General features: G+C 53.3%; 43 protein-coding genes. 11 read left to right on the forward strand and 32 right to left on the reverse strand.

The window, feature by feature from the left end; all coding sequences use genetic code 11:
- The first annotated feature begins 220 nt into the window (after positions 1-220).
- On the forward strand, positions 221-1,441 hold the full coding sequence (locus PBA01S_RS13070; protein WP_127576134.1) for a phosphodiester glycosidase family protein: 1,221 nt from the start codon (positions 221-223) through the stop codon (positions 1,439-1,441).
- A 197-nt stretch (positions 1,442-1,638) separates the two neighbouring features.
- On the opposite strand, the gene PBA01S_RS13075 is transcribed toward PBA01S_RS13070, so the two are convergent.
- The 7 genes from PBA01S_RS13075 to PBA01S_RS13105 form a co-directional block, all read right to left on the reverse strand.
- Positions 1,639-2,832: a sugar ABC transporter permease gene (locus tag PBA01S_RS13075; RefSeq protein WP_028539634.1), complete on the reverse strand. Its 1,194-nt coding sequence runs from the start codon at positions 2,830-2,832 to the stop codon at positions 1,639-1,641.
- A 2-nt stretch (positions 2,833-2,834) separates the two neighbouring features.
- A complete protein-coding gene (locus PBA01S_RS13080) occupies positions 2,835-4,346 on the reverse strand; it encodes a xylose ABC transporter ATP-binding protein (RefSeq protein WP_016313300.1) in 1,512 nt (503 codons plus the stop codon).
- A gap of 114 nt (positions 4,347-4,460) precedes the next feature.
- Positions 4,461-5,564 carry a D-xylose ABC transporter substrate-binding protein gene (gene xylF / locus PBA01S_RS13085; protein ID WP_016313301.1) on the reverse strand — a complete coding sequence of 368 codons (1,104 nt, stop codon included), beginning with the start codon at positions 5,562-5,564 and terminating at the stop codon, positions 4,461-4,463.
- 241 nt (positions 5,565-5,805) lie between these two features.
- A complete protein-coding gene (locus tag PBA01S_RS13090; RefSeq protein ID WP_127576135.1) occupies positions 5,806-7,377 on the reverse strand; it encodes a helix-turn-helix domain-containing protein in 1,572 nt (523 codons plus the stop codon).
- A gap of 21 nt (positions 7,378-7,398) precedes the next feature.
- Positions 7,399-8,838 carry a sensor histidine kinase gene (locus PBA01S_RS13095; protein ID WP_127576136.1) on the reverse strand — a complete coding sequence of 480 codons (1,440 nt, stop codon included), beginning with the start codon at positions 8,836-8,838 and terminating at the stop codon, positions 7,399-7,401.
- Positions 8,835-9,815 carry a sugar-binding protein gene (locus tag PBA01S_RS13100; RefSeq protein ID WP_255315353.1) on the reverse strand — a complete coding sequence of 327 codons (981 nt, stop codon included), beginning with the start codon at positions 9,813-9,815 and terminating at the stop codon, positions 8,835-8,837. Before PBA01S_RS13100 ends, PBA01S_RS13095 begins: the two co-directional genes overlap by 4 nt.
- Positions 9,816-10,153: 338 nt before the next feature.
- Entirely contained in the window at positions 10,154-11,143 is a 990-nt protein-coding gene (locus PBA01S_RS13105) for a Gfo/Idh/MocA family protein (RefSeq protein ID WP_028539639.1), read from the reverse strand.
- Between the two features lie 190 nt (positions 11,144-11,333).
- Here PBA01S_RS13105 and PBA01S_RS13110 point away from each other — a divergent pair, with 190 nt between their 5' ends.
- Entirely contained in the window at positions 11,334-12,089 is a 756-nt protein-coding gene (locus tag PBA01S_RS13110; protein WP_307719255.1) for an SGNH/GDSL hydrolase family protein, read from the forward strand.
- A gap of 33 nt (positions 12,090-12,122) precedes the next feature.
- On the opposite strand, the gene PBA01S_RS13115 is transcribed toward PBA01S_RS13110, so the two are convergent.
- The 3 genes from PBA01S_RS13115 to PBA01S_RS13125 all read right to left on the reverse strand — a co-directional run bounded on the left by PBA01S_RS13115 (position 12,123) and on the right by PBA01S_RS13125 (position 15,665).
- A complete protein-coding gene (locus PBA01S_RS13115) occupies positions 12,123-12,629 on the reverse strand; it encodes a CYTH domain-containing protein (protein WP_127576138.1) in 507 nt (168 codons plus the stop codon).
- Between the two features lie 407 nt (positions 12,630-13,036).
- Positions 13,037-14,644, reverse strand: coding sequence for an amidohydrolase (locus PBA01S_RS13120; protein WP_127576139.1), 1,608 nt, complete (start codon positions 14,642-14,644; stop codon positions 13,037-13,039).
- A 61-nt stretch (positions 14,645-14,705) separates the two neighbouring features.
- Positions 14,706-15,665 (reverse strand): alpha/beta fold hydrolase, encoded by a 960-nt coding sequence (locus tag PBA01S_RS13125; RefSeq protein ID WP_028538723.1) that lies wholly within the window; start codon positions 15,663-15,665, stop codon positions 14,706-14,708.
- 202 nt (positions 15,666-15,867) lie between these two features.
- Between PBA01S_RS13125 and PBA01S_RS13130 the strand changes: the two genes are divergently transcribed.
- Entirely contained in the window at positions 15,868-16,650 is a 783-nt protein-coding gene (locus PBA01S_RS13130; protein WP_028538722.1) for a Cof-type HAD-IIB family hydrolase, read from the forward strand.
- Between the two features lie 188 nt (positions 16,651-16,838).
- Positions 16,839-17,774, forward strand: coding sequence for an S-layer homology domain-containing protein (locus PBA01S_RS13135; protein WP_028538721.1), 936 nt, complete (start codon positions 16,839-16,841; stop codon positions 17,772-17,774).
- 83 nt (positions 17,775-17,857) lie between these two features.
- On the opposite strand, the gene PBA01S_RS13140 is transcribed toward PBA01S_RS13135, so the two are convergent.
- The 3 genes from PBA01S_RS13140 to alr all read right to left on the reverse strand — a co-directional run bounded on the left by PBA01S_RS13140 (position 17,858) and on the right by alr (position 21,621).
- Positions 17,858-19,228 carry an MATE family efflux transporter gene (locus tag PBA01S_RS13140; RefSeq protein ID WP_028538720.1) on the reverse strand — a complete coding sequence of 457 codons (1,371 nt, stop codon included), beginning with the start codon at positions 19,226-19,228 and terminating at the stop codon, positions 17,858-17,860.
- 46 nt (positions 19,229-19,274) lie between these two features.
- Entirely contained in the window at positions 19,275-20,207 is a 933-nt protein-coding gene (locus PBA01S_RS13145; RefSeq protein ID WP_028538719.1) for an aldo/keto reductase, read from the reverse strand.
- Between the two features lie 238 nt (positions 20,208-20,445).
- On the reverse strand, positions 20,446-21,621 hold the full coding sequence (alr, locus tag PBA01S_RS13150; RefSeq protein WP_127576140.1) for an alanine racemase: 1,176 nt from the start codon (positions 21,619-21,621) through the stop codon (positions 20,446-20,448).
- Between the two features lie 159 nt (positions 21,622-21,780).
- On the opposite strand from alr, the gene PBA01S_RS13155 reads away from it, so the two are divergent.
- Both PBA01S_RS13155 and ald read left to right on the forward strand, forming a co-directional pair.
- Positions 21,781-23,028, forward strand: coding sequence for a PucR family transcriptional regulator (locus PBA01S_RS13155; RefSeq protein WP_127576141.1), 1,248 nt, complete (start codon positions 21,781-21,783; stop codon positions 23,026-23,028).
- A 103-nt stretch (positions 23,029-23,131) separates the two neighbouring features.
- A complete protein-coding gene (gene ald / locus PBA01S_RS13160; protein ID WP_127576142.1) occupies positions 23,132-24,265 on the forward strand; it encodes an alanine dehydrogenase in 1,134 nt (377 codons plus the stop codon).
- Between the two features lie 44 nt (positions 24,266-24,309).
- On the opposite strand, the gene PBA01S_RS13165 is transcribed toward ald, so the two are convergent.
- From PBA01S_RS13165 to PBA01S_RS13175, 3 genes are all read right to left on the reverse strand, one after another.
- On the reverse strand, positions 24,310-25,266 hold the full coding sequence (locus PBA01S_RS13165) for a D-alanine--D-alanine ligase (RefSeq protein WP_127576143.1): 957 nt from the start codon (positions 25,264-25,266) through the stop codon (positions 24,310-24,312).
- A gap of 64 nt (positions 25,267-25,330) precedes the next feature.
- The gene (locus tag PBA01S_RS13170; protein WP_127576144.1) at positions 25,331-26,812 is read right to left on the reverse strand and encodes an aminotransferase-like domain-containing protein; all 1,482 of its coding nucleotides are present in this window, start codon (positions 26,810-26,812) and stop codon (positions 25,331-25,333) included.
- 126 nt (positions 26,813-26,938) lie between these two features.
- A complete protein-coding gene (locus PBA01S_RS13175) occupies positions 26,939-28,348 on the reverse strand; it encodes a chymotrypsin family serine protease (protein ID WP_085169252.1) in 1,410 nt (469 codons plus the stop codon).
- A gap of 203 nt (positions 28,349-28,551) precedes the next feature.
- Here PBA01S_RS13175 and PBA01S_RS13180 point away from each other — a divergent pair, with 203 nt between their 5' ends.
- A complete protein-coding gene (locus tag PBA01S_RS13180; protein ID WP_127576145.1) occupies positions 28,552-29,040 on the forward strand; it encodes a hypothetical protein in 489 nt (162 codons plus the stop codon).
- A 51-nt stretch (positions 29,041-29,091) separates the two neighbouring features.
- Here PBA01S_RS13180 and htpG read toward each other — a convergent pair whose 3' ends face one another.
- From htpG to PBA01S_RS13195, 3 genes are all read right to left on the reverse strand, one after another.
- Positions 29,092-30,972, reverse strand: a complete 1,881-nt coding sequence (gene htpG / locus PBA01S_RS13185; RefSeq protein ID WP_127576146.1) for a molecular chaperone HtpG — start codon at positions 30,970-30,972, stop codon at positions 29,092-29,094.
- Positions 30,973-31,097: 125 nt separating this feature from the next.
- Positions 31,098-32,276: a PstS family phosphate ABC transporter substrate-binding protein gene (locus PBA01S_RS13190; protein ID WP_085279148.1), complete on the reverse strand. Its 1,179-nt coding sequence runs from the start codon at positions 32,274-32,276 to the stop codon at positions 31,098-31,100.
- Positions 32,273-33,562, reverse strand: a complete 1,290-nt coding sequence (locus PBA01S_RS13195; protein ID WP_085279147.1) for an ATP-binding protein — start codon at positions 33,560-33,562, stop codon at positions 32,273-32,275. The genes PBA01S_RS13190 and PBA01S_RS13195 overlap by 4 nt, the downstream gene beginning before the upstream one ends.
- A gap of 198 nt (positions 33,563-33,760) precedes the next feature.
- Here PBA01S_RS13195 and PBA01S_RS13200 point away from each other — a divergent pair, with 198 nt between their 5' ends.
- Positions 33,761-33,958, forward strand: a complete 198-nt coding sequence (locus PBA01S_RS13200; protein WP_127576147.1) for a hypothetical protein — start codon at positions 33,761-33,763, stop codon at positions 33,956-33,958.
- A gap of 132 nt (positions 33,959-34,090) precedes the next feature.
- Here the strand turns inward: PBA01S_RS13200 and PBA01S_RS23140 are convergent, their stop codons facing one another.
- The 11 genes from PBA01S_RS23140 to PBA01S_RS13250 form a co-directional block, all read right to left on the reverse strand.
- Positions 34,091-34,219 carry a hypothetical protein gene (locus PBA01S_RS23140; RefSeq protein ID WP_255315354.1) on the reverse strand — a complete coding sequence of 43 codons (129 nt, stop codon included), beginning with the start codon at positions 34,217-34,219 and terminating at the stop codon, positions 34,091-34,093.
- Positions 34,216-35,505, reverse strand: coding sequence for a CehA/McbA family metallohydrolase (locus PBA01S_RS13205; protein ID WP_127576148.1), 1,290 nt, complete (start codon positions 35,503-35,505; stop codon positions 34,216-34,218). The genes PBA01S_RS23140 and PBA01S_RS13205 overlap by 4 nt, the downstream gene beginning before the upstream one ends.
- An 18-nt stretch (positions 35,506-35,523) precedes the next feature.
- Positions 35,524-36,396 carry a carbohydrate ABC transporter permease gene (locus PBA01S_RS13210; protein ID WP_127576149.1) on the reverse strand — a complete coding sequence of 291 codons (873 nt, stop codon included), beginning with the start codon at positions 36,394-36,396 and terminating at the stop codon, positions 35,524-35,526.
- A gap of 3 nt (positions 36,397-36,399) precedes the next feature.
- On the reverse strand, positions 36,400-37,278 hold the full coding sequence (locus PBA01S_RS13215) for an ABC transporter permease subunit (protein WP_016313324.1): 879 nt from the start codon (positions 37,276-37,278) through the stop codon (positions 36,400-36,402).
- A 33-nt stretch (positions 37,279-37,311) separates the two neighbouring features.
- Entirely contained in the window at positions 37,312-38,751 is a 1,440-nt protein-coding gene (locus PBA01S_RS13220; RefSeq protein WP_016313325.1) for an extracellular solute-binding protein, read from the reverse strand.
- A gap of 35 nt (positions 38,752-38,786) precedes the next feature.
- On the reverse strand, positions 38,787-39,815 hold the full coding sequence (locus PBA01S_RS13225) for a LacI family DNA-binding transcriptional regulator (RefSeq protein WP_085169357.1): 1,029 nt from the start codon (positions 39,813-39,815) through the stop codon (positions 38,787-38,789).
- A 207-nt stretch (positions 39,816-40,022) separates the two neighbouring features.
- Complete coding sequence (locus PBA01S_RS13230) at positions 40,023-41,309, reverse strand: alpha-L-fucosidase (protein WP_028538705.1); 1,287 nt, start codon at positions 41,307-41,309, stop codon at positions 40,023-40,025.
- 241 nt (positions 41,310-41,550) lie between these two features.
- Positions 41,551-41,898 carry a hypothetical protein gene (locus PBA01S_RS13235; RefSeq protein WP_255315355.1) on the reverse strand — a complete coding sequence of 116 codons (348 nt, stop codon included), beginning with the start codon at positions 41,896-41,898 and terminating at the stop codon, positions 41,551-41,553.
- Between the two features lie 96 nt (positions 41,899-41,994).
- Complete coding sequence (locus tag PBA01S_RS13240) at positions 41,995-47,001, reverse strand: S8 family serine peptidase (RefSeq protein WP_164744156.1); 5,007 nt, start codon at positions 46,999-47,001, stop codon at positions 41,995-41,997.
- A gap of 174 nt (positions 47,002-47,175) precedes the next feature.
- A complete protein-coding gene (locus tag PBA01S_RS13245; RefSeq protein ID WP_127576152.1) occupies positions 47,176-48,234 on the reverse strand; it encodes an NAD(P)/FAD-dependent oxidoreductase in 1,059 nt (352 codons plus the stop codon).
- Positions 48,235-48,355: 121 nt separating this feature from the next.
- On the reverse strand, positions 48,356-48,499 hold the full coding sequence (locus PBA01S_RS13250) for a hypothetical protein (RefSeq protein ID WP_174844486.1): 144 nt from the start codon (positions 48,497-48,499) through the stop codon (positions 48,356-48,358).
- Between the two features lie 104 nt (positions 48,500-48,603).
- Between PBA01S_RS13250 and PBA01S_RS13255 the strand changes: the two genes are divergently transcribed.
- The 3 genes from PBA01S_RS13255 to PBA01S_RS13265 all read left to right on the forward strand — a co-directional run bounded on the left by PBA01S_RS13255 (position 48,604) and on the right by PBA01S_RS13265 (position 51,402).
- Positions 48,604-48,948: an iron-sulfur cluster biosynthesis family protein gene (locus PBA01S_RS13255; protein WP_036644899.1), complete on the forward strand. Its 345-nt coding sequence runs from the start codon at positions 48,604-48,606 to the stop codon at positions 48,946-48,948.
- Between the two features lie 235 nt (positions 48,949-49,183).
- Positions 49,184-50,101 carry an aldo/keto reductase gene (locus PBA01S_RS13260; RefSeq protein ID WP_028538701.1) on the forward strand — a complete coding sequence of 306 codons (918 nt, stop codon included), beginning with the start codon at positions 49,184-49,186 and terminating at the stop codon, positions 50,099-50,101.
- 95 nt (positions 50,102-50,196) lie between these two features.
- On the forward strand, positions 50,197-51,402 hold the full coding sequence (locus PBA01S_RS13265) for an MFS transporter (RefSeq protein ID WP_127576153.1): 1,206 nt from the start codon (positions 50,197-50,199) through the stop codon (positions 51,400-51,402).
- Between the two features lie 74 nt (positions 51,403-51,476).
- Here PBA01S_RS13265 and PBA01S_RS13270 read toward each other — a convergent pair whose 3' ends face one another.
- Positions 51,477-51,899, reverse strand: coding sequence for an NUDIX domain-containing protein (locus PBA01S_RS13270; RefSeq protein ID WP_085170803.1), 423 nt, complete (start codon positions 51,897-51,899; stop codon positions 51,477-51,479).
- A gap of 138 nt (positions 51,900-52,037) precedes the next feature.
- The coding region (locus PBA01S_RS13275) for a methyl-accepting chemotaxis protein (RefSeq protein WP_164744157.1) at positions 52,038-53,731 on the reverse strand (1,694 nt) is incomplete at its 5' end.

Here is a 53,731-nt window from a genome sequence, read left to right on the forward strand (position 1 = left end):
AACCATATTTAGGATATTTTACAAACAATTTTTCTGTAATTTCTCATGTCAGGTTTGGTGCAAGGCTAGTGGGAAACTAGCCGAAATCTATATGAAAAACCGAGTATATTCCAAATTTTTCTTCATCCGCACCATTTTGTATATGAAAAATCGAGTACCTTTCCGATATTAGATAGAGTAGCGATTTCCAATATACATAAAAAAGGGAGAAACCACATTGATGAACGAAACGAGCATGTTCTCTCGCAACAATGCAAGACGCCTGTTGCTTCTAGCGCTCGCCCTAGGCTGCCTCCTCTCCGGCGGCATCAGCTGGGCCGCCGCCCCGGCTCCCGCCGCCGCCGCAAGCACAGCGACGGCGGCGCCGGCCAAAAACGTCGTCCTGCTGGACTCAGCCAGCGGACGTGCGTTTGTGCCGAGCCGGGCCTTAGACGGACTGAACGGCATCCACGTTCAGTGGGACGCGGCCCGGCAGCAGCTGACGATCGCGCAGGGCGAAGCCACGTCCGCGATCCTGAAGGCCGGCTCCGCCAAAGCCGAAGTCAATGGCGAGCCGGTCGCCTTAGCCGACGCGCCGTTCGCCCTGGCCGGCGCAACCTACGTGCCGCTGCAGTTCGTCAGCGCCACGTTCAATTTGCCGGCGGAATGGGACAAGGCCGCCGGCTCCATTACGCTGGGTCAAGGCGATGCCCGCTTGACCCTGCCGTACGCGAGCCGCAGCGCGCTCACCAGCGCCGGCGCCTCCAAAGCGATCGTCAGCGCGCGCAAGACGTTCAAAGTCGGCGGACGTTCCTTCTCCACGCAGATGGTCACCATCTCGCTGATGGATCCGAAGGTCCGCCTAAAGGTCGCGCTCGCTGGCGACGCGATTGGCAAAGTCGAGGAGTTGAGCAGCCTCGCCAAGCGCCACAAAGCGGTTGCCGCCATCAACGGCACGTTCTTCAACGCTTATACCGATAACGCCTACAAAGCGCCTTACGGCTATATCGTCAGCGGCGGCGCGTTGAAGATGAAGGCTTCCGGCGACAAGCGTACGATCTTCACCTATGACTCCAACCTGCTGGCGCGGTTAATCCCTGGCGAAGACTTCAATGATGCCTTTAACGCAGGCACGATGGAAGGAGCGCTTCAAGCCGGACCACGACTTGTGGTCAATGGCAAAGTGGCCATCGACGTTAAAGCTGAGGGCTTCAAGGACCCGAAAATCCTCACCGGCGGCGGTGCCCGCAGCGCCCTGGGGATCACGCGGGACCATAAGCTGATCCTGCTGACCACCGGCGGTGCCACGATTCCGCAGCTGGCGGAAATCATGAAGCAAGCCGGCGCGTACCAAGCGATGAACCTTGACGGCGGCGCTTCCAGCGGCTTGTATTATAACGGTAAATACCTGACCCAGCCGGGCCGCAAAATCAGCAATGCGCTGATCGTCACCTACCAATAAATAAGCCACCAATTAACTTAACAACGAAGCCTCGGCTAAAGCCACCAAAGGACTGTCAAGCGAACCGAACCCAAAAATACCGAACCTAAGAATCGAGCCACAGAACCAAACCAAACCAAACGAAAAACGGCACTTCCAAGGAGCTCCCCAACAAAGGAACAGGCTCCTAAGAAGTGCCGTCTTTATTCATCAACCTCTTATCTCAACCCTTTACGCCGGTTCGAAATGTCGAGCCATACGGCAAAGACGAGAATCGAACCCTTCACCACGTATTGCCAGAACGACTCCAGCCCCATCAGCGACATTCCATTGTCGAGCGAAGTCATGACCAGCGCACCGATCAAAGCGCCGAGCACCGTCCCCGCGCCGCCCATCAACGATGTCCCGCCGATGACGCAAGCTGCGATCGCATCCATCTCTGCCATGTTCCCGGCGGTGATCGTCGCCGAAGCCAGGCGCGACGTCAAGATAATCGACGCGATGGACGCCAGCAACCCGCTGAGCAGGAAGACGGTCATCGTCTTGCGGCGGATGTTGATACCGGACAGCCGAGCCGCTTCCAGGTTACCGCCAATGGCATAAATGTGCCGGCCGAAGGTCGTTTTGGTGGACAGGAAGAAGAAAATGGCCGCCAGCACGATAACGAAGATGATTGGGAACGGAATGCCTTTATAGGCATTCATCACAAGCACGAAAGCGATGACCAGCAGGGAGAGCGCCGCCATCTTGATCACGTCCACCACAAACGGCGCCACCTCGAAGCCATATTTCTGCCGGGAACGGCGTTTACGCAGCGTACTCCATACAATCAGAGCGATGGCCAAAACCCCAAGGATGATGCCGAATCCCGAGGCAAAATACGCGTTACCTAACAGCGCCAGCACTTTATCGGAGACCGGGATTGTCATCGATTTCGTCACGCCCATCAGCGTCCCGCGAAAGACCATCATGCCCCCCAATGTGACGATAAAGGCGGGGATCATTTTGTAAGCGACCAGCCAGCCTTGCACCAAGCCTAAGATCGCGCCAGCCGCCAGCGTTGCGAGAATGACTACAATCGCCGGAAGCTCCAGCCAGTTGCTAAAGATCGCGGCAAGTCCGCCGGTTAACCCCAAGATAGAGCCCACCGACAAGTCGATATGCCCGGCGACGATCACCAGGACCATCCCAATTGCCAAGATCGAGGTCACCGACATTTGCGTAAACAGGTTAGATAAGTTCCGCGGCGTCAAAAAGGTGGGGTCCAGCAGGCCAAAAAACACCCAGATCAACACCAGTGCCCCCACCATCGTGTAGGCGCGCACGTCCATTTTGCCGAACAGGCTGCCCCACAGCGTCGACTTTACCGCCGAACCGTCCGTTTGTTTACCGATTTCCTTTTGAAGCTCCATGTTTATTTCCCTCCTGTTGCGGCTTGCATAATATTTTCTTGGGTCGCTTCGCGCCAGTCGAACTCCCGGACGAATCGGCCTTCACTCATCACCAGAATCCGGTCGCTCATCCCAAGCACCTCTGGAAGCTCCGAGGAAATCATGATGATCGCCACGCCCTGGTCGACCAGCTGATTCATCAAATGATAAATCTCATATTTCGCCCCGACATCAATGCCGCGGGTTGGTTCGTCCATAATCAGAATTTTCGGGTCAGACATCAGCCATTTGCCGACGACGACCTTCTGCTGGTTCCCGCCGGACAACGTACCGACAGGGGTTTCCAACGATGCGGTTTTCGTCTTTAAATCCTGCACATATTTCAGACCCCAGCGGATTTCCTCGTTATCGTTAATCACACCAAACTTCGAGACCTTCGCCAACGTCGCCATCGTTGTATTCGTCTTGACGTCCATCCCCATGACGAGACCTTGACGCTTGCGATCCTCGCTGACGAGGGCGAGTCCGGCGCGAATGGCATCGGAAACGGAGCGAATCCGCACCGGTTTGCCTTCGACGAAGACCTCACCTGTCGCCTTGCCGCCGTAAGCGCCAAACAGGCTGCTGACCAGCTCCGTCCGGCCGGCCCCCATTAATCCCGCGATGCCGAGGATTTCCCCTTTGCGCACCTGGAAGCTGACATCCTTAATCACCCTCTGATTCCGCTTCTCCGGATGCCACACGTTATAGTTTCGAACCTCCAGCACGGTATCCGATGGGCGATGCTCCACCCGCGGGTACCGTTCCGTCAGCTCCCGTCCGACCATCAGCGATACGACTTGGTCGTCATTCGTTTCCTTGCGATCCAACGTCGCGATCGTGCGGCCGTCGCGAAGTACCGTAATCGAGTCGGCCAGAGCAAACACCTCCGGCATCTTGTGCGAGATATATACGCAAGACACCCCTTCGCTGCGCAGTTGATTTAGGATGTCCATCAAGATCGCCACTTCACTTTCCGTTAAAGCGGCTGTAGGTTCATCCAGAATCAATATCTGCGTATGCTTGGACAGTGCCTTGGCGATCTCCACCAATTGCTGCTGGCCGATGCCGAGACTGCCGATTTTGGTGTCCGGAGAAATATTCAGTCCAACCCGCTTCAACCATTGCGCCGCATTATGATACAGCTCATCCCACTGGATCACGCCGCGTTTGGTGGGTTCTGCCCCAAGGAAAATATTCTCGCCAACCGTCATCTCCTTCACAAGCGCCAGCTCCTGGTGAATGATGGCGATGCCGGCTTTTTCCGCATCGGCAATGCCTTGGAACTGCTTCTTCTCGCCGCCGATGACGATGTCCCCGCTATAGGTGCCGGCTGGATACAAGCCGCTTAGCACCTTCATCAGCGTGGATTTACCCGCTCCGTTCTCGCCGCACAGCGCGTGAATTTCCCCTTTACGCACTTGGAAGTTTACGCGGTCAAGGGCTTTCACGCCAGGAAACTCCTTGCTGATGTTCACCATTTCCAATACATACATAGGCTTAGCTCTCCTTCATTCGCCTAAGGATCGGCGAATAGCGCGAAACCAAGGAGGCGCCGAAGCGCTCCCTGATTTTCGCCGCTTCCGCCCTAACCGGGTATCCGGTTCGTATTACTTCGGCCATTGATCCTTGGGTACGTTTTTGTACACGTCCTCCAGCTTGTGGAACCCGTCATCAATTACGACATTCAGGCTATCCTTGTTGACTGGAATCGGATCCAGCAACACGGAAGGTACGTCAATCTTACCGTTGTTGACCGTTTTATCGGCTTGGACTTCCTCGCCTTTGGCGGCTGCAACGGCCATTTCTGCAGCGGTGGTAGCAATCGATTTAATCGGCTTGTAGACGGTCATCAGCTGCGTTCCTTCAGCGATCCGTTGAACTGCAGCCAAGTCTGCATCCTGCCCGGATACCGGGATTTTGCCGGCCATTCCTTGGGCGTTTAACGCTTGGATAACCCCGCCGGCCGTACCGTCATTTGCAGCAACTACGCCCTGGATATCATTGTTATTGGCGGTCAGCGCGTTCTCCATGTTCTTCAGCGCTTCCTCCGGCTTCCAGTCCTTGGAGAACTGGTCATAGACGATCTTGATATCGCCTTTCTCCTCCAGCGGTTTCAGCACGTTCATCGCGCCTTCCTTAAACATGTGCGCGTTGTTGTCCGTATCCGCACCGCCGATGTATACGATGTTGCCCTTTGGTGCGGCATCAATGACAGCTTGGGCTTGGAGTTCACCGACCCGAACGTTATCGAAGGAGATGTAGTAGTCAACGTCCGAGTTTCGAATCAAACGGTCATATGCGATGACCTTGATGCCTTCTTTGTGCGCTTTTTCCACGATTGGTGCAGTCGCTTCCGCGTTATGCGCGATGACGACCAATACGTCAACGCCTTGCGAAATCAGCTGCTCAGCTTGGCTCAACTGGGTTGCATCGTCACCGTTTGCCGCAAGCACCTTCACTTCGCCCCCGAGCTCTTCGACTTTAGCGGTGAATAAATCCCGGTCCTTCTGCCAGCGTTCTTCCTTCAGGGTGTCCATGGACATCCCGATCACGATTTTCCCGTCGTCCTTGCCTCCAGCCGTGCTGCCCGCATTGTTCGTTGCGTTCCCGCTGTTGGCGCTGCCATCCGATACAATTCCGCAGCCTGCCAGGGTGGAAGCCAACAAAATGGCCGCCAAACTTAACCGTACAAAATGACTGTGTTTTTTCACTATGCCTACGCCCCTTCTTTTTGAAGAATTGAGTAATGATTGCGCTTACATGAATATCGTAGCACTGCTTCCCTTACTTCGGTTCGGTCAAAGCCTGCACTCGTTTGCGCTTGTTCTGCATTCCTTTGTCATCGGATGTAAATGCTTTCATAACCGATGCTTTCACTGGATTTTTTTGTGCAATCACAACAAAAAAGTCCTTGTCTGGGACAAGGACTCACTGAACTGCACGGAAGCATTATTATTCCGTTTCGATTTGCTGACGATATTCGCTTGGGCTAATGCCGACGGCTTTCTTGAATACCCGGCTAAAATAATTGGGATCTTTGTAGCCTACCTCATAACAAATTTCCTTCAGACTTAACGAGCGCCCGGCGATCAGCCGCTTCGCCTCCTCAATCCGCAGTCGGGTGAGATAGTCGCTGAAATTCTCTCCGGTCTGCAGCTTAAACAATTTGCTGAAGTAGTAAGGACTGAGATTCACATATTCCGCCGTTTGCTCCATCGAGATCTCTTCTTTGAACCGCTGGGTGACGAACAGGATCGCCCGCTGCACCACATGCGAACGGCTGTGTTCCTTTCGTTCCCGCAGGCTATCCATCCAGATGCCAAGCCGGTGCAGTACGCGTTCCCGCAACACTTCCGCATTCTCGCAAGCGCGAAGATCCTCAATTAACTCGGGACCGTCCCCTGCCTCCACGCCGCGGCTCAAATAGAGGAGCAGCCCAATTACATCCCCGCGCAGATGCGGAAAATCATCCGAACGCTCCTCCTGCAGGCGTTCAAATAACAGGTTAAAGCGCTCGGCAGCTTCGGCTTTGTCCTGCTGCAGCAGCGCATCCAGCAGCTTCTTCTCCTCATCCAGCGAAATCGCAGGGCTGCCCGAGCTTTCGGCGATATCGTCATAATGCCGAACGCAGACGATATCCTGCTCCTCCGCGCAGACGCGGACCGCTTCGCGGTACGAGCGGCTTAGCCCGTCCCAGCCCTCGCGAACGCCGCCGATCCCAACAGACAGCGGCAGCCCAAAGCGCTCCTCCACCTGGCTGCGCAACCGCTCGCCCCATTCCAGCGCCATCACCCGCTGCTCATACCCCGGCCGTCCCGGCGGCAACGGGATAAACAAAGCAATCTTATGGCCCACTACCGGGCTGACTAGGCAGGACAACCCCGGCTTCGCCCATTGCTTGACCGCTTCGTAAATCTCCTTCTTAGCCACCTGGAAGCTGGCCCATTCTTTGGGGTTATGCTTCGCAAACGACAGGACCATCGCATAGCCCTTCCGCCACTGGAGGTTCAGCATCCGAGCCAGTTGGTCGGCTTCTACCTCCTGCGCATATTCCAGCATCAACATCAGCGACAGCTCGTTCTCCGCCAGCGGTAATAGATGAGAGAGCTTCTCCTGCAAGGAGAGCTGCTCATCCCGGGCCCGCTTCGCCTCTTCGGTTTCAGCGATCAGATGCTTCAATACGTCTAGAATTTCTTCCCGCCGGGCCGGCTTCAGCAGATATTCCCGCACGCCAAGCGCCAACCCCTCCTTCGCATAGGCAAAATAATCATGGGCCGTGATAATCACCACCCGAGCCCCCGGTTGACGGGCCATGATCTCCCGTACCGCTTCCAATCCTTGAATCCCGGGCATTTTGATATCCATAAAAATAAAATCCGGCCGTTCCTCCTCCGCCAACTGGATCGCCCTGCGCCCGTTCTCCGCATGAACAAACCGGAACGTATCCGGCATCGCGTGACGGATCATCATTTCCAGACCTTCTCGTTCCAATGCTTCATCATCCGCAATCAGCAAAGTGTACATTTCGGATTCCCCCTTCCCGTCCTATGAAATCCCTATGCGCAGTGGCAGCGTGAACCGGACGGCGGTGCCTGCCCCTTCCTCGCTGTCGATCTCGATTTGTTCCTCACCGTCAAAAAATAAATGCAGCCGCTTGAACACATTATGCGTACCCAGGCCGGTCGAATGCCGTTTACCACCAAATTGCGGAGCGTCTCCGCGCACCGATTGCAGCAGCCGATCCACCGTTTCTCGGCTCATGCCAACCCCGTTATCGCGGATTTCGATTTCGACCCGATCCTCCTCGCTAAGGCGAATCACCAGTTCCAGCACAGCCCCTTCCTCCATATGCTCGATGCCGTGAACAAAAGCGTTCTCCAGAATTGGCTGAAGGGTTAAGCAAGGAACTCGCCCGTCCAATGTCCGTTCGTCGATGTTCATCTTGAAGGCAATCCGATCGCGGAAGCGCGCCTTCTGGATGTTCATGTATTCCGTCACATGGGCCACCTCCTCGCGCAGCGGAACCGCCTGGTCCAGCTTCTGCAGGTTGTAGCGCAGCAGACGCGATACGGAAACAGCCAGATCGCTTGTCTTAGTCGCCCCTTCGAGATAGGCGAGCTTGGAAATCGAGTTTAAAGTATTAAATAAAAAATGCGGATTGATCTGGCTTTGCAGCGTCTTGAGCTCCAGCTCCTTCACCAGTCGGTCCTTCTCCAAGTTGTTAATATTCTCCGCCATCAACTGCTGGATATTGTCGATCATCCCGTTAAACGCCCGGCACAAAATACTGATCTCATCGTTGCTGTCGCTCTCCGGCGCCTTCGTGTCCATCCGCCCCTTAGAAATCTGTTTGGCGGTCGCGACCAGCCGGCGGATCGGATTGGTAATGCTGCGTGACAGCCAAATCGCCAGCAGAATGCTGAATGCCGCTGCCGTCACCACCAATAGAATGCCCAGCTTGTTCAGATTTCCGGTCGCATCCATCATCTCTTCGTAGATCGGCTTATATTGCTCTAGCTCCAAGTCGACCAGCTCCTGCGCCTCCTCGCGGATAAAACGCTGTGTCTGCTCCGCTTCGATATAAGCCCCGGCCATCGTATCGGAATCCTCGTAGCTAATCCGCTCAATCATCGCCTCGGCCTGCTCCAGGAAGGTGTCGATCAGGTTGCGATAATTGGCGAGGGCCAGGTCGCTGCCGCCAATCGTCCGGAGCCCGTCGAGATCCGATCGCAAGGACTTGACCGCATTCAAATGCTTTACGACTTCGGGCAAGCTCTCCTGATCCAACTGCATAATGAATCGGTTCATCGACCGCATGTTCTCCCCCACCTCGTAGGAGATCTCTTTGTACAACAGAATGCGCTTCATCATCAGGTGATAGCTCTCTTGAACACTCTTTCCGCTTTGGAACAGGAAGAAGGACACCGAACTCATCACCAGCACCAACAACGGAATAAACAGAAACAATTTACGGCGGATGCTCATAAACTCTCGCCCTCCTCCACGTTGTGCGCATTTAGCACTTTCACTTCCGTGAAGTAGGCCTTCTTCAGCGCTTGTCCCCCGAAGTGCTCATAGAGCAGCCGAACCGCCGTTTCTCCCATCAAAAAAGGCTGCTGCGCCACCGTCGCTTCAATCTCCCCTTTGCGAATAGCCTCCAGCGTTTCCTTCTGATTGTCGAAGCCGATGATCGTCAGGTCGTCGCGGTTCTTGGCAGCCTGCAGCACGCCAAGCGCATCGGTTGCACTCGTACCGACCATAATGGTGATCTCGGGATGGTTCCGAAGCATGTTAGCCGCCTGCTGAATCGCCTCCATGTGGGAGATGTTCGAGCTGCGAACGTCCACGATCTCCAGCCCCTCGTGTTCGGCGACGATTTTCTTCAGCCCGTCCAGCCGCTGCAGCTGGTTGGCCGCCTGATCACTGCCGATGATCACGCCGATCTTGCCAATCCCGCCAGTCGTCTCCACGACAAGGCGACCCAGGCGCTCGCCCGCGGCTAAATTGTCAGTGCCGACATAAGTCAGCCGCTGGCTGTTTGGCGCGTCGGTGTCAATGGTCACAACGGGGATGCCACGGCGTACCGCCTTATTGATGACTGGCGTAAACCGCTCTTCATTTAACCCCTGCACAATAATTGCATCGACGCGGGCGGCGATCGCTTTTTCCAGCAAATTCAGCTGTTCCTCCATGTTGTTGCGCACCGGTCCCGTGAACTCAATGTCGATGCCGTATTTCTCCGCTGCCTCCGCCGCCCCTTTCTCGACCATTTCCCAATAGGGATGATACCGCTCCTGCTCGATCAGCACGATATGATAGCGCGGCTCACCGCTCGCGGGCTGCCCTTGCAGCTCTTTAACAATGCTGCCCATCTTCCCCGAGTACCTCGCAAAGCCGATGAACAAATAGACCAAAACCACGATGCAAATCAACATACCCGCCAGCCATTTCTTGTCCTTCATGAACCAGTTCACCTCTTCCGATAATCCTATCTCAGTATGTAAGCGGTTGCAACGGGAATTTGTGTCAGTTTGGGGGGCGCAAATATCTCCAACGCTCCTTTTTCATGATTATCCCTTATACTCAGGGAAATTGGAGTTAGAACTGAGGAGGGGATCTCTGATGATCTTATTGCCCCACTACTCCCACACTTGCCCTACTTGCCTACCTGACTCATGGGGATAATGGTGCAAAAGCAACCCCATAAGAGAGGATGCGTCAGAACGCAAATAGCCCAAACCGATCTACCGGCTTGGGCTAAATCATTGAGGACAATTCCAGCAGACTGGCCAACGACGACTCAGGCTTGGTCCTCGTCCGCCGCGTACCGCAATCCGAACTGGCGTCTGGCTTCCTCCATCAGCTCGGCAACGGCTAGCGAACGGGCATGGGTATTGATCTGGCTTTCCCGCTTGCCGCTGAGAATCAGCTCAATGAACTCCAACGCTTCATAGTACATCGACTCCTGCGGCTGGAAGCAGGTTAATTCCTCAGTTGTGCCGTCACGGTACAGAATTTTAGCCTCATAGGGCTGATTGATCCGATCGATCACGATCGTACCGTTTTCCCCTTGGATTTCCGTTGGCAGATAGGAGTCGGTAATTTTCGAATACATGATCACGCCGTCCATCTCCGGATACCGCACAACAAGGCTGCCTTCTCCGTCCACGCCCGAAGACAACATCACCGCAGAAGCCTGCACCGATTCCGGTTTCCCGAACAGTGTCACCATCGGATAGATACAATAAATGCCGAGGTCCATCAAAGCCCCGTTAGAAAACGCGGGATTAAAGGCATTCATCACCTTGCCTTGCTTAAAGGCATCATACCGCGAAGAATACTGACAATAGCTTGAAAAATAGCGCCGCACCTGGCCGATTTTGTACAAATTATCCTGCACGGCCCGGAAGTTCGGCATCAGCGTCGACTTCAGCGCCTCCATCAACAACACATCATTGCGACGCGCCGCTTCGATCATCCGGCGAACCTCTGCCGCATTGGACGCCATCGGTTTCTCGCATAACACATGCTTGCCGTGGTCCATCATCAAGATGGCCTGCTCCGCATGAAAGGAATTCGGGCTGGCGATATAAACGGCATCGACGTCAGAGCTGGCCGCTAAGGCTTTCAAATCCGTATAGACCTGCGGGTCGCCAAACTTGGCAGCAAACTCTCTGCCCTTCTCCTCGGTCCGGGAGTAAACCGCCGTTAAGGCAAATTGCTCCGTTTCCAGTGCTGCCTGAATAAAACGTTCCGTAATCCAGTTCGTTCCAATCGTGGCGAAACGTATCAAACTGATTTCCTCCCTTTGTTCATGGTTGCTTCACTCGTATTCTCTCATTCCCGGTTAGACTTGTCCACTTTCGCATGCTTCCGTTTTCTTGTCAATACGAACTGTTTACTTGCACAGGCGAAGAGAACTCATCTACAATAGATATAACGAAATGAACAAGGTTTCGGGGTTTAAGAGGGGTGATATTGTGATCAACGACAGCAAGTTTTTTTCCAAAAATGAAATCAAGTATATGGTCAGCGGAGACTCCATTTCCAAAGGCGTCATCTACGATGAGCAACGCCGTAAGTACGTCGTCTTGGAGAACAACTATGTATCGCTGCTGCAGCAGAAATTGAAGGGTGCGGTTCATAATACCGCGCGGTTTGGTAACACGTTAATGAAGGGGCTCACGAACCTGAAGCGGGACGTAGAGAAGGATAAACCCCACATCGTTTTGATCGAGTACGGAGGCAATGACTGTGATTTCAACTGGAATGAAATTGCTGAGCATCCCGAAGCGGAACACCACCCGAAAACCGACTTTCCTCTATTTGAGAAAATGCTGACCGAAGCGATCCAATTCGTAAAGAGTCAGAACATTGTCCCGGTCCTGATGAGCTTGCCGCCGCTCAACGCCGACAATTACTTCAAATGGGTCAGCCGCAACGACCCGGAAGCGGAGAAGAACATCCTGAAATGGCTGGGGAGCGTCACGAAGATTTATTGGTGGCAGGAACGGTACAATTCAACGATTCTGAAAGTATCGGAAATGACCAAGACCAAAATGATTGACGTGCGCGGCGCTTTTCTAGAGCACCCTGATTACACGAAGTTCCTCTGCTCAGACGGCATCCATCCCAATGAAGATGGGCACCGGATCATCTGCGAGAAAGTGCTGGAGTTCGTCCGCAATAACTACGGTTTTTTGCTGCGGGAAGGCGGCGGACTGGCGCTGGAATAGAGAGATGTGATAAAACGAAGAGACCTGAGGATGTCAGGTCTCTTTTTTTCTGCGCTGCAAATCGCTCCAAACCTTCTTGTTGCTATATTCCTTGTTGGTGCTAATGTCTGGACCAAACCAAGCCGGCGGCTCAAAGGACCGCGCCTCCTCCTCTGAGCTGAACTCCACTTCAAGAACGATAAAATCGATCTGGTCGTAAACGTCGATCTCGACTGTACGCTTGTCCCATTCGGCAGTTACCCGTCGTTTGGTTAAAGGAATGGCCTGATGAATCCCGATAATTTGCTGATACAACCCTTCCGAAATGGATACCTCCACTTCTTCCCGGGACAGGCCAAACCCTCTTTTGAAGGTATGCGTAAATTGAATCTCTCCGGTACGCAAGTCCTCGATTCTGCGAACCCGCAGCTCCTGATCCTCATGCAGGGCTAGATACGTCTGGTCGATCGCATGTTCCGACCGTACCACCAGCTCTCCCTCCCGAATCAGTTGCTCTGGATACGCCGGCAACAGAAACTTGCGTTCAATTTCCAGCGACAACGGAAAAAACCTCCTCATGTTCTTTTCAGTAAAAATTACACGGGTCATATCCATTATACGAATACATACCTAGGGGGACAATCACGTGAAACTCATTCAAGTCATGAAGATTGCGCTAAAATTCCGCTTGCTAACAGCCGTCCCGAGGAGTTTAAGCTCCCTGGGACGGCTTCTTTAGGTCATATCGGAAATCTATGCGAAATTTCATATATAAAGTGGCGGACTAGCGAAGGAAAAAGGGAATCTACTCGGTTTTTCATATAGATTTAGGCTGTTTCTTGCGGAAACGAGCAAATCTATATGAAATTTCATACAGATCCCCTTAAATCCGCCCGTTTCGTTAAATTGTATTCGATTTTTCATATACATTGGCGCAAGAGGGGGGGACGGCTTTGTCGCACGCAAGTTTATGGCGCCCGGTACCCAATCTCCCCGTTGACGACAGTCATGAGCACCTGCGCCTGGAGAAGCTGCTCGGGGTCACCTTCAATTTCCCGGTCAATGACCGTAAAATCCCCGGCTTTCCCCACAGCGATCTCCCCGCGCTCGTCCGCTTCCCCGGCGGCCTGGGCACTGCCGCGGGTAAAGAGCGCCACGGCCTCCGCCGTCGTCAGCTTCTCTTCGGGCAGATAGCCCTCGTGCGTCTCCTCCGGCGCCCGCCGGGTCACCGCCGCATGCAGCCCAAGGAACGGGCTGAGCGGCTCGATGGGCGCGTCGCTGCCGCCGGCGCAGGGGATCCCGGCCGCCAGCAGTTTCTTCCAGGCGTACAGGTACGCCGTACGCCCTTCCCCCACCCGCTCCAGCACCCAGGGGAAGTCGCTGGCTACGAACCGCGGCTGGATATCCGCCGCGAGCGGCAGCGCGGTCATGCGCTGGACGAGCCCGGCGTCCAGCACCTGCGCGTGGATCAGCCGGTCCGGAAGCCGGCTGCCCGGCGCAAGCGGCTGCGCCTCCATCGCGCGCAGCGTGAGGTCAGCGCCGCCATCCCCGATCGCATGCACAGCGATCGGGAAGCCCTGGCGCCGCGCCGCCCGCACAATCTCGGCGAGCCGCTCCTCCGGATGGATCGCCATCCCCCGCGTGTGCGGCGCATCGCTGTACGGCTGCTTCAGCAGCGCCGTGCGGCCGCCGATCGCTCCGTCGGCGAACAGCTTCACCGCGCCGATACGCAGCCAGTCGTCGCCGTCGCCGGCCCGCACCCCAAGCTCTTCCGCTTCCTCCAGAAACGGATAGTACAGCAGCTGGTGGGTGCGGAAGGCGATCCCTTCCTCGCGCAGCTCGCGGCAAATGCGCTGCATCGTCTCGATGCTGCCGAGAAACCGCAGGTCCTCGGTATGGGCAGCGGTGAGCCCCAGGCGCAGCGCGTCAAGCCAGGCGCGGCGAATGGCGTCCTTCTTCGCGGCATAGTCCGGTTCTGGCTGCGCTCGGGTGAACGGCACCGACGCCTCCTCATACACCCAGCCAGTGAAGCGCCCTTCCTCGTCCCTGCCGTATGCCCCGGCTTCCGGGTCCGGCGTATCTGGCGTAATCCCCGCGCGGCGGAACGCCTCGGAATTGGCCAAATACGCATGGAAGCAGGTGCGCGTCAGGAAGATTGGATGGCGGGTGCTAACCGCGTCCAGCTCCTCCAGTGTTGGTGCCGCAGCGGGTACGAACCGATTCTCGTCCCAATTCAGGCCGAGAATCCATTCGCCGGGCGGCGTCACCGCCGCGCGCTCCCGGACAAGTCGCAGCATCTCCTCCTTCGAAGTGACGCCGCTGAAATCAAGCATGGCGAGCTTCATGCCGTGCATGGACAGGTGCATATGCGAGTCAGTTAAGCCGGGGAGCACCACGGCCCCTTCCCAGTCGACGGTACGCACCGCCCGGCCTGCCAGCTGCAGCTTCAGCTCCGCCGTCCGCCCGATGGCGCGGATGCGGCCGTTTTCCACGTATACCGCATCGGCTTCTTTTTCAGAGAGTCCGGTTGGCTCCAGTGCTTGGATTCTCCCGTTGATAAATAACGTGCCCGTCACGAACACCGCTCCTTTCTGCCTGCCCGTTCAGCCTGTTTGTCAGTATTTTTGCGGGCTTCCCTTACATTCCTAGCATAAACTGAACGATCTTGTCGTGCATTCCCGGCAGACCTTCATGGCCGAAATCCGGGTAAATCTCCAGCTTCTTCGGCGAAGTGATCGCGTTGTAGGCAGCAAATTGGGTGGATGGCGGGCAAATCTCGTCCATCAATCCAACCCCCATCAGTACTTCCGCTTGAATGCGGCTGGCCAGATGATGCACATCAATGTAGCCCAGCTTGGCAAACAACTCCTCCTCCCGTTCATGCTGCGGATCAAAGCGGCGGAAGTACAAGCGTAATTCCTCGTATGCATTCTTGGCCAAATCCATCTCCCATACCCGGCGGTAATCGGAGAGGAACGGATAGACTGGAGCAGCCCGACGAACCCGGGGCTCCAGCGCTGCGCATGCTAACGTGATCCCGCCGCCTTGCGACCAACCGGTGACGCCGACGCGGTTCTCATCCACCTCCGGCATCTCCATAGCGATCCCCGTCAATTGTACAGCGTCCAGGAAAATATGGCGGAACAACATATTTTGCGGATCCCCGTCTACCCCGCGGATGATATGGCCTTGCAGCGTATTGCCGATCGTTCCGCCAACATCCTCCGATCTGCCGCCTTGACCGCGGCAATCCATCGCAAAGACGTGGAAGCCAAGCGAAGCGTATCCCAGCTTTTCCGTCCAGTCGCCGGCATTCCCGGAATAACCGTGGAACAAAATCACGGCAGGCGCCGGGCCGTCCGATTTAACCGGGCGCACGTATTGCGCATGGATGCGGGCTCCTTTTACTCCGGTAAAATAAAGATGATAGCACTCCACACCCGGCACTTGATATTCCGCCTTCTCCAATTGAACCTGTGAATCCACTGCGCGCATTTCGCGCAGCGCTGTCTCCCAATAAGCGTCGAAATCCGGCAGCTTGGGGTTAATTCCTTTGTACTTGCGCAACTCGTCTAAGGGCATGTCAATAACCGGCATTGGCCTCTTCCTCTCTCCACAATAGGGGCTGATTTACACCGTCCGGCTGAACTGCCGCAGCAGTTGCCGGGCCATCGCTCACAGTATAGCTTGACAACGCTTTCTATACAAGTGGATCGGAGGCGATGACCGGTTTGCGCGCCCATGGTACACTATTTTTATAGATAACAGATAAAAAAACGAACGGATAGGAGCCATACCTATGAACAACAAGTACACCATCGTCTTCTTTGATCTCGACGGCACGCTGCTGAACGAGGACAAGCAAGTTCCGCAGGATACGATTCAGGCCATTGCTGAACTCAAAGCAAGCGGTATCGAGCCGGTGATTGCAACCGGGCGGGCGCCGTATTTTTTTCAACCGATCGCCAAGCTGCTTCACATCGAATCCTTCGTCAGCCTAAACGGGGCTTACGTTGTCTACCGGGGCGAGCCGCTGCTTCAGCGGCCCCTGCCTGCGCAAAGCCTTCAGAAACTCGTTGAGTTGGCTGGGCGCCATCAGCATCCACTCGTATTTCAGGGGCATGACCGTTACTACACCAATACCGAAGCTCACCCCTTTGTCGTGGAATCTATTAATTCGCTGAAGGTCGAGCATCCGGGATTCGATCCGGAATTTTGGAGCAAATCCCCGGTGTATCAAGCTTTTCTGCATTGTGAGGAGCAGGACGAAGCGTTGTACGATGGACAATTCGAGGACTTGCGTCTGATCCGCTGGCACTCGAAAGCGATGGATGTCACGCTGCGCGGCGGCTCCAAGGCGGTGGGCATCGCAGCCATGCTGGAACGTCTCGGCATCCCTCTGTCTGCCGCAGTCGCCTTCGGAGACGGTCTGAATGATAAGGAAATGCTGCAGGAAGTCGGTTTAGGGATCGCCATGGGCAATTCTCATCCAGACCTGCTGCCTCATGCCGATTATGTCACGGCGGCTGTGGATGAGGGCGGCATCCGTCAAGGTCTGCGTTATGCGGGACTGATTAACTGAGACTTTTCGCAAAAAATAGGAGATTCTTTGAAACATCTGCAGCTCTTCCTGCGTCAAAGGGTTAAACCAGTCTGAATCCGGAAGGAGGGAAATGATACCTTAAGCCTCGCCGTACGCTATGCGAGAGCAGAGCAGACGGCGAATCTGATTCGTTTAACTCATTACTGTTTCCGGGAGGGACTTGACGAATGAAACGGAACAGAACGTTCTCTTTCTCTAAACTTTCCAAGCTGACGCTGCTCATGGTCATCGCGTTCACGATGATGTTTGGCGGTACGGCCTCAGCTTTCAGCGACATTAAAGGTGACCAGGAGCAAAAGGCGATCGAACGCCTGGAGAAGATGGGAATCATTAAAGGCGACCTTCACGGCCGTTATTATCCGGCCCAGAAGCTGACAAGTGCGGAAGCCGTCACGCTGATCGTGAAAACGCTGGATCTCAACTTCGATACGATCCGGTTCATCAAACTGCCCAAAGCCAGCGATTATTACACCAAGATAAAGGATCATGCTTGGTATTCCGAAGCCTTTGTGATCGCGAACTACTACGGGCTGGGCATTCCGAAGGACATTAACCCGGCCGCCAAAGTAACGAAGGAGCAATTTAGCCACTGGTTGTTCAAAGCGCTGAGCGTAAAGGGCGAATACGCGTTTACGATGCAATATGTGTCCATCAAGGACGAGAAGCAAATCAACAAAGACTATATGAACAGCATTCAAGCGCTGCTGAAAGCCAAAATCGTTACCTTGGATAAGAAGGGAAACTTCGGACCAAAGCAACCGATCTCCCGCAGTGAAGCAGCAGGCATGCTTGACCGGACGCTGCAATTTATTAAAGACAATGAGCCGATTGCGAACCCAATTCCCGGCTTGTCTAATTTTACCGTGAGCACAGACAAACTCACCAGCGACGTGACGAAGGTGACGATTACGGCGATGGCGCCGCACCCGGGCTACGGTCTGGAAGTGTCGAGCATCTCCTTTAAGGATGACAAGGCAGTCATCGACTATCGCATCGTCGAGCCTCAACCTGGGCAATTTTATCCGCAGGTCATTTCCGAGGTGAAGGCCGTCGCATACATTCCAGCCGGATTCCAGCCGGTGCTGGGCGCTCCATCCAAATAATCAGCATATTATGAATAAAAAAGAAAGGACCGCATGGATCCGGCAGCAGCCGATCGATGGCGGTCCTTTTTTTATCGTGGAGATTATGCCTTCGGCTCCGGGGTTGTTCCAAACGTCCGAATCCACCGATAGCGATTCACCTTCACGATCGCTACAAAGCATTTCAGGATTTGATCCGATTTCAGACAGATAAACGTCAGCAGCGGCGACAACCCCCATACTACAGCGCAGAGAAAGGATGAAGGCAATACGATCAGCCACATGAAGATTAAATCGTTGTATAACACAAATTTCGTATCTCCTCCGCTGCGCACGATGCCCGTCAGCACCGGCATTTGATAAGCCGTGCCTACCGCTGTTATGGAGAGCACCGTCATAAACTGCAAGGCCAGATCCTTGGATGCCGGGGATATGGCATAAAAGCCCAGCACCATGTCTTTGATCAAGAAGAGCACGGCCCCTGTCGCCAAACCGATAAACACATAAAGCACCTGCAGCGTTTGGGCGTAAGGCTTGATTTTTTCCGGATGTCCGGCGCCAATCGTCTTCCCGATAATCACAGCCGTCGCACTGGCCGAAGCGTATGTGACGACCGACACGATTTGGAAGACTGTTGTGGCGATACTGTTCGCGGCAATCGCCGCTTCCCCCATATGCCCCAAGATTCCAGACTGTACCGCCATGGCCAGCCCCCAGAGACCGTTGGACATCAGGATGGGAGAGCCCACGCTAAGGTATTGTTTGAACGTCCCCCGGTCAAATCGGAAGAAGTCCCGCAGCGTGAACCGGATTTTGCGATCCACTCGTTTGAGATACACCAACACGATGACCAGCTCGATGATACGGGCCGTTAGCGTCGCCGCCGCCGAGCCTCTCACCCCCCAAGCGGGGAACCCGAAATGCCCGTAGATCAGCAAATAGTTCAAACAAACATTGATCAGTAACGTCGACACGGAGAGGATAAATCCAACTCTGACCGTCTCCACGCTGCGCAGAGAAGCGAGCAGCAGGTTGGTTGCCGCAAAGAAGAGATAGGAAAAACCGATAATCCGTAAATACTTGGCCCCTTCTGTGATGACGTTGTCCTCGTTGGTGAATAAGGACAGGCATCCGTGCGGGAACAAGAATACCGCCAGCCACAGCAGGAACGCCAGCAGCAGTGCGATGCGCATTCCAATGCTGGCTACCCGCTTGATGGTTCGGATGTCCCGCGCGCCCCATGCCCGTGATGAGAGGATGACAACGCCCTCCCCTACGCCCATCACAAGCATTTGCAGCAAGAACTGGATCTGGTTAGCCAGAGCTACACCGGATAAGGCCGATTCACTGTAACCGCCAAGCATGATGTTATCCGATAAATTGACGCCAAAGGAAATAATGTTTTGCAGAGCAATCACTAAAGTTAGTCTGAAAAAGCTGTGATAAAATGCCTTATCCTGCACCAGAAGTTTCATGTTTGCGTACCAGCTTTCATGTTTGCTTACTAGCTTTCACGTGTGCTTACCAGCCCAACGATTTGAAGCGGATATCCCGTTCCCATAGCTCTTGCAGTTTTCGCAGCGATTCCTCCGGCAGAGGCGCGCTGCTTGCAGCTACATTTTCACGGAGCTGAGCGCTGTTTCGGACGCCGGGAATCACCGTTGTCACCTCAGGATACGCCAAAATAAACCGCAGCGCCGCCATCGTCATCGTCGTGTGCTCATCTTCCAGGAAGCGAATTTGCTCCACCAGCTTCGCGCGGGTCTGAATCACTTCCGGAGACCAGCGGCTGCGCACGCCGGAGAACGAGCTGTTGCCGTTATATTTGCCCGACAACCAGCCGGAATCCAGCGGCACCTTAATAATGAGTGCAACATCTTTCTCCTGTGCGGCCTGAAACGCTTGTGCCGTTTCCTGATAAAAGATGTTGAACATCACTTCCATAACCCCAAGCTGAGAATGCCCCAGCGCCTCCAACATTTCGCGGCTGGAATCGACGGACACGCCATATGCCAGAATTTTGCCTTCCGCCTTCAGATCCTCCAGCACTTGATAGTGACCGTATTTACCATCCAGAACATCAAACGGCGGATTATGGATCAAGACCGAGTCCAAATAATCAGTTTGCAGCCGCATCAGGCTGCGTTCCACCGAATTGCGAATCTGAGATGCGGAATAATCGGTCCCTTCCGGGGAATGACCGAACTTCGTATTGATGACCGCTTTGTCCCGTTTTCGCTCCAACGCTTTGCCGAGTAAGACCTCGCTTTTGCCTTGACCGTAATTGGGAGCGGTATCAAAAAAGTTCACCCCAAGATCCAACGCCTCATGTACGAGACGGATGGCCTCATCCTCCTCCATTCCCGCCCAATCCTGCTTGTTGCCAAGCTGCCAAGCGCCAAAGCCGATTTCCGACACCTGCTTGCCGGTTGTTCCGTACCTTCTGTACTTCATCCTCTCACGCTCCTGCGATGTTTGGATTTTAAATCAAGGAACTCTTGCCCCAATTCTAGACCGGATCATGTAAGCCGCGCAAGGAGAAATCCACTCCCCCCCTTTCCTACTTGAAACCTTTCCGCATACAACGTTAAGATATATGACATAAAAGAGGTTTTTTACGGGAAATACCGCAAAAACCTCTTTACGAAAACCGGAAGCTTGGATTATGATGCCATAAGCATGATACCTAATCTTACATATTTAAGATTTGAGGATATACGCGCGGGACTCGGACTCCGAGCTGACAAACGACCTCATAGTTGATTGTTCCCATCCAATCGGCGACCTCGTCAATCGCTATCGCCGCCGTATCGCCCGTTCCGCCGAAGAGGATCACTTCCTCTCCCGCTTGGACGCCCTCTACCTCGGTGACGTCTAACATCGTCTGGTCCATGCACACTCGGCCGATGATCGGCGCCCGCTGTCCGCGAACCAGCGCAAACCCTCGGTTCGAAAGCGTCCGTGACAGCCCGTCGGCGTATCCGATGGGAACCGTGGCGATCAGCCGCTCTTCACTCGCCCGGAACGTCCGGCCGTAGCCGACGGATTGGCCCGGCTGGATCCGCCGGAGCGAAGCGATTTTCGTCTTGAGCTGCATCGCCTGCTGCAAAGGATACTCCGGCAGCCGCAGCTGCGGCGAAGGATATAACCCGTAGAGTGCGATCCCGATGCGAACGAGATCCAGATGCATTTGCGGGAACCGCATCGCGGCAGCACTGTTGCAGCAGTGCTTGATCGGTACGTGCAAGCCGTGGGCCTCCAGGGCATCGAGGCAAGCTTGGAACCGGGCGAATTGCTCCCACGTATACGTCGGGTCGGGTCCGTCCGCATCCGCGAAATGGGTAAACACGCCTTCCAGGATGACGAAGGGCGCAGCCGCTGCCGCAAGTTCAGCGAGCTCAATCACCGCCCGGGTGCTAGATAAGCCGATCCGGGACATCCCGGTATCCACCTTCAAGTGGATGCGTGCTGCACGCCCGTACTTTCTGGCGCAAGCGATCGCCTCATGCAGGACTTCCCTGGTATCCACCGTCAAGGTAATGCCCTGCCGAACCGCTGCTTCGACGCCAAACGGTGGCGTGTAGCCGAGCACGAGAATAGGTTGTGATATACCAACCGCTCGCAGCTCTAGCGCCTCATCAACGAGGGCCACGCCAAGATCATCGGCGCCGGCATGGATGGCAGCTTGCGCCGCTTGCACCGCTCCGTGACCGTAGCCGTTCGCTTTGACTACGGCCATCAGCCGACAGCCCTTGGCGATTTGCTTGCGGAAGAGCCCCGTATTGTGGGCGATGGCGTCCAGCGACACCTCCGCCCAAGTTTCCCGATAGCCAGTAGGGGTGGAGACCCTTGATCGCATCATTGTCATCGTGGAATACCTCTTTCCTCATAAATAATCATTATGAAGCATCTTGAAATTAAGTATAATTCAGCCGCTCCTGCCGGGGTTTGTCTCCCTATCCCAAAAAAACGGCATGATCCTAGTGCGGCTTCACAAACCATATCGCATCGGAGGTGACGTTCGCCTATGTGCCAAGATCAAGACGATATTTTCGAGCCCTATTCCGACAATCTGGAATTGCTCGCGGAGAAGATCAGCGATGTGTTAGGGCGTCCGGTCACGATCGAAGACGCCAACCATCGGCTGGTTGCCTACAGCTCGCACGAGCCGGAGACCGACGCGGCGCGGCTGGCCACCATCGTCGGGCGCCGGGTGCCCGACCAGATCATTGGCAGTCTCTGGCGAGATGGCGTTATGCCTCGCCTATTGGAGAGCGAAGCGCCGATTCGCGTCGCCCCGATTCAAGAGGTGGGGCTTAGCGGCCGCGTAGCGACAGCGATCCGTTCAGGCTCCCGGGTGGTCGGCTTTATTTGGGTGCTGGAAGCGGAGAAGCCTTTTTCGGACCAGGAAATGGCGTTGGTCGCCAAGGCGGCCCAAGCGGCCCGCACCAAAATGGCTAGGTGGCAGCTGCAGCGCCATAAGGAGGAAGAGGCGCATCGCGATTTTTTCTGGCAGCTGCTGACCGGGCATCTATCCAATGAAACCCTGATTCGGGATAAAGCCCAGCGGATCGGGATCACACTCCCTCCGCAGTTCCATGTGGTTGTTCTGCAGTTTGCCGCCGAAGTGAAGGAATCGTGGCAGCGGCAGGCGCTGGAGAAATGCGCTCCTCTCTCCGCGAACAGCCGGATCGTGCTGCGCGCCATTAATAAGAATCAGCTGATTTTGCTATTCGCACCGCTAACGTCGGATACGATGGATGGAGTCACCAGCCAGCTGGGGCTGCTTCAACAGAATTTGCGCACCTTTTTTTCGCCGCATTTCCTAGGATTGGCCAGCGGATGTCTCTACAGCGAATACGGACGGCTGGAAGACAGCTACCGTGAAGCGCTGCTCCTGCTTGAAGTGAAGCAGCGGTTCCCCAAGGAGACGGGAGATCACGTGATGTATGGCGATCTCGGGTATTACCGCTACCTGCCCCGGATCTGGGAAGAGCTTCAGCAACATGGCGGCGCAGGCAGCCAACTGGCCCGGCTGCGGGCCTACGATCAAGAGCATCACAGCGAGCTGGTGCACACGCTGGAAGTGTTTTTGGCGCATGACAGCAATGCGAAGACAGCCGCCGAAGCGCTGCATGTTCATGCGAATACCCTGAATTACCGGCTGAAGCGAATCACTGAAATCGGCCGGATCGACTTAACCAGCATGGAGCAGAAAGTAACCTTATATTTGGAACTCAAAGCCGAACGTTTCGGCGGCAGCAACGCATTGTGAAATTTCACAATGCGAGCAGTCTTTTTTCTCATATCTCCACAAACAAAAATTGCAGCTCCTGTCCTATACTGATGTCAGATCGTTTGACAGAGGAGGTTACCGCATGATCGTTGGAGTCCCCAAAGAAATTAAAAATAATGAAAATCGAGTTGCCCTGACCCCATCGGGCGCCTATTCGCTGGTTCAAGCAGGTCACTCGGTATGGATCGAGACTCAGGCGGGTGCTGGCAGCGGCTTTGAGGATACGGAATATGCGGCCGCCGGGGCCAAGGTGGTCAGCCGTGCCGCCGAAGCTTGGTCGGCTGATCTGGTTATGAAGGTAAAGGAACCGCAGCCGTCGGAGTATGGCTTCTTCCGTCCAGGTCTGATCCTGTTCACATATTTGCATCTGGCGCCGGAACCGGAACTGACCCAAGCGTTAAAAGATCAAGGCGTGACCGCGATCGCGTATGAAACGGTCGAAGTGAACAAAACGCTGCCGCTGTTGACGCCGATGAGCGAGGTTGCCGGGCGGATGTCCGTGCAAATCGGAGCGCAGTTTCTGGAGAAGCCGCATGGCGGCAAAGGCATCCTGCTCGGCGGTGTGCCTGGCGTGAAGCGCGGGAAAGTGACGATCATCGGCGGCGGTGTCGTTGGCACGAATGCAGCCCGAGTAGCCATCGGTCTGGGTGCCGATGTGACGATCATCGATCTGAATCCAGATCGCCTGCGGCAGCTGGAGGACATCTTTGGCTCCAGCGTGCAGACGCTGATGTCAAATCCGCAGCACATTGCCGAAGCGGTTGCCGAATCCGACCTGGTGATCGGCGCGGTGCTGATCCCTGGTGCCAAGGCGCCAAAGCTGGTCACCGAAAGCATGGTAAAAACGATGCGCCCCGGCTCGGTGATCGTGGACGTGGCTATCGACCAAGGCGGCATCTTTGAAACGGTCGACCGAATCACGACCCATTCCGATCCGACCTACGTGAAGCATGGCGTCGTGCATTACGCCGTAGCGAATATGCCGGGCGCCGTGCCGCGCACCTCTACGCTCGCGCTGGCTAACGCTACGCTGCCTTATGCGCTGGAGATCGCTTCGAAGGGCCTTTACACGGCGCTCAGTGAGCGGGCCGCTCTGCGCAAAGGCGTCAACGTCGCCGCAGGTGTGATCACGTACGCCTCTGTAGCCCGTGACCTGCACTATGAGTATGTGCCGGTTGAAGAGGCGCTGGAGCTGTCCAGCCCGCCAGTGAACTAGGCGATTTCACTTACATCATGAAGAGATCCGCTATCGCGGGTTTCTTATTTTATGTGGGCGCTATGCTGTGGTGTGAAAGACGACTCCCCCCGTTCGGCCAGCGACAGCTCGATGATTCGGTCGAGCAGTTCGCTGTAAGGGATGCCAGCGGCAGCGGCGCTGCGCGGGAGCAAGCTGTTCGCTGTCATCCCCGGCAGCGTATTTACCTCCAGCACGTAAGGCACTCCGTCCTTGAGAATCATATCGACCCGGGCGTAGACACGGCATTGCAGCAACCGATAGCAAGCCAGCGCTGCTTCGCGCACCCGTGCCGCAACATCGGGAGGCAGGGTGATCGGCTTTTCCTCCGCCCCGCCATCGCTGTATTTGGCTTCGTAGTCAAACCACTCCGCTCCATTGGCCGCCCGGATGCCCAGCACCGGGAGCAGCTCCCCGTCCAGGATCGGGCAGGTGATTTCCTGGCCGGACACCATGGACTCAACGAGCACGGACTCGCCCCATCGGAACGCTTCCTCCAGCGCGCTGCCTAATAACTCCGGCCGATCAACACGCTGGACACCGATACTGGAGCCTCCGGCATTTGGCTTGACGAACAGCGGATATGTGAGTCCCGCTGCCTTGGATTCCCACGTTCCGTCCGCGAACATTCGCCGATCCAAATAGGCTCCGTCCGGCGTCGCGATCCCTTCGGTCTGCAGCAGCCGCTTCGTCAGATTTTTATCCATGCATAAGCTGCTGGACAACACGCCGCTGCCCGAATACGGGATGCCCATTGTCTCCAGCACGCCTTGTACGGTACCGTCCTCGCCAAAAACACCATGCAGCGCCAGTAAAGCGAAGTCAATCCCCCTCACCCGGTCGATCAGCTCCTCGCGCTTCGTTAGCTCAATCGGTATCACTTCATATTTATTGGAGTCCAGCTTCCCCACGATTTCCTTCCCCGTCATCAGCGAGACCTCGCGTTCCGAGGAGACGCCGCCCATAATGACGCCAACCTTCATTCTGTTTCTCTCCTTCACCCGTTGTTTTACGTCCATGCAGCACCTAACTCGAACTCTCTTGCAACTAATTCAGATCCCCTAGCAGCTTTGCAGCCATTTCACCGATCAGACGAATCCCTTTCTCAATGTCTTCCTCCGGCACCCGCGAGAAGCCAATCCGCATCGTATTCCGCCCCCCGCCGTCAACGTAAAACATATCCCCCGGAGTGAAGAGGACGCCCTGATCTGCACAAAGCTCGAGCAGCTTCCACGTATCGAACTCCTCCGGGAACTCCAGGAACAAATGTAACCCGCCGCTTCCTGACAACCGAGAGAATGGGACGTACCGTTCACAGCAGTCCTTCGTCCATTCGTACTTCCGCCGATATTCGGCCCTGGCCCGTTTCAGATATTTTTCGAGATTCCCGTTCAGCAAATATTGATATAGCAAAGATTGGTCTAACGTCGAGGTATGAATGCTGCGCGCCCGTTTGACGCTTTCCAGCACCTCGATCAGATCCCGATCCGCTAAGATCCAGCCAACGCGAATCCCCGGGAACAGCACCTTCGAGAAGCTTCCCAAGTACACCACGCCGTTCCCCTGCCCAGCCATCGCAATCAGCGGCGCAACGTGAGAGCCGGAATACCTCAGCTCCTCATTGAAACCATCCTCGATTACCGGCACTCGGTAGCGGCTAAGCAACTCCAGGATGGCCAGTCGCTTCTCGGCAGACGTCACAATGCCGGTCGGATTATGATAGGAGGGCACCAGGAACGCGCCGTCGAACGGCTGCGCCTTCAGCTCGCGCTCCAGCGCTGCAAGGTCCATTCCGTCCGGCTCCATCGGGATTCCGGTGATCTCAAACCCGTGGCGCCGCAAATTTTTGATCGCGGTCTGGTGGGTTGGGTTTTCGCATAACATGCGCCCGCCCGTATTGCCATCCCGACCGAGAACGGACAACACGATGTCCAGCCCTTCCGTAAACCCGCTGGTGATCAACAAACCCTTGCCTTGCAGATCCACGCCTTTGCGTTCCATATAGTTCAGCAAATAATCGATAAGTGGTTTATATCCTTTGGCATATCCATAGTTCAATAAGACGCGGCCTTCCACCGCCATCCGATCCAGGAATGCGCGTTTGACGTTCTCTAAATCAAACAGTTGCTCATCGGGGGCGATGCTCGTAAATAAAATGGCGCCTTTCGCCGCCCGCATGCCAGGCTTGCTGCGTTTCATATGGTCGAGCTCCACGGACAGCCGGGCTTGCCGGTTCATCCGCTCTCGCCAATCCATCTGCCAAGCAGGGACCGCCTGCCCGCTGGGGGCAGAGACCTCGGCGACAAAGTTCCCTTTGCCTGTGACCGCATACACCAGCCCCTCATCCTGCAAGGCTTCATAGGCGGCAATGATACTGCCCCGGCTGACGCCCAGCAACTCCGACAGCTCCCGTGTAGAGGGAAGCTTCTGCCCAGCCTGCAAAGCGCCTTGCATCATCAGCCGTTTGATATAATTTTTCACCTGTACGTAAACCGGCGTTTCCGCCACAAGTTTAAATTCATGAAACACCCTATATCGCCCCCACCCTCATGATGGCATATTTCAGGCCAAAAATAAAAGAACCACCCTCCCGCATTTTTGGGAGGAAGGTGGTTCTTCCGTTTTTATACCATCACTTTCAAAAGTAATGTTAAGTTACTGGGGCGCGATAAGATAGATTCCAGATAAGTTCAAATCATTAAATGTTGTCCAGATTGGTTCATAAACTTTATAATTTCCTGCCTTAATGCCACTTTCTAAATCCTCTTTAACAGTGAGTGTACCTGTATGAATTCCGGCCAAATCAAATGTCCAGCCCATTAGCTGATTGTTATAGGAATAGTTGGTTAATACAGGTCCACCGCTATCGCCATTAATTGAGGTGTAACCAATGGCTAAAACTTCATTATTTTTATACCCATATCCAGCGCCGCCCCACCAAATATCAACATTGGCATAAGCGATTTTTCCGGAAGTTGTTGTACCGCTGTTTGCTCCTCTCATATAAACGGTATCACCTACCGTGTCGCTAATATAGACACCTGTAATCATTGCCATATTAGATGAGGAGGGATAAGGTACACGTGCTCGGCCTTCAAAATTAGAGTTTAAAGTAATGTATCCAGAATCTGAAACAGCGTAGGAGCCATCCCCAGGTGAAGTTGTTCGATAGGTGAAATTTCCAATTGAATCTGTTGCACTTGTCGGTTGGTACCACGGACTAACACTTCCCGCAGTCTGACAGTGACCTGATGTAACTAATACATCCTTATCATTTTCATTTACTCCATAGTACCCACCTGTGCATACCGAATAAATTGTTTTATCGGGCTCGTCTGGTTTTGGACGATAGTTCCCGCCTATTTTAGCTCCCATCGGAATGAGTGATCCCCAGTTAGTATTGTCGGTTTCTGCTCTTAGAGCTGATGGGGATAACGTTGTATATATAAGCATGTCCGACTTGGGGAACAAAGATGAGATGGAAAGTCTCTCTTGCTTCTCTAGTTTTGCATCAAAAACTACAATTAATTTGTTATTCTTTATGTCCGGTATAAGCGCCAGAACAGTTCCAGGTTGAGCATTTTGTTTGATTTTCTCTTTAGCATCAACAATATCAGCCCAAGAGTATTTGGTTACTTCAAAATCAACTTTTTCATCATTCTGTATTGAATCCCTGATAAGCTCCTTCAAATATTCCGAATCGTCTGTAATCTGAACAGTTACTCTTCCTTTCTCAGCATCATAATAATAGCCCGAAAACTGAGAGGGGAATTTTCTTTCAATTAAGTCTTTTATTATTGGGATGTCCTTTTTTACACGTTGGTTTTCAATATAGTCAGAGAGAATTGCTGAATTTTTCAATTCATAAGGAGGTGAGGTTAAAGTTAAAGGATATGGTACTTCGTTTGACTTATTTTTTTGGGATTCATTTGCAATTTCTTGAATAGAACCTTTAAACAACTTCATCTCAGGAATAGGGTTTTCTTCGGCATTTACAGAAAAGGTAACAAGTGAGCTGAAAACAAGAGAAGCAGCAAGAAAAATGGAAAGTGTGATCCTTTTCATAATACGTGCTCCATCCCTTCTTTTTATTGAACTAGGAAGCGATGATTATCAAAGCAAGACCGTTTAATTGTTTCAACTCCTTTCTTGTCCGAAGTATTTGCTTTGTTTTGTTAGTTGCACGATCTTAGCAGAATTCTTACTGACGCTTCCATTTGGAAACAAAAACTTGTCCTCTATCGTCAATCAGATAGGAGGTGTTGATTTTGAAAAAGTTCGCTGTTGTTATGTGTCTTTTGGTTTTCGTCGGTTGTCAGGCTATTCCACCAGAACCATCAAGAGATGATACAACGGAGCCCCTTCCAACATCTGCAGAAGAAGCGGAGCATTCTCCCATCTCTGTGGATATTGGAGTTCCAGAGCAAGTCAAGGTTGGTGAGTCCTTCCACATTCATGCCACGCTTGAAAATACAACCGATCAGTCGATTGAGATAACAACTGGGGATCCGGTATTTTACTATATCATACGAGACAGCAACGGTAAGGCTTTAAATACCATAACTAGAACGGATGTCGGAGTTGTACAGACGTTGGATAAGAAAGAGATGATATCAGAGAAGCATACCTATATATTTAATAAACCAGGTATATATGACATCTCAGTAGTTGCTGATTTCACACTTTCCGATAAGGATCATAGCAACCAAATTTACCAAGTGGATAGCGAGCCAAAGAAAATTCAGGTGCTTGAATAAAAATAAAAGAACCACCCTCCCGCATTTTTGGGAGGAAGGTGGTTCTCCCGTTTATACCATCACTTTGCAAATGTCGTTTGTAAATTCGACTGGATCGTTGATTGGCAGCCCTTCGATCAGCAGCGCCTGATTGTAGAGCAGGCTCGTGTACAACGCCAGCTTCTCTTTGTCGTTCTCGTAAGCCTTCTTCAGCGACTGGAAGACGTCGTGGTTCACGTTGATCTCCAGCACTTTCTCGGCTTTCACCGACTGGCCGTTAGCGCCTGGCATCGAGTTCAGCACTTTTTCCATCTCGATCGTCAGCTCGCCTTCCGTCGATAAGCAGACCGGATGGGATTTCAGACGTTTGGACGCTTTGACTTCCTTCACCTTGCCCGACAGCAAGTCCTTCATCGCGGCGAACAATTCCTTGTTCTCATCCGTATTCGCCTTATCTTCGGAATTGTCGGCTTCAATGCCCAAATCCCCGCTCGATACCGATTTAAATTCCTTATCCTTGTATTTCATGATCATCTTGATCGCGAACTCGTCAATGTCGTCGGTGAAATACAGGATCTCATATCCTTTATCCAGTACCAGCTCCGTTTGCGGCAGCTTCTCCAGCCGTTCCACCGATTCGCCGGCCGCATAATAAATATACTTCTGGTCTTCCGGCATGCGGGAGACGTATTCATCCAGCGTAACGAGCTTCTTCTCCTTGGACGAAGTGAACAGGAGCAGATCCTGCAGCACGTCCTTGTTGACGCCGTAGTCGTTGTATACGCCAAACTTCAGCTGGCGGCCAAAGGAGGCATAGAACTTCTCGTATTTCTCGCGGTCTTCCTTCAGCAGCGTCTGCAGCTGGCCCTTGATCTTGCTTTGGATATTCTTCGCAATCAGCTTCAACTGACGGTCATGCTGCAGCATTTCCCGAGAAATGTTGAGCGACAGATCCTCGGAATCCACCATCCCTTTGACAAAGCTGAAATAGTCTGGCAGCAGATCCGGGCATTTGTTCATGATCAGCACGCCGTTGGAGTACAGCTCCAGCCCTTTTTCGTATTCCTTGGTGTAATAGTCAAACGGCGTTTTCTCCGGAATATACAAAATCGCGTTGTACACGACCGCACCGTCGGCTTTGATATGGATATGCGATACCGGTTTGTCGAACCCGTAGCGTTTCTCCATGTAGAAGTTTACATAATCCTCTTCCGTCAGCTCGGATTTATTCTTGCGCCAGATCGGCACCATGCTGTTGATGGTTTGTTCTTCGGTAAACGTCTCGTATTCACCTTCACTGCCTTCCTTCGGCCGGCTGCTCGTGACGTCCATCTTGATCGGGTAACGGATGAAATCCGAGTATTTCTTGATGATCGACTTCAAACGGTATTCCTCGAGGTACTCGTCATATTGGTCGTCTTCGGAGTTTTCTTTGATCTTCAAAATAATATCCGTACCCACCGTTTCCTTCTCATACGGTTCGATCGTATAGCCGTCCGCCCCTTTGGACTCCCATTTGTAAGCTTCGTCCGAACCCAGCGCCCGGCTGATCACGTTAACCACATCAGCGACCATAAACGCGGAATAGAAGCCAACGCCAAACTGCCCGATAATGTTATGGCCGTCCTTCAATTCATTTTCGTTCTTAAACGCATACGAACCGCTGTTGGCGATCGTTCCGAGGTGCTTCTCCAGCTCTTCCTTGGTCATGCCGATCCCGGTGTCGGAAATCGTCAAGGTCCGGTTGGCTTTATCCGGCTTAATCTTAATAAAATAGTCGTCCTTGTTAAATACCAGCTTGTCGTCCGTTAACGCCCGATAATAGATTTTATCAATGGCATCGCTGGCGTTCGAAATCAGCTCACGCAGAAAAATTTCCCGCTGTGTGTAAATCGAGTTGATCATCATTTCCAGCAGTCGTTTGGATTCTGCTTTAAACTGCTTTTTCGCCATGAATCGGTTCTCCTTCCTTTCACCCCATGAGGGAACTTGTCTAACAACATATTAGCACTCTACAGGGCAGAGTGCTAATTCCTAGTTTTTAGTTTATCGATCCGTAATTCGAGTGTCAATACGTACTAGGGGACAAGCGGTGTGTACCCCGTTTGCTCTACTAGGTACTGCCCCTGCGAGGATTGAATCCATTCGATCAGCCTCTCCACGTTCGGATTGTCGCTGCCCGCCGTCACCGCATAAAACTCAGCCGCAAACGGATATTCTCCGCTGGCGATCGTCGCTCGTTCCGGCTTCACGCCGTCGATGGCCAACAGGCGGATATTCCCGTTGTTCACCATCTCCGTGGCATAGTATAGGAACGAATAGCCCAGCGCGTTTTTGTAGTTGCGGTAATCCGCAGTCCGCGAGATGATGCCGCCCATTCCGGAAGCCACATTCTCTTTGGGCGGTGTGGCCAGCTCCCGTCCATCCATCACCCGGATCAGCATCGTCTGGCTTCCGCTGTCCTCCGGACGCTGGAAGGCGCGGATTCGCTCATTTCGGCCCCCCACTTCACTCCATCGGGTAATTTCCCCCGAGTAGATCCCGCGGATCTGCTCTGTCGTTAGCCCGGTTACCGGATTCGACGCATTCACAAAGAAAACAAATGCCTCACGGCCAATTGGGGTGAGCTTCAATTCCTTGCCCTGCTTGCGGGCAGCAGCGATTTGCCCCTCCGACGGCGCAGCGGCGAAAATGATATCCGCCCGACCTTCGATCAGATTCTTATAGGCCACAGGCGTCGTATTCACCATAACCTCGCTATCGTAGAGATCATACTCCTGACGAGGATATACTGCCTGCGCAAATGCGGCATACAAGGGATAAAGGGCTGTTGCTCCGTCAAGCCGCGGTAAATCCTCTGTTAATGTCAATTGGGACGGTTCCGGCAATACTGCCAATTTCCCCGTGTCCGCAAACGGCCGATACGGCCACATATCTACCTCCTGGTCACTGACGACCGGGATGCGTTGATGGTAAGCCTGGCGAATCTCGTACCCCGCCGTGGTCAAGCCGCCCAAAATCACGACAGCAAGGAGCGAGAAATACAACTTGCGCCGATGCCGTTTCGGCAAAAACATCAAGAAGGCTAGGGAGACAACCAACACAGCCGCCACAACCAGCACCAAAGGCGCATAGAACAGCGCGCCGCCGGCCAAAGAGACGATCAGACTGGCAAAAAATCCTAAGAATAAGATCACGCCGGACAGTAGGACACAAAGCACAATTTTGGCCACAAGCTCTCCAACGGATTTGTTCATCCTTTATCCATCTCCTTTGCTTTTTCTCCTCGGTTATAGATCGGCAAGCTAATTGTAAACTTCGTCCCCGCTCCAGGTGCGCTTTGCACGCTCACCGTACCGCCAAATGAAAGAATCGCCTGATAGGAGAACGTCATCCCTAGCCCTGTTCCATTCGATTTCGTCGAAAAATAGATGGATCCCAGCCGCTTGGCCTGCTCCTCCGTCATCCCGATCCCGTTATCCTGAATGGTTAAAACGACCTTACGCGCCTCAACCTGCAAACGCAAGGTGACGATGCCCCGGGTATTTGGCAATTCGGCGCATGCTTCGACCGCGTTTTTGATGAAATTGACGAGGACTTGCTTCATTTTATCAGGATTGGCTAAAATCCAAACCGGCTCCGGCGGGTTCCCGATTTCAAGCAATACATTATGCATATTGGCATAAGGGCTCATGACATCCTTCGTAATCCGGAGCAATTCTTCGAGATTGGTAGGCTCCTGCTTATTGCCAATCGGCTTGGATATCGCCAGGTACTCGGATAGTATGTATTCTGTTCGGGCGATCTCACTCATGCAGATTTCAATGTATCGCTCGATTCGGCCTCGGTCTGACACGCCATCGCGAATCAAGGTGAGGAACCCTTTCACCGCGGTCAGCGGATTCCGAACTTCATGGACCAATGAAGCGGCGACATGGCTGATGGCCCGCACCCGCTCGTTTTGCGCATAGCTAATGAACAGATCCTTCTCAATGACCGCTTTTCGAAACAATGTAATCAGCATCCAGCATCCCACCAAGTTCTGCATCGGAATGACCACCATGTGAAAGGTCAAATTATCGATGATCGATACCGGATTTTTCAAATAAACAGCCACCAGCGGCGTGATCGAAAAGAATACCCCTGCCAAGAGTAAGATCAATGACCGCTTTTCCGATTGATTATAAATGCGATACAACAGGTAAGAACCAGGGAACGTCATCAGCATGATTACGATCGCGATGAACACCCCGTCGCCTCCAATATATAAACGGTATAATAGAAACTCCGCTAAGAGGATAAATCCCGTCTGCAATCCCCCAAAGATCATACCGAAGAAAATGATCGTGTATCGTATATCATAAAAATATCCGTGGACGACTGAGGCGCCAAACGTCATTGAAAGAAACAAGCATATCGCGCTGGACAACGTAATGAAGCTCTTCGAATAGTTACGGGACTGATCCCGGTAGAAAATGTTGTACATTACAAATGGCATATGAGCAAAGAACATCTGAAGAATAATGTCTTTAAGAAACGTCATGCATGCTCACCCTTTATTGGCTGATTCGTCTATCCCCTGGTATGTATAACCCTTTTATTCCATGTATCTCTCTATAAACCCTTTTTCTCGGGAATAAAACATGGACTAAAATACATTTATGGCATCCAGCCGTCCGGGAGCATAGGCTGTAGAAGCAGGTCTAGCCTGCGATCCTATCTCCTTGAAGGATGATTTCTCGTGTCGTTAAAGCGCTCCACCTTCATCCGGACTTATTTTCTGCGCCGTTTGTGGCAGAAGGGCTCCCATATCTTCACCGGAGAAATGGCTCTACACCCCTCTGACGCTTGGGAAACGACCGCTGTATTTTTGGGCTTGGCGAAAAAAATGAAAAAACGCTCGGCTCAACCAACGGTTGAATCGAGCGTTTTATTTTAGATTAGGGGGGGCAGATAGGTCTGCGCCCCCCCCCTTTTGCACCATTATCCCCTTGGGTCAGGGAAACCCGAATAACTCGGCTCAGAAACGTTATGCAATAGTTCGAAGGGGGCTATCCATCCTTATACCGGATCAAACGGGATAATCCTGCAAAAACGTCGAACGACAGGCCATCGCCTGCGCCAATAGCACCTTGGCAGGACGGTCCAACACCGCCGAGTTAGCAGACACCGAAGGGGAATCCGTAATCACTGGTTTCATGCGGATTCGCCCGTGGTTCCCCGCGCGAGATAAACCGGATTGGTCAGGCAGGTCATCACCTCATGCTTCCAATCCGGCAAGAATCGCCGCGCTTGCACACGGTAGAACCACCGATCCGCCGGCATACGGCACACGAGCTCTCGCTCTTCTTCCTCTACGATCCATTCCTGCTCCAGACCGTGGTTTGACCATAGGCTTACGCGATCCCCCTGCGCCCCGCGAATCGTGATCACCAGTTCAACCTCTTCCCGTCCATCCGCTACCTCCAATTCCTCACCGATACCAACGCCATCGACCGTCAACGTGAGGAACGTATCATCCGGCCCCATCGTCAGCACTACCGCCCCGCGCTTTACGGCATCAAGCACGGACGCAACGGTCTCCTCGGCGACGTAGACATGCGCAGTTGGCCCTCCATGCCGGACGAGCGGATGGTCCTGATGCGTATCACTGCCGCCGATTGCGACGATGCGCTGGCCTTCGGCAAGGCGCTGCTGCCACCAGGTTACTGCTGTTTCGTTCAGCTCCCGCCATGGCCCGTTCCACACCTCAATTGCATCAAACGGAACATCGAAACCAAGCTCCCATGGACAATCCGGGCAGAACGGGTGATTCAGCACAACCAACGCCCCCTTCGCTTGCGCCTGACGCAGCTCCTTGGCTGCATCTTCTGCCGTTAACACACGAAAGTCTGTCAATGCATCCGGTTGGCCAAGCAGGTTAGCATGGCCTTTGTAACTCGTAAGTTCCACGCCGGGAATCAACAACAGTGTTTCGTCCTGCGCCATCGCAAAGCGGTTTTGAGAGGCCGTATTATGATCGGTTAACGCTAGGAAATCGAGGCCTTTGTCCCGGCATGAGGCTATCGCTTCACTGATCGTGTACTTTCCGTCGCTGTGAACAGTATGGGCGTGCAAATCGCCTTTAAGCCAATGCGGATGCTTCATGGTGATCATGATCTCAACCACGACTAATATCCCTTCTGCGGGCACTTTATAAGCCCCTAACAGCACCGCCCATTCACCGGCCACAATAGGCCCAGCCAAGTAACCGGGCGTTGCTTTCTCCAACCCTATTTGAAAACCGTCCCGCGCTCCGCCGCTCCAGCCCACGATCCGGTCCGGCGAACGCAAACCAAGATCAACCACGGAACGGTCATTTTTTTCATAACGATAATGGACTTCAATGGATTCCACCCCCTCCGGAACGGAGAAAACGACTTCGGGGTACGTCCGATCTTGTTCAGGAACAAGCCAAACCCGGTGCTCCAACCGATGTTTTGCCATATCTTCGCAGCATCCTTTCTATTCCTTGCTGGCGCCCAGCATAATGCCCTTCATAAAAAACCGTTGCACAAACGGGTACACCGCAATCAGCGGGAGAATCGCGATTACGATGCCGGCCATTTTGACGTTGGTCGTCACCAGGTAATTGCTCGATACGCTGCTCGTATCGATAATGATCGACTTGAGCGCGACCTGCAGCGTATACTTCATGCTGTCGTTAATGAAAATGAGCGGTGCCGTAAACATGTTCCAACGCCCGACGAACTCGAACAGCGAGACGGTGGCAAGCCCGGGCGCGGCCAGGCGCAAATAGATTTTCGCGAAAATCCAGAAGTCCCCTGCCCCGTCCATTCGGCCCGCTTCGGCAATCTCGTAAGGGATGCCCATGAAGAAGTTCCGCATCAGCAGGATCGAAAATCCGGACACTAAACCGGATAACACCAACACCGTCAGCGTATTAATCAAATGAAAATCCTTATTAACCACGTACAGCGGAATCAGCACCGCTTCCTGCGGGATCATCATCGTGAGCAAAATAAACGTGATCATCGCCTTTTTCCCCGGTACATGCGGATGAATTAGGACATAACCCGCAAGCGAGGAGAGCAGCACGTGCAGGACCGTTCCTACAACGGTGACGATCGTGCTGTTCAGGAACGGCCGCCATAGATTAAGGCTCTCCCAAATCGTTCGGTAGCCCTCCGCGCTAAACTCGGTCGGAAACAGCACGATATTCGGCTGCATGGAAGCCAGCCCCGACGAAAACGACAAGGCCAACACGTTCAAAAAAGGAACGATCATCACAAGCATTAACAGCAGCAGAAACAGCAGATTTATGATGTCAAATGATTTATTTTTCCAACCCAAGCGTTCGAAACGTTCGCTCCCCATCGTTTATCCCACCTCGTCAAATCGGGTTAATTTGCGCACGACCAGCGTCAGCGCCAGAGTGAACAGCAGCACCAGAAAGCTGGCGGCCGCGGCGACGCCGACCTGCATGTTCATAATCCCTTTCTCGAACGTGTACACCATCAGTACATCAACATCCGGTGCCGTCGACGGATTGCGCAGCACAAATACCTGATCAAAGATCCGCAGCACTCCCATCGTATTCAGCAGAAAAACTACCTTCATCGTGCTCAGCAGCTGAGGCAGCGTAACGTAACGAACCTGCTGCCAGCGGGATGCCCCGTCTATCCGCGCCGCTTCATAGAGTGATGGATTAATCGTCACGATACCGGCCAGGAACAAGATACAGCTATAGCCCATGTCCTTCCAGGTCGCGACGAGGATCATCACCCAGCGGGCCCAGAAGGACTCGGCCAGAAAATGAATGGGTTGCGTGCCGGTCAAGCGCTGCAACAGTAAATTCACGAGTCCGGTATCGGGAGACAGCAGGAAAATCCAGATCCCCCCGACGATAACCCAGGACAGCAAGTGAGGGATATAGAGCACCATTTGGGCGGTTTTTTTGAAACGGGCATGCAGCACTTCGTTTAAGGACAACGCCAGCACCAGCGGGGCGATAAATCCTAAAGCCAGAATCCCTCCTCCAATCACCAACGTGTTCGTCAATGACTTCCAGAAGAACGGGTCATGCCAGACCTGCGAATAATTCGCAAGCCCGGCATACGGACCGTCCCCCATGAGCCGATAATCCTGAAAGCTGACCTGCAGCCCCTTAATGAGCGGATAATAACCATAGACGAGAAAATAGATGGCTACAGGGATCATCATGAGATATAGAGCGGCATACTTCCGCAGAGCTTTCACGGTTGATCGTCACATCCTATTCTTGTTCTTGGCCTATTCGTCGATGAGGTTGGCTGCCTTCAGTTCCTTCTGCATTTGGCTCACAGCGTCGGCTGCCGGCATTTCTCCGGACATGGCCTTCAGCGCGTAGTTTTGGACGATTTTTTCAGCATCCGCCCATCCTGGCAAAGACAACTCCAATGTGGCATATCGCTTGACCAGATCTTGCGCTTCCTGCACACCTGGTAACTTGCCGAACGGCGGCTTCACGTTCTCGTTGTACCAGAACGGTACGCCGTGGTCCATGTTGTGCTCCTTGCCGGTGGCGGTCAAGGTGTATTGATCTCCATCCTTCGTGTAATCTACGCCTTCGATCCCCAGGCTGCCCAGCATAATTCCGGCTTCGGAATGCCAGAACTCCAGGAACTTCTCCGCCGCATCCGGATGCTCCGCATTCACCGGCATCATCCAGTAGTCAGGATCCCCGCGACGCATCAACAGGCTGCCATCCGGTCCTGCCGCACTAGCCAAAGCTTTCGCTTCAAACGTAGTGTTCGGGTCGGCTTCCTTGCGTGTGCTGTTGAACATCCCGACCCAAGCATCCCAGTACGTAACCATGCCAACGCGGTCGGTTAAGAAAAGGTTGCGCATCTTACCGGTATCGTTCGTGACGAAGTTCGGGTCCATGATACCTTCCTTCGTCAGTTTAGCAAACCATTCGTACATCGGGATGGCGGCATCCGACGCGTACGGAATCGTCCGTTTGCCGTCCTTCAGTACGTAGCGATATTTCAAGCCAGCCGCACTCATAAAGCCTTGAATATCATACAGCCCGGAGGTGCTGAGTCCATAAGTATCGGCTTTGCCATTGCCGTCTGGGTCCTGTTCCTTGAACGCCTTCAGCACGTTGTAGTAATCGTCCAGCGTTTGGGGCTCCTGCAGGTTCAGCTTGTCCAGCCAGTCCTTGCGGACGATCGGCATCGTACCGCCTTGAAACTTCGCGAATACGGCATAAATGTTGTCGTCCTTCCCTTTCAACTGCTCCCATTCCTCGGACGGAATGACGCTGGGATCCGACAATTGACTCGATCCTTGCACGAAGTCTGTTAAGTCCGTCAGTGCGCCTTGATCGATGAAGCTGTTCAGTTTGCCAAGGTCACTGCCTTCAATGAGGTCGTATTTCTCACCGGAACCCAGCGCCGTCAATACCTTTTGATCATAGTCGCTGGCCGGACGCTCAATCGTCACATCGATACCGGTCAACCGCTTGATTTCCTGCTCAAATTTGGCGTTTTCCTCCGGGGTTTTGCCGCCTACGTTGGCCGATAGAATCCGCAGCTTCATGTCCCCTGCCGACGCGTCTGTCTGCGCTCCGGTAGAAGTATTGCTTGACGTTCCGCTGTTCGCCGCAGTACCGTTATTTCCGCCACAGGCCGATAGCAGCATGGAACTAATCGTCAGCAGTGCGATGAGATGAGTCGCTTTCCTTTTCACGGGATGATTTCCTCCTTGGTTTCTCTTCTAGAATCCTATCCTTGGGGTGGCGCGCAAGATCCACGTACCACAATCTCTGCCGGAATCAGCGTTCGCTTGGCAAGACGCTTGCCGGATTCGAGCTGCTCCAGCAATAACAGCATGGACTCCTGCCCGAGCTGGTCGGCATGTAACCGAACCCCGGTGAGGGGCGGTGAAAATTCCTGCGCCAATGGGCTGTCGTAGGCGAAGGACAATACGGACAACTGCTCCGGTATACAGAGCCCAAGTTGCTCTGCGGCCTGGTAAACGCCTAACGCCATCGAGTCGGTGTCAGCAATAACCGCGGTGATACTCGGATCCGCACGTAGCTGAGCCAATACCGTGTTATAGCCAAAGGTGAGAGACGAGGTGCCGCCGTCCGGTTTATGCACGATCATGTCCTTCGGAGGCGTTAGCCCTGCCTGCTCGAATGCATTCAGGTAACCTTGCCCGCGGTCAACCGCCACAGTTCGATTCGCCGGCGCATTCAGAAACAGAATGCGCCGGTGCCCAAGCGACATTAAGTACTGTGTCGCCTGCGTAGCGATCCCAACATTATCGTTGTCGACATAGGAGACCCGGGACTGATCCTCCTCTGACGGACGACCGATGACCACGATGGGAATCCCCCGCTGTAAACAATCGTCAATTCGGGAATCCCCGACCACCGCATCAAGGATGATCTCACCGTCCACCGGATCGGAGGCGATGTGTTCCACCTGATTTTTATAAGTCGATGACACGGTGTTGATTAACAGGCGATATCCTTGCTCATAACATACAGGTAACACGCCATTGAGCAGCGAATACTGAAACTGGTTCATCTTCGCCTTCTGCTCGCCTTGCATGTTCAGGCCGATGATGCGCGTCGTTTTGCTCACCAGACTACGGGCCCAGTAGTTTGGCCGGTAATTCAGCTCTCTTGCCACCCGGAGAACCTGTTCTGTCACTTCTTTGCTGATAGGGCGTTTTTTGCTGAACACACTGGATACGGTGCTCTTTGAAACCCCCGCCGCCTTGGCCACATCATCAATCGTTGCCACGTTCAATCGTTCCTCTCCACAATTCGTACTAGTACGAACCTAGATTAAACCGGTTTTGTTAAACCCGTTTCATCTGCCCGTGTGAAGTTTGTAAAATTACAGCTTATTGCTCAGAAAAACCCGTTTAATTGAGCAACAAAAAAAACGGCCGTTTCGTTTGGCCGTTTTCATAGACTAGATATGGAAGTATCGTTATTCCTCTCTTTCTTAGTTATGAGTGACAACAGCACCTGAGCCGCCGTACATTTCAACTGGCTCCGCAAACTCCAGCTTCAGTACGGTAACATGCTCATGACAATCTTCCGGTGTTAAGTAAATCCATGTCGTACCCGGAATATTAAACCAAGGCACCCCGCCATGAATTTCATGTTTCAGTTCTTTACCCGAATGGAGCACGGTCACTTTCTGGATCGAATTACATAAGCCCTTGAGGCAGACGCTTTCCTTCGGGTCATCGTAAACGAACAGATACAACGTCTTGCGATCTTTCGTTAATGTGCTTCCGCCCAACCAATAACGGGTCATAATCCCTTCGACGGTTCCGTACACCGCTTCTTTATGCGTGCGAATCCAATCGCCTAGCCCAAGCAGAATGTCGGCTTGTCTCGGATCGATCGTCCCGTCCTCGCGGGGACCGATATTTAACAACATGTTGCCGCCCATGGAGATGCAATCGCAGAACATGCGGATGATTTGTTTTAACGATTTATATTTGTGATCTTTGTGTTGATAACCCCATGAGGTGTTAATCGTCGTGCAGAACTCCCAAGGTCCCTCGGGCCTTGTGATTGGCAGCCCTTGCTCCGGCGTTTTATAATCCCCGTAGCCGGCGAGACGCGAGTTGATGATCAGATCGGGGTTAAAAGACAGCAAATACTCCTTAAACTCCGGCAATCCCCATTGCTCCGCGCTTCGTTCCCAATCCCCGTCGAACCAGAGCAAATCAACCTTGCCATATTTCGTTAACAGTTCGCTCAGTTGATGACGATTAAATTGCAAGAATTTCTGCCACTTCGCTTCGTCCTGGTTACCGTCCAGCGGTTCCGAGAAACGATTCACTTGGCTCAGATCCTCAGGCACGACACCACCTGGATACACGCTAGGATAATCCGGATGCGACCAGTCGATCAGCGAATAGTACAAACCGAGCCGAATCCCCCGCTTCTTGATCGCTTCAGCATACTCTTTCACGATGTCACGTTGGGCCGGGGTTCGCTTGACCACGCTCAAATCGCTATACTGAGTATCAAACAGCGCGACGCCGTCATGATGTTTTGTCGTCAACACCGCGTACTTCGCCCCGGATTTCTCGATCAATTCCGCCCATTGGTCGGCATCAAACCGGGAAGCTGTAAACCCGTCCAACTGTTTCATGTAGTCCTCATAGGAAATCACGCCGTTATGAAAGGACCAAGATTCAGAAACACCGTCAACCGCATAAATCCCGTAATGGATAAAGATTCCCAGCTTCGCGTCTTCAAACCATGGTAACATCGTCAGTTCCCCCTCTATGCTTGTTCCTCCTAACGATAGTTGATGGCGGCATGAGGGGTAAATATGTGGTTTTTACGACGGATATGTCGTTTTGAAGATCACCTGCAAACAAAGCGGGCTCCCCTAAGGAACACCCTCGTTCATCTTCTTCCTCTGCCATTTTGATATCATTCACACTGCGAGCGGTCAGCTGCTCCCTGGCAAGTGTTGCGCTCACATTTGGGGATTCTTGCCGATGCTTCTACTTCTTATCCACCTGCACCAACGTAACTTGTTTGATGGAGAACGTCCCTTCCAGCTTTTCCACAGGGATTACGTTCAGCTTAATGAGTCCGGCGATCTTCTGGGCATCCGCTTTGGAAACCAATCTCCATACGCCAGGGTCGGGAAGCGCTTCGTAAAGCTTGCGGTCATCGTACTCCTTACGTTCCTGATGGATCGTTCTAACCCGGTATTCCCCGACGTCCAGTTCCGAAATGCCTTGTTCCTGAAAATGTTCTAAAATTTCGCTGCGTAATGCGGTCAGCTCTTGCTCTGTTTCTTTCTGCAGCTGTTTGAGTTCATGATAACGACGCACTTTCTGTTCCACTTGTCCACGCTCCTTCGGTGAGATCGAACCTTCCCTCATGTATATGAAAACCGCCGCCGGCCTCATGCGTGCCGACGGCGGAACGATCAAATCTTTTTATTTAGTAAAGTCCTTGAAGAGGCGGTATACCACGACGGCTGCTTCAGCGCGAGACGTTGGCGCTTCGGCCTCGAAGCGGTTCCCCGATTTGCCGTTCATGATACCAAGGCTTGTGACTTTGCCCACCGCCTCGGCGGCCCAAGATGGAATGCGAGCTTGGTCGACGAAGCTGTAATTTGCTCCGCCTTCCCCTGCCAATTGACCCAAAACCTCCAGCGCCTTCGCCAAGACCACTGCGATTTCAGCGCGCGTAATCGGTTGGTCCGGTGCAAAGGTGCCGTTGGAATAACCGCTGATCAGCCCCTTGGATGTCGCAATCTTCACAGCCTCCTCGTACCAGCTTCCGGCAGGAACGTCCTGGAAGGAAATGACGCTGACTTCGTTTGGATCAGCCTTCAGTTCCAGTGCACGTACCAACATGGATACGAATTCCGCCCGAGTAACTTGCGTGGTCGGATGGAAATTGCCATCCATGGATCCAGCAAGAATGTCTTTCGATGCCAGAATTTCGATCGCATCCACCGCCCACGCAAACTTCGCTGGGGTAACATCAGCAAAGGTGACGTTCTTAGCCAGATAGATGTACCGGCTGAAACCGTACAGATTCGCAACCACGTTACCGTCCTTCAATCGACCGAAGAATGGAGTGAGTTCTCCGCCATCCCCCAGCTTGAACAGGCTGATTTTCCACCCGTTCATTGCTCCAGGGTTCAAGGCCGTAAGCGGGATCGCGGCTTCAGCCGGCTTGCTGAGCTGGATATTTTCCAGCACCTTCCCGTCCTTCGTTAAAACGTTGATATCATAATAGATTCCAAACGCTTGAACACCTGCTGGCAACTTCGAGCTTTCCAGCAGCTTCTTCGTCTCCTCCTCCGTTGCCGCCGTGACTTGAACATATGCGGCATCCGGGGAAGTGATCGCGCCGTCCGGAATCGTCAACGTAAACCCATTAGGCAGCTTCACTACCGTTGGTTCGCCTGCCTTAATGGCTACGGCATCCTTAGGGATTGCTGGTTTAGTTGGCGTCGTTGTTGGTGTAACAGTTGGCGTAGAAGTGGAACCGCCGCTGCTGGATCCGCCTCCACCACCACTGCCGCCGCCGTTACCTCCACCATTGCCTCCGCCGCCATTATTAGGCGGGGTGACAGGGGTGACTGTGACGTGGACGGACTTCGAGGAGCCTTGGGCAGTCACGTCGATCACGGTAGATCCCGGTTTCAAGGCCGTAACCAGTCCTGTGCTTGAAACATCGGCAATTTGCGGATCACGCGATTGGTAAACTGCATCGGTTACAGTGGTTTCATTGCCATCCGCATCCCGATAAGTCACGCTTAACTGGTCGCTGTTTCCGACTTTCAGGGTCAGGCGATCTGGTGTAACAATCAGTGAAGGTTCCCCAGGTTCTGGTTCTTCACTGCCCTCTGCGATAACAGTCACTTGAACAGTTTTCGTGAGACCTTCGTGCGTTACCGTAATCGTAGTCGTACCTTCCGCTACCCCGGTGACGAGACCTTGGTCAACCGTTGCGATCGTGGAATCCTCCACCGAATAATTCGCTTCAGTTGTAACGTCGCTTTCCTCGCCGTCTGCCGCTTTATACGTTACGGTGAGTGCTTGGTTATCGCCTACTTGAAGATCCACGCTTTCCGGATTGACCCGCAGCTCGGGTTGTTCTTCGCCGGTTTCAGCAGTTACAGTCACTTGGACAGTTTTCGAGAGTCCTTCATGAGTTACCGTAATCGTAGTCGTACCTTCCGCTACCCCGGTGACGAGACCTTGGTCAACCGTTGCAATTGTGGAATCCTCCACGGTATAGTCCGCTTCGCTTGTGACGTCGCTTTCTTCACCGTTTGCCGCTTTATACGTTACGGTGAGTGCTTCGCTTTGACCAGTTTGCAGCGACAGATTTTCAGTGTTGACGATCAATTCCGGCTCTGTTGCGTGATTGTAGTTGAACACATGAGCCGGATCGAAGTACCCATTCCCGGCCAAATCATAGACGTAGACCTCGTAATAGTTTTCCCCTGGTACAACTGGAACCTCAATTTTGAAATTGCCTTGGTTATCGATCGTCCCGAATTGAAAATCAACATTGCCTTCAGGGTCTACAAACCACGCCTCGACACCAATCACAAGCTCCATGTCCAGCCCGCCGAAGTTCACGAGATAATTAATCAGCATATCCTCCGTCACTTCGCCGGAGATGACCCCCGTTTGACCGGAAGCTTTCACTTTCAAAGGCGGATCACTAAGCTGGGATACCGGTGCCGTCGTGTCGACGAAGAAGACATACGCCGAGTCTTCCGATGGTACGGAGTCAAATAAGGATGTTCCAGTATAAGGAACCAGCAGGTAGCCTCCATCAGGAAGTAACACGTCGTCCTCATATTCATTAGTTATAATTCCGTCCCAACCTCTCAAAGAATAGCTGCCGGGATCAATGCCTTCATCGGTTTCAATGATCACGCCCAGCCAATTTCCGTTCAGATCATGGACTTCCAGCGAGAAATAATCGGCATATTCGTTCACTGTAAACGAGATGTCAGTGGTATCATAAAGTCTGTCGTTATTCGGTGAAATCGGGTTGTTGGTCATACCAACATCCGTCACTACATCCATCTGCGGCGTATCGCCCACATACACCGATACCGGCAAGTTGATCACATGTCCGGTTGCCGTTTCAGTTAAGATCACTTCACCTTCATACCACTGGTTGGCGGCTTCTTCCGGTACGGCAACTGTCACGTTAAAGCGGGTTTCACCGCCAGCGCTGACCGCAACCTCAGCCGCAGACAAGGTCAGGTCAATCGGCGAATTGCTATACCACTGCGAGCTGACCGTGTAGGTCGAGGACCCCCCAACGATGTCCTTCACGATCACCTGCTGTTTGGCAGAATAACCGTTGCCAACATATCCAAACGACAGGCTGCCCGAGTAAAAGGTTTCCGGGAGATCCCCATCCACGTTCGATGTCGAATCCTCCACCATCGCTACTGCTTTGGCCTCCAAAACCTGATCCAGCGCGACCCGTCCGGCTCCTTGATCCATATGAGTATATCGGTCACCGTTCCGATCGCTGAGTTTGACGGTATTATTCATCAATAAGGACTTTACTTCGTAAGGTGTCAGGTTTGGATACTTTTGCAGCACGAGAGCGACTGCACCTGCAATATGCGGTGCGGCCATACTGGTGCCGTTCTGGGCGGCATACCAACCTTCATACTCCGGCACGCTGGAGACAATGCCCATCCCTGGCGCGGAGATGTCCGGTTTAAGGTCATACCCCGGTTTGGCCGGTCCACGCGAGCTAAAGCCCGCCATAATATCTTCTTCTACTGTCGTACTGAATTCTGCAGACAGCTCCTGTTCTTTCAGCGCGTCAAGAATTCGGTTCCCATATGCTCCAGAAAGGGCATATACGGGGATTTGAACGTCGGCGCCTCCCAACGTCCCGCTTTCCAATGCTTCCGGCGCATTATTGAACACAATCGCGGCCGCCGCACCCGCGCCTTGGGCGTTGAGCGCTTTTTCCGCAAAGGAAATGTCACCGCGTTTGATAAAAGCAATTTTCCCGGTCAAATCCTTACCAACATAATCTTCGGCTTTCCCAAGTCCTACATCCACCAACGGATAAGACTCGGTCAAATCCTCAATCCCGGCGGATTTATCAAACGTGTCCATGAAGAAGCCTTCTCCGCCCATCTCTGGGATCCGCATGATCGGCGTGATCAGCGGCGGCTTGGATGCGCCGACTGTAATCGCCAGCTCCGAGCTGCCCGGATCGGTCACAGTGGCGTCTCCCGGTCCGGAGTTACCACTGGATACCACCGCCACAACGCCGGCTTTCACCGCATTGTTCACCGCAATGGAATCAGCGGAGCGCTGGTTATTCGTGTTGGAGCCCAGCGACAGGTTGATGACGTCCATGCCATCCACGACCGCACGCTCGATCCCGGCAATCACATTCTCCGTCGAACCGCTGCCGTATGGACCTAACACTTTATAGGCATAAACTTCAGCCTCAGGTGCAACCCCTTTGGTCCCCGCGAGTTCGTCTAGGCCTACGCCGCGACCGGCGACAATCCCCGAGACGTGGCTGCCGTGCGAGGTATAGTAAGCTCTGCCATCTTCATCAAACTCAGGTAACGAAGGATCCTGCTTACGTGCATCCAAATAATCCTGCTTGGTTGTTTCGTAGGGCTCGTTATCATCGTTCACAAAGTCATAACCCCAATACCCTTCCGGAATCGCATCCGCCAAATCGGGATGGTCCTTCGCTACGCCGGTATCGATAACGCCCACTTTAATCCCCTGACCTTCATTTCCTTCGGCCCAGAAGTTATCGCTGCCGATAAACGTCACGCTGTCCATCGGCGCAGTTGGAGACGCATTCTCCTCCGTGGCATAGACCGTTTCGTTAGGATAAACGGCCTTCACTCCCGGAAGCTTGAGCAGGTTTTCGATCTCATTGGCCGGAAGTGTTAACGAATACCCGTTAAAAATATTTTCGTATTCGCGCTTAATTTTGGCCTTCAATTTACCAATCGCTTGCGTTTTAAACGTTTGCTGCTGCAAATCGATCGCTTTCCTATGGGAACTCAGCGATTGGCTTGTTTTCATTTTGCTCTGCGTAGCCTCGAACACCTTTAACGGCGCTTCCTGCAGCTCGACGATCACCGTCGTTAACTCGCTGCCGTCCGTAAGCGGAACGAAGTTTTGCGGTTGAACCGCAGCCGCTTCGGCGTTCTGGCGTTCCAGCTGCAACTTATTGCCTGCGGGAGAGGCTTGGCCCAAAACCTCCCGTTGCTCTCTGCCTTTCAGCTGAACGTCCGATACTTGCTTACGCAGCACTTCCTGCGTCACGACGTCCTGATTCAGCCGAGGAACGCCGTCCCTCCTTGCATCGGCTCCCGCCAAAGCGTCGCCTTCGGCTCCTGCCATCGGCAGAAGCAGACTAAATGCGAGGAGGAAGCTTAAGATTCCTGCAACGACTTTCTTGCTCAAACTCTCATCTCCCTCACCGTTCATAGTTTCCAAGGAGCCTATACAAGCTGCTGACTTTATATCTATTGGGTGAGGGTTCGATATATTCCCATTTATATGGCATACAAGCATAAAAAGGTTAAAAAAATACACCTACCCAATTCAGGTAAGCGCATCCATATGTAGTAGATTCGGTTATTCTGCCATTGTCGCAAACAGTTGCTTCTTCAGCTCCCGATTTTTTTCAATGAACAGATCATTATGCGAGGAGACCATTCCATATGCCTCTGCCTCCGGGTTGATGTACTGTTTGGCTCGGTTCACAGCGTTCGCCGCATCCTGAAAAGCCCCGGCGATCAGATGCAGCTTGCCTTCATAAGACAAAATATCCCCCGCAGCAAAAATCCCCTCCACCGTGGTTTCACTCATGGCCGTTCCTTTTACGCCGTACTCGTTCGCCATTTCGATCTTGACTTCACTGTTTTCCAGCAGCGCCTTATCCCGTTCATACCCGTGGCTGACCACCACCTCATCCACTTCCAGCTCGACGATGGAGCCGTCCTCATGGTTTTGAATCCATACGCTGCGGATGGAATCTCCGCCCTTGGCGCCGGTCAATTTCACGATCGACGTGTTCAACAGGCAAGCCACATCGTTCTTCATCAGCTTCGTCACCTCAGCCTCGTGGCCTTTCAGCGTTTCTTTTCGGTACGTCAGATAGACCTTCTTCGCAATCGGAGCCAGCTCGTTCGCCCAATCGATCGCGGTATTCCCGCCGCCGGAGATCAGCACGGTTTTGCCTTTGAACCGGCCCAGCGATTTCACCGTATAGTGGAGATTCGTCACTTCGAATCGTTCCGCCCCTTCGATGTCGAGCTTCGTGGGCTTCAGAATCCCGCCGCCGATGGCCAGGATGATCGTTTTGGAGTAGTGTTTGGCTCCCGATGCAGTATGCAATGTAAAAATGCGATCCTCGCCCCGAGAAATCGAAGTCACCTTTTCACCTAGCACAACTTCCGGTTGGAACGTCATTCCCTGCTCGATCAATTGCTGGATCAGCTGTTCTCCAGTGACCGGCGTCAGGCCGCCGACGTCCCAAATCATTTTCTCCGGATACACATTCACTTTGCCGCCAAGAAAAGGCTGATACTCGATCAGCTTCGTCTTCATCTCGCGCAAGCCGCTATAAAAGGCCGAATACAACCCGGCAGGGCCGCCTCCGATAATCGTGACATCATATACGGTTGGTTCCATCGTCGTTACCTCTCCTTTTTTATCACGTAAACAAAGTAAATGATCTACTTGGATGGAACCATCATATCATATCTAATTGAGAATGAAAATCATTATTATCTAAATTTTTTTGCTTTTTTCTCTAAAAAAGCGAATCCTTTCCCGCCCGCGCCTCGCTGCCGCGAATAAAATATTCGTAGCGTCCAAGGTTCCGCAGTGCTCTGTCATCCCGTTGCCAAACCCATTCCATCAGCTGCATACTTTCGCTCAGGTCTTCGGCGTACAAGTGATCTTTCCCCCACTTGACATCTTTCATTAAATTGTTTATAAATAAATTGTAGGAAATTTAATTTTACTAAATATAAATAGAGGCTAAAGGATGTGTGTCGAATGAGAGTAGACATGACGAACCTGACGAAAGAAAAACTTGCGCAAAGCCTAGGCGGCCAGCCGGGGTACTTCAAGCTGGTTGGCGAATCGGAAGGGTGCAGCGCAGCCGGCGTTTATTCGCTGCATTTGGTCAGCGAGCCGCTTCCTACTGATATCGCATTTGAATCGGGCGGCTTCACCTTTTTGGTGGATCGCCAGCAAGAAATTTTGTTTGATGACGTCTTACGCTTGTTTGCCCATGAGAATTACCCAACTTACCGTTTGAGCAGCGACTCGATGTTGTACAGCAACAACGTCGTGCTGAAAGACAAACGCGTTGCTGCTACCAGCGAAGCCCTTCGCTAAACGGTCAGGGGCTTCCCTTCCTTTCCGCTTACGGCTGCCGGAGCATGATCCGGCAGCCTTTTGGGGTTGTTTTTCATTCAAGCGTCTGCCGGCTCTTGAATCCGTCGATCTTCTGTGTCACAATGATGGGGGCATCCAGGCGCCAGGGGTAGAACTGGATTTGAATTGATTTTTTTACTTATCCGGCCCGGGTGAATACATCATCTATTCCTATTCATAGAGGAGGATCCGATTCATGAAGACGATCAAGCTTGGTACGAGTACACTGGAAGTCCCTGTCATCGCTGTCGGCTGCATGCGAATTAATTCGCTGGACAAAGCCGGAGCGGAACGTTTCGTTCAAACCGCGCTGGAAGAAGGCGCTAACTTTTTTGACCACGCGGATATCTACGGCGGCGGCTCCTGTGAGGAGATCTTCGCCGATGCAATTCATATGAACCCGGAGATTCGGGAGAAAATTATCCTGCAATCGAAGTGCGGCATTCGCCAAGGGTTCTTTGACTTCTCAAAAGAGCATATTTTGTCGTCGGTTGACGGCATTCTGAAGCGTCTGAGAACCGATTATCTGGACGTTCTGCTGTTGCACCGTCCGGATGCCTTGGTAGAACCTGAGGAGGTTGCTGAGGCGTTCGACCAGTTACATAGCTCGGGTAAAGTACGTCATTTCGGCGTATCCAACCAGAACCCTATGCAAATCCAACTGCTGCAAAAATACGTGAAACAGCCGATTGTCGCCAATCAGCTGCAGCTGAGCATCACGAACACCACGATGATCTCGGCGGGCATTAACGTAAATATGGAAAACGAAGCCGCGATTAACCGTGACGGCAGCGTACTGGACTTCTGCCGCTTGAACGATATCACGATTCAACCGTGGTCGCCGTTCCAATACGGTTTCTTTGAGGGCGTCTTCCTCGGCAACGAGAAGTTCCCTGAGCTGAACCAAAAAATTGACGAAATCGCCGCGAAATACGGTGTGACCAATACGACGATCGCCATCGCGTGGCTGCTGCGTCATCCGGCCCAAATGCAACCGGTCATCGGTACGATGAACATCGACCGCTTGAAAGACTGCATCAAAGCCAGCGACGTCCGCTTGACCCGTGAAGAATGGTACGAAATTTACCGTGCGGCAGGGAACATTTTGCCATAAGCTTAGAGTCCATAAGCGAAACAACCTAAGCCCCGTTTCCACAGGACTTAGGTTGTTTTTTTGCCCAATTTGTCGAAAGGAGGGGCCGAAACAAGATGCCTGCCGATAGCACGCCGATTCGTCTGAGCCGGTTTCTAGTATTGATCATGGCGGTCACCGCCGGCATCGCAGTGGCGAATCTCTATTACATTCAACCGCTGCTGGCAGAGATTGCCGGCTCGTTTGGTGTTACGCAATCCCAGGTGGGGTACGCGGCTACCCTGACGCAAGTCGGTTATGCCCTTGGGATGCTGATGATCCTGCCGCTGGCCGATATCCGTGAGAAAAAAAAGCTGATCCTGTTCATGCTCGTCTGCTCCGCTGGCGCCCTTCTGTTTCTGGCCTTTGCCTGGAACAGCCTCATCCTGAGCATCGCCTCGTTCGCTGTGGGCTTCACTTCCATCGTCCCTCAGCTGATCGTGCCCCTCGCTGCACAACTGGCCGACCCGAAGGAGCGCGGCCGGATCATCGGCACCGTCATGAGCGGACTGCTGATCGGGATTCTCATCTCCCGGACGTTCAGCGGGCTGGTGGGCGAATATCTCGGCTGGCCGGCTGTTTATTTCATCGCCTCCGGCCTCATGATCCTTCTGGCCTTCTTCTTAGCGTTCCGCCTGCCCAAGTCCCCGTCCGCGACCACAGCCGGGTATGGGGATTTGTTCCGCTCGATGGCGTCACTCATTAAAGATTTGCCGCTGCTGCGCGAAGCGGCGCTGAACGGCGGCATGATGTTCGCCGCCTTCAGCGTGTTTTGGACGACGCTGTCATTTCTGCTGGCCGAACCGCGCTTCGGTCTTGGCCCTGACGCGGCCGGTCTGTTCGGCCTGATCGGCGTCGTCGGGGCCATGGCTGCGCCGGTCGCCGGGCGGATGGCCGATCGGCGCAGCCCGCGCTTCACCATCGCCATCGGCATGGGCGCGGTGATCCTCGCCTACGCCTGCATGCTCGGCTTCGGCTACACCTTGGCGGGCTTGGTTGTCGGCGTCATTCTGCTCGACCTTGGTGTCCAGTCGACACAGATCTCCAACCAGGCCCGCATCCACGCCATCAGCGACGAGTACCGCAACCGTATCAATACGATCTATATGGTATCGTATTTCATCGGCGGAGCTCTGGGCTCCGGGATCGGCTCGTTCAGCTATGCGCATTTCGGCTGGACCGGTGTATGCATCGCCGGCCTGTTGACGCAGCTCGTCGCCGTGTACGCGCAGGTGCGCGGGCTGCGGCGCGAGCTTCGCCTGTCATTGGCCAAACGCGGATGATTGCTCGTTCCAACGAAAGGGGAGACCGATATCCACGCTGATGGAACAGGTCTCCCCTTTTTCTTATTCCCCGCCTACTTCTGTTGCCTTAACGCCGCAACCGCAGCCGTTGTGAAACTAGCCAGCTTGTCCGGCAAGCGATGGAGCGGGAACCAGTCGATCGCCCCGATCGCGCCCCCTTCCTCCATATTCCGCAGCTCGCCGCCAACAATCTCCGCTTCGTAAATCACCGAGACCCAATGCTCTGCCTTTTCCGGTCGGATCGTCTCTGCCGTACACAGTACCCCAATGACTGCGATGTCGAGGTTCACCTCTTCTTTGATTTCCCGCACAACGCCGTGCTCCATCGTCTCATAGATATCGATTTTGCCGCCGGGGATGCTCCAAGTGTCCTTTTCCGGCTCCCGATTACGCAGCACCATCAGAATCTCTCCCCGATCATTCCGAATGACCGCGCCCACCCCTAATCGGGGAACAGCCAGCTCTGTCGTCTTCATCCACCCTCCACCTCTCATGTCATCGTTCAAGCCATTGCCTGGGTTCTATTATAAAGCAAAATATCTGAAGCGGAAGAAAAAACACCCCGTTCCTCCGAAAAAATTGAGAGAAACGGGGTGTTCTTGGTGGCTATCAACTTAGAACTTAAATTGTCCCACCATCCGATGCAAATCGTCGGCGATCTCTTTCATCTCGACGGCCGAAGCGGACACCTGCTCCATGCTGGCGAGTTGCTCTTCGGTAGAAGCCGAGATTTCCTCAGTCGATGCCGTAGATTCCTGGGCGATGGAGGAGATGTTTTCGATGGTGCCGATCACTTCGTTTTTGTCGCTGTTTACTTGCGTGATGCCTTCGATCAGCTCTTGCATGCCTGCAATCATCTGATGGATCGTCTGATCGATTTGCCGGAACGCTTGTCCCGTCTCCCGCGACACCTCGCTCGTCCGAGTAATGACTTCGGTCCCCTGGTGCATATACTCCCGGGTCTTCTCAACCGCAGCAGCCACGTCCCGCACCATCTCCTCGATCCCCTGCACCGAACCTGTCGTTTGTTCCGCCAGCTTGCGAATTTGCTCCGCCACTACCGCAAAGCCCCGACCTTGTTCGCCAGCCCTTGCACTTTCGATCATAGCGTTCAGCGCCAATAAGTGTGTTTGCTCGGCAACCGCCTTAATCACGGTCGTCACCTGGGTGATCGACTGCGATTTGTCGCTCAGGTCGTTCACCTGCTCCTCGATGTTCACGCTGACTTCGGCGTTTTCACGGATCGCCTTCTGCAATAGTTTCATGCTGTTCAGCGTGGTTTGGTTGGCTTCCTGCGTCTCTTCAATACTTGCCTTCATCTGATCTGCCCGCGCGGTCAGGGCAAGAATCTCTTCAGCCAAGCTATGCAATCGCTCAAACCCCTCCTGCGCATTCACCGCAAGATCGCTGGATCCTGTCGCCAGCGCATTCGTCGCCGTTGAAATCTCCTTCGCCGCCTGTGAGCTCTCCCCAATCATCAACGAGAGCTGCTGCGAACCATGGGTGACTTGGCCGGCACGGAGCTGGATGTTCTCCATCATCCCGCCCAGCTTGCTGCGCATATGGGCTAGATCCTCGGCCATTTTGCCGATTTCATCCTGACTATGATGGTGAAATTCTTCGGTAAAATCCCCTGCGGCATATCGTTTGATACATTTGGACATCATCGTAATCGGACGGATCATCCGATGTCCCATAAATAGGCCCAAGACAATCGCGAGCAGCATAATCAAAAGCGAAATGCCGATGGTTTCGATCAACGCGTCGCGGATTTGCTCGTTCATGCTTTCCAGCGAAATCCCCACATTTAATGCGCCGGAAAGCTCCTGGTTATAGGTAAATTCGGTCGAAATATTATAAACCTTCTCACCGCTGGCCATCTTTAGCATTTTGCCCGTTGTCTCTTGGTTCGCAACAATGGTGGTCAAATCCACGTCTGACTTCGTGACCGAGGCAGAAGTGACAGCGTCTACTTCCTTTGCGGACTTCCCTGGAAGTTGACTGTTATCCGATACGATCAAATTCCCTTGGGGATCAAAAAGAGAGACATAAACGAGGTTCCCGTTGCCTTCCTCCATGATGATTTGGAACATCTTCTGCAGCTGCTCCATATCCAACATTTCATTGCTGATAATTTCGCGTTTAATATTCGTCACCAGGGTAGTCCCGTCGCTCTTCATCTGACTGGTCATGGATCGTTGGACCTCGTAATAGGACACCAGTGTGAAAGAAACGGCACAAATCGTCATAAGCAGCACAATCATTCCAAGCATTTTGCCGGTTAGCGAATGGAACCTGAATCTCTTAG

Source organism: Paenibacillus barengoltzii NBRC 101215, from assembly GCF_004000745.1.
Lineage (GTDB): Bacteria > Bacillota > Bacilli > Paenibacillales > Paenibacillaceae > Fontibacillus > Fontibacillus barengoltzii.

Excerpts from the sequence above, each read along its gene's own strand:
- PBA01S_RS13070 (WP_127576134.1), top strand. The coding sequence starts at position 221 with ATGAACGAAACGAGCATGTTCTCTCGCAACAATGCAAGACGCCTGTTG.
- PBA01S_RS13075 (WP_028539634.1), bottom strand. The coding sequence starts at position 2,832 with ATGGAGCTTCAAAAGGAAATCGGTAAACAAACGGACGGTTCGGCGGTA.
- PBA01S_RS13080 (WP_016313300.1), bottom strand. The coding sequence starts at position 4,346 with ATGTATGTATTGGAAATGGTGAACATCAGCAAGGAGTTTCCTGGCGTG.
- PBA01S_RS13090 (WP_127576135.1), bottom strand. The coding sequence starts at position 7,377 with ATGTACACTTTGCTGATTGCGGATGATGAAGCATTGGAACGAGAAGGT.
- PBA01S_RS13095 (WP_127576136.1), bottom strand. The coding sequence starts at position 8,838 with ATGAGCATCCGCCGTAAATTGTTTCTGTTTATTCCGTTGTTGGTGCTG.
- PBA01S_RS13100 (WP_255315353.1), bottom strand. The coding sequence starts at position 9,815 with ATGAAGGACAAGAAATGGCTGGCGGGTATGTTGATTTGCATCGTGGTT.
- PBA01S_RS13125 (WP_028538723.1), bottom strand. The coding sequence starts at position 15,665 with ATGCCGGTTATTGACATGCCCTTAGACGAGTTGCGCAAGTACAAAGGA.
- PBA01S_RS13130 (WP_028538722.1), top strand. The coding sequence starts at position 15,868 with ATGAACAACAAGTACACCATCGTCTTCTTTGATCTCGACGGCACGCTG.
- PBA01S_RS13135 (WP_028538721.1), top strand. The coding sequence starts at position 16,839 with ATGAAACGGAACAGAACGTTCTCTTTCTCTAAACTTTCCAAGCTGACG.
- PBA01S_RS13140 (WP_028538720.1), bottom strand. The coding sequence starts at position 19,228 with ATGAAACTTCTGGTGCAGGATAAGGCATTTTATCACAGCTTTTTCAGA.
- PBA01S_RS13145 (WP_028538719.1), bottom strand. The coding sequence starts at position 20,207 with ATGAAGTACAGAAGGTACGGAACAACCGGCAAGCAGGTGTCGGAAATC.
- alr (WP_127576140.1), bottom strand. The coding sequence starts at position 21,621 with ATGACAATGATGCGATCAAGGGTCTCCACCCCTACTGGCTATCGGGAA.
- PBA01S_RS13155 (WP_127576141.1), top strand. The coding sequence starts at position 21,781 with ATGTGCCAAGATCAAGACGATATTTTCGAGCCCTATTCCGACAATCTG.
- ald (WP_127576142.1), top strand. The coding sequence starts at position 23,132 with ATGATCGTTGGAGTCCCCAAAGAAATTAAAAATAATGAAAATCGAGTT.
- PBA01S_RS13165 (WP_127576143.1), bottom strand. The coding sequence starts at position 25,266 with ATGAAGGTTGGCGTCATTATGGGCGGCGTCTCCTCGGAACGCGAGGTC.
- PBA01S_RS13175 (WP_085169252.1), bottom strand. The coding sequence starts at position 28,348 with ATGAAAAGGATCACACTTTCCATTTTTCTTGCTGCTTCTCTTGTTTTC.
- htpG (WP_127576146.1), bottom strand. The coding sequence starts at position 30,972 with ATGGCGAAAAAGCAGTTTAAAGCAGAATCCAAACGACTGCTGGAAATG.
- PBA01S_RS13190 (WP_085279148.1), bottom strand. The coding sequence starts at position 32,276 with ATGAACAAATCCGTTGGAGAGCTTGTGGCCAAAATTGTGCTTTGTGTC.
- PBA01S_RS13195 (WP_085279147.1), bottom strand. The coding sequence starts at position 33,562 with ATGACGTTTCTTAAAGACATTATTCTTCAGATGTTCTTTGCTCATATG.
- PBA01S_RS23140 (WP_255315354.1), bottom strand. The coding sequence starts at position 34,219 with ATGAAACCAGTGATTACGGATTCCCCTTCGGTGTCTGCTAACTCGGCG.
- PBA01S_RS13205 (WP_127576148.1), bottom strand. The coding sequence starts at position 35,505 with ATGGCAAAACATCGGTTGGAGCACCGGGTTTGGCTTGTTCCTGAACAA.
- PBA01S_RS13210 (WP_127576149.1), bottom strand. The coding sequence starts at position 36,396 with ATGGGGAGCGAACGTTTCGAACGCTTGGGTTGGAAAAATAAATCATTT.
- PBA01S_RS13230 (WP_028538705.1), bottom strand. The coding sequence starts at position 41,309 with ATGTTACCATGGTTTGAAGACGCGAAGCTGGGAATCTTTATCCATTAC.
- PBA01S_RS13245 (WP_127576152.1), bottom strand. The coding sequence starts at position 48,234 with ATGGAACCAACCGTATATGATGTCACGATTATCGGAGGCGGCCCTGCC.
- PBA01S_RS13255 (WP_036644899.1), top strand. The coding sequence starts at position 48,604 with ATGAGAGTAGACATGACGAACCTGACGAAAGAAAAACTTGCGCAAAGC.
- PBA01S_RS13260 (WP_028538701.1), top strand. The coding sequence starts at position 49,184 with ATGAAGACGATCAAGCTTGGTACGAGTACACTGGAAGTCCCTGTCATC.
- PBA01S_RS13265 (WP_127576153.1), top strand. The coding sequence starts at position 50,197 with ATGCCTGCCGATAGCACGCCGATTCGTCTGAGCCGGTTTCTAGTATTG.
- PBA01S_RS13270 (WP_085170803.1), bottom strand. The coding sequence starts at position 51,899 with ATGAAGACGACAGAGCTGGCTGTTCCCCGATTAGGGGTGGGCGCGGTC.